General features: G+C 61.5%; 53 protein-coding genes and 4 tRNA genes (2 of these 57 running past the window's edge). 31 read left to right on the top strand and 26 right to left on the bottom strand.

What is annotated here, in order from left to right; translation table 11 throughout:
• The 3 genes from ACYAR8_RS03585 to ACYAR8_RS03595 form a co-directional block, all read right to left on the bottom strand.
• On the bottom strand, nt 1-95 hold the 5' portion of the coding sequence (locus tag ACYAR8_RS03585; RefSeq protein WP_463579096.1) for an acetyl-CoA carboxylase biotin carboxylase subunit. 1,279 nt of this gene lie to the left of the window's left edge; 95 of the gene's 1,374 nt are visible here — the first part of the coding sequence; it begins with the start codon at nt 93-95; its stop codon lies off the left edge, out of view.
• A 9-nt stretch (nt 96-104) separates the two neighbouring features.
• Nucleotides 105-350: an acetyl-CoA carboxylase gene (locus ACYAR8_RS03590; protein WP_074888199.1), complete on the bottom strand. Its 246-nt coding sequence runs from the start codon at nt 348-350 to the stop codon at nt 105-107.
• A 94-nt stretch (nt 351-444) separates the two neighbouring features.
• Nucleotides 445-1,203, bottom strand: a complete 759-nt coding sequence (locus tag ACYAR8_RS03595; protein ID WP_463579097.1) for a 5-oxoprolinase subunit PxpA — start codon at nt 1,201-1,203, stop codon at nt 445-447.
• Nucleotides 1,204-1,327: 124 nt separating this feature from the next.
• Here ACYAR8_RS03595 and ACYAR8_RS03600 point away from each other — a divergent pair, with 124 nt between their 5' ends.
• Entirely contained in the window at nt 1,328-2,245 is a 918-nt protein-coding gene (locus ACYAR8_RS03600) for a LysR family transcriptional regulator (RefSeq protein ID WP_108120352.1), read from the top strand.
• Nucleotides 2,246-2,349: 104 nt separating this feature from the next.
• Here the strand turns inward: ACYAR8_RS03600 and ACYAR8_RS03605 are convergent, their stop codons facing one another.
• On the bottom strand, nt 2,350-3,255 hold the full coding sequence (locus tag ACYAR8_RS03605; protein ID WP_463579098.1) for a LysR family transcriptional regulator: 906 nt from the start codon (nt 3,253-3,255) through the stop codon (nt 2,350-2,352).
• Between the two features lie 211 nt (nt 3,256-3,466).
• On the opposite strand from ACYAR8_RS03605, the gene ACYAR8_RS03610 reads away from it, so the two are divergent.
• From ACYAR8_RS03610 to ACYAR8_RS03620, 3 genes are all read left to right on the top strand, one after another.
• The gene (locus ACYAR8_RS03610) at nt 3,467-4,075 is read left to right on the top strand and encodes a cysteine dioxygenase family protein (protein ID WP_463579099.1); all 609 of its coding nucleotides are present in this window, start codon (nt 3,467-3,469) and stop codon (nt 4,073-4,075) included.
• The gene (locus ACYAR8_RS03615) at nt 4,072-5,655 is read left to right on the top strand and encodes a rhodanese homology domain-containing protein (RefSeq protein ID WP_463579100.1); all 1,584 of its coding nucleotides are present in this window, start codon (nt 4,072-4,074) and stop codon (nt 5,653-5,655) included. Before ACYAR8_RS03610 ends, ACYAR8_RS03615 begins: the two co-directional genes overlap by 4 nt.
• 295 nt (nt 5,656-5,950) lie before the next feature.
• A complete protein-coding gene (locus ACYAR8_RS03620) occupies nt 5,951-6,961 on the top strand; it encodes an ABC transporter substrate-binding protein (RefSeq protein WP_463579101.1) in 1,011 nt (336 codons plus the stop codon).
• Nucleotides 6,962-7,082: 121 nt separating this feature from the next.
• Here ACYAR8_RS03620 and ACYAR8_RS03625 read toward each other — a convergent pair.
• From ACYAR8_RS03625 to ACYAR8_RS03640, 4 genes are all read right to left on the bottom strand, one after another.
• Nucleotides 7,083-7,158 (bottom strand) — tRNA-Gly (locus tag ACYAR8_RS03625).
• A 3-nt stretch (nt 7,159-7,161) separates the two neighbouring features.
• A tRNA-Glu gene (locus ACYAR8_RS03630) sits at nt 7,162-7,237 on the bottom strand.
• 103 nt (nt 7,238-7,340) lie between these two features.
• Nucleotides 7,341-7,416, bottom strand: a tRNA-Gly gene (locus ACYAR8_RS03635).
• Between the two features lie 2 nt (nt 7,417-7,418).
• Nucleotides 7,419-7,494: transfer RNA gene (locus ACYAR8_RS03640), tRNA-Glu, on the bottom strand.
• A 264-nt stretch (nt 7,495-7,758) separates the two neighbouring features.
• Between ACYAR8_RS03640 and ACYAR8_RS03645 the strand changes: the two genes are divergently transcribed.
• Nucleotides 7,759-8,532 (top strand): hypothetical protein, encoded by a 774-nt coding sequence (locus ACYAR8_RS03645; RefSeq protein ID WP_463579102.1) that lies wholly within the window; start codon nt 7,759-7,761, stop codon nt 8,530-8,532.
• 48 nt (nt 8,533-8,580) lie between these two features.
• On the opposite strand, the gene ACYAR8_RS03650 is transcribed toward ACYAR8_RS03645, so the two are convergent.
• Both ACYAR8_RS03650 and ACYAR8_RS03655 read right to left on the bottom strand, forming a co-directional pair.
• A complete protein-coding gene (locus ACYAR8_RS03650; protein WP_463579103.1) occupies nt 8,581-9,063 on the bottom strand; it encodes a GAF domain-containing protein in 483 nt (160 codons plus the stop codon).
• The gene (locus ACYAR8_RS03655) at nt 9,060-9,953 is read right to left on the bottom strand and encodes an ATP-binding protein (protein ID WP_463579104.1); all 894 of its coding nucleotides are present in this window, start codon (nt 9,951-9,953) and stop codon (nt 9,060-9,062) included. Before ACYAR8_RS03655 ends, ACYAR8_RS03650 begins: the two co-directional genes overlap by 4 nt.
• 86 nt (nt 9,954-10,039) lie before the next feature.
• Here ACYAR8_RS03655 and ACYAR8_RS03660 point away from each other — a divergent pair, with 86 nt between their 5' ends.
• On the top strand, nt 10,040-12,358 hold the full coding sequence (locus ACYAR8_RS03660; RefSeq protein ID WP_463579105.1) for a hybrid sensor histidine kinase/response regulator: 2,319 nt from the start codon (nt 10,040-10,042) through the stop codon (nt 12,356-12,358).
• A gap of 24 nt (nt 12,359-12,382) precedes the next feature.
• On the opposite strand, the gene ACYAR8_RS03665 is transcribed toward ACYAR8_RS03660, so the two are convergent.
• Together ACYAR8_RS03665 and msrB are read right to left on the bottom strand one after the other, a co-directional pair.
• Complete coding sequence (locus ACYAR8_RS03665) at nt 12,383-12,883, bottom strand: glutathione peroxidase (protein ID WP_074888229.1); 501 nt, start codon at nt 12,881-12,883, stop codon at nt 12,383-12,385.
• Nucleotides 12,884-12,967: 84 nt separating this feature from the next.
• Nucleotides 12,968-13,366 carry a peptide-methionine (R)-S-oxide reductase MsrB gene (gene msrB, locus ACYAR8_RS03670; protein WP_074888232.1) on the bottom strand — a complete coding sequence of 133 codons (399 nt, stop codon included), beginning with the start codon at nt 13,364-13,366 and terminating at the stop codon, nt 12,968-12,970.
• Between the two features lie 192 nt (nt 13,367-13,558).
• On the opposite strand from msrB, the gene ACYAR8_RS03675 reads away from it, so the two are divergent.
• Both ACYAR8_RS03675 and htpX read left to right on the top strand, forming a co-directional pair.
• On the top strand, nt 13,559-14,770 hold the full coding sequence (locus ACYAR8_RS03675) for a pyridoxal phosphate-dependent aminotransferase (protein WP_074888235.1): 1,212 nt from the start codon (nt 13,559-13,561) through the stop codon (nt 14,768-14,770).
• A 285-nt stretch (nt 14,771-15,055) separates the two neighbouring features.
• Nucleotides 15,056-15,943, top strand: a complete 888-nt coding sequence (gene htpX / locus ACYAR8_RS03680) for a protease HtpX (RefSeq protein ID WP_037011815.1) — start codon at nt 15,056-15,058, stop codon at nt 15,941-15,943.
• A 74-nt stretch (nt 15,944-16,017) separates the two neighbouring features.
• Here the strand turns inward: htpX and ACYAR8_RS03685 are convergent, their stop codons facing one another.
• A complete protein-coding gene (locus ACYAR8_RS03685) occupies nt 16,018-16,674 on the bottom strand; it encodes a thiopurine S-methyltransferase (protein ID WP_463579106.1) in 657 nt (218 codons plus the stop codon).
• A 105-nt stretch (nt 16,675-16,779) separates the two neighbouring features.
• Here ACYAR8_RS03685 and ACYAR8_RS03690 point away from each other — a divergent pair, with 105 nt between their 5' ends.
• The gene (locus ACYAR8_RS03690; RefSeq protein WP_463579107.1) at nt 16,780-17,547 is read left to right on the top strand and encodes a DODA-type extradiol aromatic ring-opening family dioxygenase; all 768 of its coding nucleotides are present in this window, start codon (nt 16,780-16,782) and stop codon (nt 17,545-17,547) included.
• 952 nt (nt 17,548-18,499) lie between these two features.
• Here the strand turns inward: ACYAR8_RS03690 and ACYAR8_RS03695 are convergent.
• On the bottom strand, nt 18,500-20,176 hold the full coding sequence (locus tag ACYAR8_RS03695; protein WP_074888246.1) for a DEAD/DEAH box helicase: 1,677 nt from the start codon (nt 20,174-20,176) through the stop codon (nt 18,500-18,502).
• 415 nt (nt 20,177-20,591) lie between these two features.
• Between ACYAR8_RS03695 and ACYAR8_RS03700 the strand changes: the two genes are divergently transcribed.
• Nucleotides 20,592-21,383: a crotonase/enoyl-CoA hydratase family protein gene (locus ACYAR8_RS03700; RefSeq protein ID WP_074888250.1), complete on the top strand. Its 792-nt coding sequence runs from the start codon at nt 20,592-20,594 to the stop codon at nt 21,381-21,383.
• Here ACYAR8_RS03700 and ACYAR8_RS03705 read toward each other — a convergent pair whose 3' ends face one another.
• A complete protein-coding gene (locus ACYAR8_RS03705; protein WP_074888253.1) occupies nt 21,384-22,139 on the bottom strand; it encodes a spermidine synthase in 756 nt (251 codons plus the stop codon).
• A gap of 249 nt (nt 22,140-22,388) precedes the next feature.
• Between ACYAR8_RS03705 and ACYAR8_RS03710 the strand changes: the two genes are divergently transcribed.
• The gene (locus ACYAR8_RS03710) at nt 22,389-23,735 is read left to right on the top strand and encodes a class II 3-deoxy-7-phosphoheptulonate synthase (RefSeq protein WP_463579108.1); all 1,347 of its coding nucleotides are present in this window, start codon (nt 22,389-22,391) and stop codon (nt 23,733-23,735) included.
• 190 nt (nt 23,736-23,925) lie between these two features.
• Here ACYAR8_RS03710 and ACYAR8_RS03715 read toward each other — a convergent pair whose 3' ends face one another.
• Both ACYAR8_RS03715 and ACYAR8_RS03720 read right to left on the bottom strand, forming a co-directional pair.
• On the bottom strand, nt 23,926-25,173 hold the full coding sequence (locus ACYAR8_RS03715) for a winged helix-turn-helix domain-containing protein (RefSeq protein ID WP_463579109.1): 1,248 nt from the start codon (nt 25,171-25,173) through the stop codon (nt 23,926-23,928).
• A gap of 49 nt (nt 25,174-25,222) precedes the next feature.
• Complete coding sequence (locus ACYAR8_RS03720) at nt 25,223-25,456, bottom strand: DUF1127 domain-containing protein (protein WP_463579110.1); 234 nt, start codon at nt 25,454-25,456, stop codon at nt 25,223-25,225.
• A 96-nt stretch (nt 25,457-25,552) separates the two neighbouring features.
• On the opposite strand from ACYAR8_RS03720, the gene ACYAR8_RS03725 reads away from it, so the two are divergent.
• Complete coding sequence (locus tag ACYAR8_RS03725; protein WP_074888265.1) at nt 25,553-26,407, top strand: LysR substrate-binding domain-containing protein; 855 nt, start codon at nt 25,553-25,555, stop codon at nt 26,405-26,407.
• Between the two features lie 17 nt (nt 26,408-26,424).
• Here the strand turns inward: ACYAR8_RS03725 and ACYAR8_RS03730 are convergent, their stop codons facing one another.
• Nucleotides 26,425-27,171, bottom strand: a complete 747-nt coding sequence (locus ACYAR8_RS03730) for a sulfite exporter TauE/SafE family protein (RefSeq protein WP_463579161.1) — start codon at nt 27,169-27,171, stop codon at nt 26,425-26,427.
• A gap of 212 nt (nt 27,172-27,383) precedes the next feature.
• Here ACYAR8_RS03730 and ACYAR8_RS03735 point away from each other — a divergent pair, with 212 nt between their 5' ends.
• The 3 genes from ACYAR8_RS03735 (at nt 27,384) to ACYAR8_RS03745 (ending at nt 29,514) form a co-directional block, all read left to right on the top strand.
• Nucleotides 27,384-27,857, top strand: a complete 474-nt coding sequence (locus ACYAR8_RS03735) for a MarR family winged helix-turn-helix transcriptional regulator (protein ID WP_463579111.1) — start codon at nt 27,384-27,386, stop codon at nt 27,855-27,857.
• 166 nt (nt 27,858-28,023) lie between these two features.
• Complete coding sequence (locus tag ACYAR8_RS03740) at nt 28,024-28,443, top strand: organic hydroperoxide resistance protein (protein WP_065993050.1); 420 nt, start codon at nt 28,024-28,026, stop codon at nt 28,441-28,443.
• A gap of 51 nt (nt 28,444-28,494) precedes the next feature.
• On the top strand, nt 28,495-29,514 hold the full coding sequence (locus tag ACYAR8_RS03745) for an alpha/beta hydrolase (RefSeq protein WP_463579112.1): 1,020 nt from the start codon (nt 28,495-28,497) through the stop codon (nt 29,512-29,514).
• Between the two features lie 291 nt (nt 29,515-29,805).
• On the opposite strand, the gene ACYAR8_RS03750 is transcribed toward ACYAR8_RS03745, so the two are convergent.
• Together ACYAR8_RS03750 and earP are read right to left on the bottom strand one after the other, a co-directional pair.
• The gene (locus ACYAR8_RS03750; RefSeq protein WP_065993048.1) at nt 29,806-30,375 is read right to left on the bottom strand and encodes an elongation factor P; all 570 of its coding nucleotides are present in this window, start codon (nt 30,373-30,375) and stop codon (nt 29,806-29,808) included.
• 87 nt (nt 30,376-30,462) lie between these two features.
• Nucleotides 30,463-31,608, bottom strand: a complete 1,146-nt coding sequence (earP, locus tag ACYAR8_RS03755) for an elongation factor P maturation arginine rhamnosyltransferase EarP (protein WP_463579113.1) — start codon at nt 31,606-31,608, stop codon at nt 30,463-30,465.
• Between the two features lie 123 nt (nt 31,609-31,731).
• Here earP and ACYAR8_RS03760 point away from each other — a divergent pair, with 123 nt between their 5' ends.
• The 12 genes from ACYAR8_RS03760 to ACYAR8_RS03815 all read left to right on the top strand — a co-directional run bounded on the left by ACYAR8_RS03760 (nt 31,732) and on the right by ACYAR8_RS03815 (nt 43,085).
• Nucleotides 31,732-32,127: a hypothetical protein gene (locus tag ACYAR8_RS03760; protein ID WP_463579114.1), complete on the top strand. Its 396-nt coding sequence runs from the start codon at nt 31,732-31,734 to the stop codon at nt 32,125-32,127.
• 28 nt (nt 32,128-32,155) lie between these two features.
• On the top strand, nt 32,156-32,638 hold the full coding sequence (locus ACYAR8_RS03765; protein ID WP_074888331.1) for a GreA/GreB family elongation factor: 483 nt from the start codon (nt 32,156-32,158) through the stop codon (nt 32,636-32,638).
• A 123-nt stretch (nt 32,639-32,761) separates the two neighbouring features.
• The gene (locus ACYAR8_RS03770; RefSeq protein ID WP_463579115.1) at nt 32,762-32,968 is read left to right on the top strand and encodes a hypothetical protein; all 207 of its coding nucleotides are present in this window, start codon (nt 32,762-32,764) and stop codon (nt 32,966-32,968) included.
• Between the two features lie 102 nt (nt 32,969-33,070).
• A complete protein-coding gene (locus ACYAR8_RS03775; protein ID WP_463579116.1) occupies nt 33,071-33,631 on the top strand; it encodes a DUF1003 domain-containing protein in 561 nt (186 codons plus the stop codon).
• Between the two features lie 394 nt (nt 33,632-34,025).
• Entirely contained in the window at nt 34,026-34,829 is an 804-nt protein-coding gene (dkgB, locus tag ACYAR8_RS03780) for a 2,5-didehydrogluconate reductase DkgB (RefSeq protein WP_463579117.1), read from the top strand.
• 330 nt (nt 34,830-35,159) lie between these two features.
• Nucleotides 35,160-35,897: a FadR/GntR family transcriptional regulator gene (locus ACYAR8_RS03785; RefSeq protein WP_463579118.1), complete on the top strand. Its 738-nt coding sequence runs from the start codon at nt 35,160-35,162 to the stop codon at nt 35,895-35,897.
• On the top strand, nt 35,894-36,898 hold the full coding sequence (locus ACYAR8_RS03790; RefSeq protein ID WP_463579119.1) for an ABC transporter ATP-binding protein: 1,005 nt from the start codon (nt 35,894-35,896) through the stop codon (nt 36,896-36,898). Before ACYAR8_RS03785 ends, ACYAR8_RS03790 begins: the two co-directional genes overlap by 4 nt.
• Nucleotides 36,895-38,028: an ABC transporter ATP-binding protein gene (locus tag ACYAR8_RS03795; RefSeq protein WP_463579120.1), complete on the top strand. Its 1,134-nt coding sequence runs from the start codon at nt 36,895-36,897 to the stop codon at nt 38,026-38,028. The genes ACYAR8_RS03790 and ACYAR8_RS03795 overlap by 4 nt, the downstream gene beginning before the upstream one ends.
• Nucleotides 38,025-39,524, top strand: coding sequence for an ABC transporter substrate-binding protein (locus ACYAR8_RS03800; protein WP_463579121.1), 1,500 nt, complete (start codon nt 38,025-38,027; stop codon nt 39,522-39,524). Before ACYAR8_RS03795 ends, ACYAR8_RS03800 begins: the two co-directional genes overlap by 4 nt.
• A 43-nt stretch (nt 39,525-39,567) precedes the next feature.
• A complete protein-coding gene (locus tag ACYAR8_RS03805) occupies nt 39,568-40,512 on the top strand; it encodes an ABC transporter permease (protein WP_463579122.1) in 945 nt (314 codons plus the stop codon).
• Nucleotides 40,512-41,420: an ABC transporter permease gene (locus tag ACYAR8_RS03810; protein WP_463579123.1), complete on the top strand. Its 909-nt coding sequence runs from the start codon at nt 40,512-40,514 to the stop codon at nt 41,418-41,420. The genes ACYAR8_RS03805 and ACYAR8_RS03810 overlap by 1 nt, the downstream gene beginning before the upstream one ends.
• Before the next feature lie 69 nt (nt 41,421-41,489).
• Nucleotides 41,490-43,085 (top strand): gamma-glutamyltransferase family protein, encoded by a 1,596-nt coding sequence (locus tag ACYAR8_RS03815; protein ID WP_463579124.1) that lies wholly within the window; start codon nt 41,490-41,492, stop codon nt 43,083-43,085.
• 1,461 nt (nt 43,086-44,546) lie between these two features.
• Here ACYAR8_RS03815 and ACYAR8_RS03820 read toward each other — a convergent pair.
• The 3 genes from ACYAR8_RS03820 to ACYAR8_RS03830 all read right to left on the bottom strand — a co-directional run bounded on the left by ACYAR8_RS03820 (nt 44,547) and on the right by ACYAR8_RS03830 (nt 46,890).
• The gene (locus tag ACYAR8_RS03820) at nt 44,547-44,897 is read right to left on the bottom strand and encodes a DUF202 domain-containing protein (RefSeq protein WP_108120397.1); all 351 of its coding nucleotides are present in this window, start codon (nt 44,895-44,897) and stop codon (nt 44,547-44,549) included.
• Nucleotides 44,894-45,334: a YidH family protein gene (locus ACYAR8_RS03825; RefSeq protein WP_463579125.1), complete on the bottom strand. Its 441-nt coding sequence runs from the start codon at nt 45,332-45,334 to the stop codon at nt 44,894-44,896. The genes ACYAR8_RS03820 and ACYAR8_RS03825 overlap by 4 nt, the downstream gene beginning before the upstream one ends.
• A gap of 245 nt (nt 45,335-45,579) precedes the next feature.
• A complete protein-coding gene (locus ACYAR8_RS03830) occupies nt 45,580-46,890 on the bottom strand; it encodes an L-fuconate dehydratase (RefSeq protein ID WP_463579126.1) in 1,311 nt (436 codons plus the stop codon).
• 237 nt (nt 46,891-47,127) lie between these two features.
• Between ACYAR8_RS03830 and ACYAR8_RS03835 the strand changes: the two genes are divergently transcribed.
• The 4 genes from ACYAR8_RS03835 (at nt 47,128) to ACYAR8_RS03850 (ending at nt 53,528) form a co-directional block, all read left to right on the top strand.
• Nucleotides 47,128-48,084 (top strand): LysR family transcriptional regulator, encoded by a 957-nt coding sequence (locus ACYAR8_RS03835; protein WP_074890852.1) that lies wholly within the window; start codon nt 47,128-47,130, stop codon nt 48,082-48,084.
• A 279-nt stretch (nt 48,085-48,363) separates the two neighbouring features.
• Nucleotides 48,364-49,917 (top strand): altronate dehydratase family protein, encoded by a 1,554-nt coding sequence (locus ACYAR8_RS03840; RefSeq protein WP_108120401.1) that lies wholly within the window; start codon nt 48,364-48,366, stop codon nt 49,915-49,917.
• Nucleotides 49,918-50,266: 349 nt separating this feature from the next.
• Entirely contained in the window at nt 50,267-51,592 is a 1,326-nt protein-coding gene (locus tag ACYAR8_RS03845; RefSeq protein WP_463579127.1) for an MFS transporter, read from the top strand.
• Between the two features lie 424 nt (nt 51,593-52,016).
• Entirely contained in the window at nt 52,017-53,528 is a 1,512-nt protein-coding gene (locus ACYAR8_RS03850) for a sensor domain-containing diguanylate cyclase (RefSeq protein ID WP_463579128.1), read from the top strand.
• On the opposite strand, the gene ACYAR8_RS03855 is transcribed toward ACYAR8_RS03850, so the two are convergent.
• From ACYAR8_RS03855 to ACYAR8_RS03865, 3 genes are all read right to left on the bottom strand, one after another.
• Nucleotides 53,506-54,288, bottom strand: coding sequence for a DeoR/GlpR family DNA-binding transcription regulator (locus ACYAR8_RS03855; RefSeq protein ID WP_463579129.1), 783 nt, complete (start codon nt 54,286-54,288; stop codon nt 53,506-53,508). The genes ACYAR8_RS03850 and ACYAR8_RS03855 overlap by 23 nt on opposite strands.
• Before the next feature lie 67 nt (nt 54,289-54,355).
• Complete coding sequence (locus ACYAR8_RS03860) at nt 54,356-54,919, bottom strand: GNAT family N-acetyltransferase (RefSeq protein WP_463579130.1); 564 nt, start codon at nt 54,917-54,919, stop codon at nt 54,356-54,358.
• Nucleotides 54,920-55,245: 326 nt separating this feature from the next.
• Nucleotides 55,246-55,917 carry the 3' portion of a serine/threonine transporter gene (locus ACYAR8_RS03865; protein ID WP_074890861.1) on the bottom strand. The gene runs 606 nt beyond the window's last position, so only the last 672 of its 1,278 coding nucleotides appear in the window; its start codon lies off the right edge, out of view — the gene reads right to left on this strand; its stop codon occupies nt 55,246-55,248.

Genomic DNA, 55,917 nt, shown 5'->3' on the forward strand with positions numbered 1-55,917 from the left:
ACGGTGGGAATGCCCAATTCTTTGGCGGCGCGGATGATGCGCACGGCGATTTCGCCGCGGTTGGCGACCAGCAGTTTATGAATGGCTTGGGTCATGATCGTCCCTCACGCGTCGTCGAGGGTTGCGACGACTTGACCCGGTTCCACAGGATCACCGTCTTCCACCAAAAAGGCACTGAGGCGACCGGCCGTCCCGGCGGTCAATTCGGAGAACTGCTTCATGACCTCGATCAGGCCGATTACCGTGTTGGCGCTGACTTGCGCGCCGACCTCCACGAAGTTTGCCGATTCCGGCGTTGCTTTGCGGTAGAAGGTCCCCGGCAACGGGGTGATTACAGTGTATTCAGCCATGTCTGTTCCTCTTGGAATAGTTGTAGAAAGGCAGGCGTAAAGTGAATCGGAGGGCCAACCCTGGCGTCTGTGTGCCAGGTGTTTTCGTTTGGTCTCAGCGCGGTGCCCGAACCTCTATGCGCGCGCGATCAAGTGCATGACGCGTGGCCTCGACCAACGCCAGGGCTCCCGGCGTGTCGCTGTGCAAACAGATGGAATCGAATTCAATCGCCAGGTCTCCGCCCTCGACCGTGCGCACCACCCCTTCCTGGCAGGCACGCAGCACACGGGCGGCGACCTGTGCCGGGTCGTAAGCCCGCACGTTGCGGGTGAAGACGATCGAGCCGCTAAGGTCGTATTCGCGGTCGGCATAGAACTCGCGGATAACCGGTTGGCCGAGTTCCGTGGCAACCCGGCAGATCACCGAATCGGGCATGCAATACAAGAGCAACTCCGGCTCCAGGCGCTGGAGGTTTTCCACCAGCAAACGGGCGGCCTCTTCGTCTCGGGCCAGGTGCATGTAGAGCGCGCCGTGGGGTTTGATGTGTTGCAGGGCAACGCCCTGCACCCGGGCGAGTTCCCGCAGGGCGCCCAACTGATAGAGCATGTCGTCGACCAGTTCCTGGGCAGGCGCATTGATGTGCCGACGGCCGAAACCAACCAGGTCGCGAAACCCCGGGTGCGCGCCGATGGCCACGCCCCGGCCCTTGGCTTGCTCGACGGTGCGGCGCATGGTGCCCGGGTCACCCGCATGAAACCCGGTGGCGATGTTGGCCGAGCTGATAAAGCCCATCAACTCATTGTCGACGCCATCGCCGATGGTCCAGGGGCCAAAGCCTTCGCCCATGTCCGAATTGAAATCTACTGCCTGCATGACGCTTGCTCCCGACCTTGTGACTTCATGCAGGCCACGTTAGATTTCCCCCAACCCCTTGGGAAGATCTATTATCAGATAGGCTATCTTCCGAAAAACAGATACCTCCCCGCCCGGAGTGCTCATGTCCCTGACCCTGCGCCAAGTCCGCTATTTCGTCGCTACCGCCGAAATCGGGCAAATCTCTCAGGCCGCGATTCATCTGAATATTTCCCAGTCGGCGGTGACCACGGCGATCAAGGAACTGGAAGGCATTCTCGGCACGCTGTTGTTCCAGCGCTCGGCGCAGGGCATGAGTCTGACCGACGCGGGGCGGCACTTTTTAAATCGGGCCTACGTGATTTTGCGCAGCGTCGATGACGCATTGAACAGCCCATTGCCGAATATCCGCGCCAGTGGCGTGTTGCGCCTGGGGGCGAGCTACACGGTGATCGGTTATTTCCTGCCGCACCATTTGCAGCGCCTGGAACACTGGCATCCGGACGTGGCCATTGAAGTCCATGAACAAGAACGGCAGGCGATTGAACAAGGCTTGTTGGAAGGTCGTTTTGATATGGCCGTGGTGCTCACCGCCAACCTCACTCACCCGGACATCGTTTCAGAGACCCTCTTCAACTCCGAGCGGCGGTTATGGCTACCCAGCCACCATCCGTTGTGCGAGCGCTCGGCGGTCAGCCTCGCCGACGTCGCAAAAGAACCCTACATTCTGCTGACCGTCGACGAAGCCGAACAAAGCGCCATGCGTTACTGGGAACATGCGCATCAGCAGCCAAATGTGCGGGTGCGTACCAGTTCAGTCGAAGCGGTGCGCAGCATGGTCGCCAATGGCAGCGGCGTGGCAATCCTCTCGGATCTGGTGCACCGCCCCTGGTCACTGGAAGGAAAACGCATCGAAACACTGACAGTCACCGACAAGGTGACGCCGATGAGTGTGGGACTGGCATGGCACCGGGAGCGCAAATTCAGCCCGGCGATGCAGGCGTTTCGTAACTATTTCCACGATGCATTTCTGGCGCCGCAACAGCTGTCCGCGCGGCGCTGAATCCGGCCGTGGGCGGATAACCCTTGGCTATGGCGTGAACTTCCCCTGGCTCTGAGACGGCGTATCGGCCAGCCCGTTGACCGCCACGTGACAGCCCTCAAGCCTCAAGCCGCATCCCGATCCTGCTTCAGCGATTCCGCCACCAGGCTGCCGAAGGACGCCACCGGCGCCTGCAAATTGCCGAGGAAGCGCGGGTAGATCAGCCACAGGTCCATCACCGGTTTGAAATCCTTGATGGGCATAGCCTCCAGTGAGTCGCGGTGGACGCTGCGCTCCAGCAGCGGACGCGGCACCAGACCCAGGCCCAAGCCATCGGCAACCAGCCCCAGTTGCAGTTCAGTGCCGAAGGTTTCCAGATTGACCTTCAGGCTCAGCCCCTGATCAGCGAAGGTGCGTTGCAGCCCGGCGCGGAAACCGCAGCCGTCGGGGTTGAGCACCCAACCCAGCCCGTAGCAGTCCGCCAGTTTCACCGGCTTTTTCGGCAGCGCGCTCTTGGCGCACACCACCACCAACTCCATTTTGCCGATGGACTCACCGACGATGCCTTCAGGGAAGATCTTGCCCGCCGGGAACAGCGCCGCAGCCGCGTCCAGTTCGCCGTTCTCGATTTTGCCGATCAGCTGGCTGCCCCAGCCGGTGATCACTTGCGCGCGCAGGCCGGGAAATTGCCCGCGCAGGTGTTTCAGCGCATCCAGCAACACGACATCACCGATAGTTTGCGGCACGCCCAGCCTGAGCAATCCGGCAGGCGGCGTGTCGCTGGCGACGAGTTCGCGCAGTGAGTCCATTTCCCGCAGGATCGCCAGACACTTCTGATAGACCTGCGTGCCCATGGGGGTCGGCTTGAGCGGCTTGGTATTACGGTCGAACAATTCAACGCCCAGCGCCTGCTCGAAATTCTGAACCCGCCGCGTGATGGCCGGCTGTGTCAGGTCAAGGGACTCAGCGGCATGGCTGATCGACTGGCAGCGAATGACTGCTACGAACGCATCGATGTCATCAATTTTCATTCGGATCGCACATGGAATAAGGGAAACAAGATAGGCAAAAATCATAATGGCTATCGAAAGCTCTGGATAGCCTCTGGTTAGCCTCACAACGGCCAGCTACCTGTGAATCGGTTATCAGCTACGTTTTGGTTATAACCTAATCATCAATAAATAGCATATTAGGATGCGGCATTATGCTTATATTGGGCATCCTTCTGTGCCCGGAGCCAACATGACCCACATCCGTCACCCTGAACGCTTCAGGGCCTTTATCGGCGCGCTGGCCGAGCTGATCGACAGCAACCCGGCGGAAGGGGACCTGCTTTCCCGGGGTGGGAAGCTACTGGGGCAACTGGTCAGTGATGACGACTGGCTGCCGGATGAGTTCGCCGTTCCCGATCCGACGCGCTATCAACAGTTTCTGTTGCACGCCGACTCACGGCAGCGGTTTTCGGTCGTCAGCTTTGTGTGGGGGCCTGGCCAGAGCACGCCGATTCATGACCACCGCGTCTGGGGCTTGATCGGCATGCTGCGCGGGGCGGAGTATTCGCAGGGGTTCGCCCGCAGCGCCGACGGCCGACTGGAGCAGGAAGGCCCGGCGATCCGCCTGGAGCCCGGTCATGTCGAGGCCTTGTCGCCGCGCAGCAACGACATTCATCAGGTCAGCAATGCGTTCGACGACCAGGTGTCGATCAGTATTCACGTCTACGGCGCCAACATCGGCGCCGTGAAGCGCGCCGTTTATCAGCCTGATGGCAGTGAAAAGCTGTTCGTCTCCGGCTATTCCAACGCCTATCTCCCGAACATCTGGGATCTGTCCAAAGAGAACCAAGCCCAATGAGCAATCCCACCCGTTCCTACGCCGACATCCGCCGCGCCCTGCTCGCCCATGAAGAAGTCGCGTTGGTCGATGTCCGCGAAGAAGCCCCGTTCGCCGAAGCTCATCCACTGTTCGCCGCCAACATTCCGTTGTCGAAGCTGGAGCTGGAAGTGCTCGCGCGCATCCCCCGTCGCGACACCGCCGTGACGGTTTATGACAACGGCGAGGGCTTGGCCGAACGCGCTTTGGAGCGTTTTCAGGACCTGGGTTACAGCGACGTCAAACTGCTTGGAGGCGGATTGCAGGGCTGGCGCAATGCCGGCGGCGAGCTGTTCATCGACGTCAATGTGCCGAGCAAGGCGTTCGGCGAACTGGTGGAGCACCATCGCCACACGCCGTCGTTGGCCGCCGAAGAGGTCAAGCAGTTGCTCGACACCAAGGCTGACGTGGTGGTGCTGGATGCGCGGCGGTTCGATGAATACCAGACCATGAGCATTCCCAACGGGGTCAGCGTGCCCGGGGCCGAACTGGTGCTGCGGGCGCGGGAGTTGGCGCCCGATCCCGACACCCGGATCATCGTCAACTGCGCCGGCCGTACCCGCAGCATCATTGGCACTCAGTCGCTGGTGAATGCCGGCCTGCCCAACGCGATTTCCGCCCTGCGCAATGGCACGATCGGCTGGCTGTTGGCCGGGCAGACGCTGGATCATGGGCAATCCAGGCGCTTCCCGCAGGTCAGTGAAGCGACCCGGGAAGTCGCTCGGGCGGATGCTCGCAACGTGGCGGACAAAGCACGAGTAAAACGCGGCCGCCGTGCGGACTTGACGGTCTGGCAGGCCGAGACCACTCGCACGACCTACCTGTTCGATGTGCGCACGCCGGAGGAATTCGAAGCCGGCCATATGCCGGGTGCCCGTTCGACGCCGGGCGGCCAGCTGGTCCAGGAGACTGATCATTACGCCAGCGTGCGCGGCGCACGAATCGTTTTGCTCGACGACGATGGCGTGCGCGCCAACATGTCTGCTTCGTGGCTGGCGCAGCTAGGCTGGGAGGTGTTTGTGGTGGACGACTTGCGTCCGGAGGATTTCAGCGAAAAGGGTGGCTGGAACGCGCCCATTCCACCCGCGCCGAAGGTCGAAGAGATCAGCGCCGAAACGCTGCGCGAGTGGCGCCAGCAGGGCGGCGTGGCGGTGCTGGATTTCACTGCCAGCGCCCACTACGTCAAGCAGCATATTCCGGGCGCGTGGTGGACACTGCGTGCCGACCTTGCCAACGCACTGCAGAACAACATCCCGGTTGCCGAGCGTTACGTGCTGACCTGCGGCAGCAGCAAACTCGCGCGCCTTGCCGTGTCGGAGGTCGAAGCCCTGACCTGCAAGCCGGTGTTTGTGCTGAAGGACGGCACAGCCAGCTGGGTGGCGGCGGGGTTCGAGCTTGAGCACGGCGAAAGCCATCTGGGCTCGCCGCGCATTGACCGCTATCGCCGGCCCTATGAAGGCACCGATGCGCCGCGCGAGGCGATGCAGGCGTATCTGGATTGGGAGTATGGGTTGGTCGAGCAACTCGGCCGCGACGGGACCCATGGTTTTTATGTGATTTAAACCGCGCCCATTCGTGTAGGAGCGCGCTTGCCCGCGATGGCGGTGTGTCAGCTGCCAGATATGACACAGACAGGTCGCAGTTCGCGGGCAAGCGCGCTCCTACAAAATGCATCGTGGCGGAAATATGTATGCATTAATTTAATATCTTAACGCGACATAATCACACAAATACATAATCTGCTTATAACAAAAGATACTTCTATTCCGTTTCTTATAGGAATAAGGTCAATCCCCTTGCCGACCCCTTCTCCAGGCGGAGGCCGAGAATCCATTTTCAAGCCTGGAGATACGCACTATGTTCATGCCCTTCACTCCCCTGCTCCGTGCCCGTCACGTGATACTCACCGCACTCCTCGCGCTGTCATTCAGCCAAGCCACACAGGCTGCCGAGCCGCTTCAGCCACTCCTCGTTGCCAATCAGAAGTCCGCGCTGAAGGTGCTGCTGGAGGTGTCCGGCGAGCTAAAGGACGTGCCCTACGAGATCAGGTTTTCCGAATTCCCCTCGGCGTCGCCATTAGGCGAAGCTCTGAACGCAGGGGCCGTGGACGTCGGCGCATTGGGCGACGCGCCTTATGTATTTGCGCTTGGCGCTGGTGCGACGCTGAAAGTCATCAGCATTACTCACGTCAGTGGCCGCTACACGACTGCGCTGATTGTGCGCAACGACTCGTCGATCAAGTCGGTTGCCGACCTCAAAGGCAAGCGCATCGTCACCGGGCGCGGCTCCATCGGCCATTACCTGGCAATACGTGCGTTGAGCGAAGCGGGCCTGAAGACCAGCGACGTGAATTTCGTTTACCTCTTACCCAGCGAGTCGCGGCTGATCCTCGACAACGGCGACGCCGATGCCTGGGCCACCTGGGCGCCCTATACCACCGTCGCCACCCAGAACGGCGCGCGCATTCTGCCCAGTGGGCCGGACCTGTTGACCAATCATTCCTACCTCGCCGCCACCAGCAAGGCCATCGCCGACAAGCGCGTGCAACTGGATGACTTCGTGGTGCGCCTCGACCGCGCCTACCGCTGGGCCAACGCCCATCCTGCCGAATACGCCGCTGCCCAGACCAAGGTCACCGGTCTGCCATTGACCGTGCACCTGGCGGTCAATAAGGACACGACAATGGAACGCGTGAGTATTGATGACGGCGTTATCAAGGGCCTGCAAAACACGGCGGACATCTATCAGCGCGAAGGCATCCTCAACAAACACGTCGACGTGTCCCACGGTTTCGACCCGGATTTCAATGCCATACGCCTCGCTGCCGAGCAAGCCGCCAGCCAGAACGATCCCCAAGCTGCGCGCTGAAGGAGCGAATTAATCTGGAAATTTGCGGAATGCGCAGGAGAAGATCGATTTGAGGCGGGCATGTGCGTTAAATGCCGCACACACAAAAACGCCGCTCTGTTGAGCGGCGTTTTTGAGAATTTGGAGCGGGAAACGAGACTCGAACTCGCGACCCCGACCTTGGCAAGGTCGTGCTCTACCAACTGAGCTATTCCCGCAAATGGCGTCCCCTAGGGGACTCGAACCCCTGTTACCGCCGTGAAAGGGCGGTGTCCTAGGCCACTAGACGAAGGGGACACAGCCTGGAAACACCATGGTGTTGTGTTCCAGTTCCAGAAACACATCCGAAGACGCTTTCTGGTTTCACTCAACTTCGCCCGAAAGCAAAGCTGCTTAAAAATGGAGCGGGAAACGAGACTCGAACTCGCGACCCCGACCTTGGCAAGGTCGTGCTCTACCAACTGAGCTATTCCCGCAATGGCGTCCCCTAGGGGACTCGAACCCCTGTTACCGCCGTGAAAGGGCGGTGTCCTAGGCCACTAGACGAAGGGGACACGCTACAACATTCACTCCCTGCTACGCTCTGCTGTGTGCTTTACGCTGCAAGTGGCGCGCATTCTATGGATGGATATAAGGGTCGTCAACCCCTCAGTGAAAATATATTCAAATCAATGACTTCCCCCTCTATTTAGGCAACGGACGGCCGATACACACATGTCAGCCGCCATAGGGAATATCAGGCGGAGCGACAGGACCACCTTCCCGCGATAGTGGATAGCCACTACACTCGCGCAAATTACTTGATTGAGGCTAGTGCGGTGACACCATTCATTATCACCCTGTTCGTCATAGCGGGCATCGTGCTCCTCATAGCCTTCGGCTACCTGAACCATGTGGCAGAAGGCAAAAAGGTCGAGCGGGCGCGAAGCCTGGTCGAGCTTAAAGACCGTCTGCGTCGCTGCGCCGAGCTGTCGGAAACCTTTCCTGGTCAGCTGATGACGCCTGCCCTCAAGCTGCTGCTGGTCCGCCTGGAGCTGAACGTTGTGAAGCGCCTGATGGCGCTCGAAAAATCCAACAACGCCAACCTTCAGGAACGCCAGACCGAACTCGAAGCACTGGTGGCTCAGGGTGATGCGATCACGATCAGCAACCCGGCCAGCCCGATCCAGACCGAAGCCAAGGCCAAGGACGTACGCTTTCTATTGGAAGCCATGCACGGCCAGGTGACACGAGCGGCCCACGACGGTTTCCTGCAAACGGCTGAAGCCAAGCACTGGATTCGCGAGATCCGCAACTTGCTGGTGCTGCTGCACATCGAGTTCTTCAACAACCTGGGCCAGCACGCCATGAGTCAGGAACAGCCTGGCCAGGCCCGTCTGGCCTTCGAGCGTGGCGTCCAATACCTGAAGAACCAACCTGAGCCTGCGCCGTGGAAAGGCCACCTGCAGGCCATGGAACGGCAACTGGCCAAGGCCAACTCCATGGTACTGGACACCATCGCACCAACCGAAGACGACAACAACGAGCTGACCGAAGGTTTGAGAGTCGTGGACGCCGAGGCCGAGTGGAAAAAGAAAGCCATCTACGACTGATGGCTCACACCTGACGCACTGCACTGCACGGTGCGTCAGGGCTTTACTTCAGCAATCGGTTGATTTCAAGAAGATCGCCGCCAGCCGCTCAATCCCTTCCTGATCCTCCTCGCTAAAGCGCCCGACACTAGGGCTGTCCAGGTCCAGAACGCCAATCAGCTTTCCGTCCTTTATCAGGGGCACCACTACCTCGCTGTTGGAGGCACTGTCGCATGCGATGTGTCCGGGGAACTCATGGACATCGACCACACGCTGGGTTTCGCGGCTCTGTGCCGCCGTGCCGCACACGCCCTTGCCGAACGGAATGCGCACGCAGGCGATCTGGCCCTGGAACGGACCCAGCACCAGCTCTTCATCGCGATTGAGGTAGAAGCCTGCCCAGTTCAGGTCGTCGAGCTGCGTATAAAGGAAGGCCGAGAACTGCGCAGCGTTGGCGATGAAGTCGCGCTCATCCGCCAGCAGGGATTCCAGTTGTGCAGCGAGCAGGCGGTAGCCATCAAGGCCCTCCCCTGCGGAATTCAAATCGATCATGCGTCTTGCTCCAGCATTTTCAAACCAACCCAGTAACGGGCGAACTGATACGCGCAACGGCCGTTGCGGTTGCCGCGGCCGGTCGCCCAGCGCACGGCGTGAATTTCAAGCGCTTCATCGCGCTGCCATTGCAGGCCGGCACTGGTCGCCAGCTCGCCGATCCAGTGCTCGACCACATCCAGAAAATGCTCCTGGGTGAAGGGATAGAACGACAGCCAGAGGCCGAAGCGATCCGACAACGCGATCTTGTCCTCGACGGCTTCGCTCGGGTGGATCTCGCCGTCGTCACCGCGCTGCCAGTGAGCGTTGTCGCTCTCCTTCTCGGGCACCAGATGACGGCGATTGGACGTGGCGTACAGCAGAACGTTGTCCGGCGCCTGTTCCAGCGAGCCGTCGAGCACGCTCTTTAGCACGCGGTAGTCCCCTTCGCCGGATTCGAACGACAGGTCATCGCAGAACAACACAAAGCGCTGGGGCAACTTCTGCAGTTGCTCGACCACCCGCGGCAGATCGCCCAGGTGATCGCGTTCGATCTCGATCAGGCGCAGGCCGGCTTTGGCGTGCTCGGCCAGCAATGCGCGGACCAGCGACGACTTGCCCGTGCCACGGGAACCCCAGAGCAGCGCATGGTTGGCCGGCAGGCCGTCGATGAACTGCCGGGTATTGCGGCCCAGTTGCTCACGCTGGCGGTCGACACCTATGAGGTCCGACAGGCGCATGTCCAGGGTGACCTCCAGCGGCATCAAGTAACCGCCGCGGCCTTCGTGCACCCAACGCGCGGCCAGCGTCGTTTCCCAGTCCACGGGCTGCCGAACGGCTGGCAGCAGAGGTTCGAGACGCGCCAGTACCGACTCGGCGCGCTCCAGAAATGCGTTCAATCGAGAATCCACGGTTTCTCCTTGATTTAACGGGTTAACGCCCGGCCGCGATCAGCTATGCTTGCCATGCGACGGACACAAGAAGTGACAGTGCCACTATGGATATAGCGATCACCCACCGGCTGTCATTCAAACAGGCCCGTTTGACTGTGCTGATCGGCTTTGTATTGGGCACGCTGCTCAGTTTTTTTCAAATTGCGCTCGATTATGCCAGCGAAGACGCATCCATCGATCGTGAAATTCGCTCCTTGCTGCAAATCAGTCACAACCCCGCTTCGCGCATTGCCTACAACCTGGACGCAGAACTCGCGCAAGAACTGACCCTCGGCCTGCTGCACTCCCCCGCCGTGGTCGGCGCGCGGCTGACCGATAACAACCACGTCCAGCTCGCGGCCGTATCACGCCCGTTGACGAAGAGCACCTACCGAATGGTCAGTGATTTTCTGTTCGGCGGAAGTCGGCAGTTCGAAGACGTGCTGCACCTGGACCACATCCCTGACGAGTCCATTGGCACCTTGCAGCTGGATGTCGATACATTTGCCTTCGGCAACCATTTTCTGCAGCGCGCCGGGATCACCCTCGTCAACGGCTTCGTGCGCAGCCTGGTGCTGGCCGGTCTGCTGCTGGCGCTGTTCTACTTCACGCTCACCAAACCCCTGACAGGCATGATCCGTGCGCTGTCGGAACGTGATCCGCGCAGCCCCGTTCAACCCCCGGTGCCCTGCCCGCCCGGTCACGAAGATGACGAAATCGGCGTGTTGGTGGCGGTCACCAATCGGCAGTTCAAGAGCGTTGCCAGTGAGTTTGCACGACGCCGGGAGGCGGAAAACCGGCTCACCGACCACCTCAACGAGCTGGAAGACATCGTTTCCGCACGCACCAATCAGCTTGAGACCAGCAACGCCCGGCTCAGCCAGTCCAACGAAGAACTGCAGGTCGCGCGCAGCACGGCGCTGGACATGGCCCATGCGCGCTCGGCGTTTCTGGCCCACATGAGCCATGAAATCCGGACACCGCTCAACGGCTTGCTGGGCATGCTCGCGTTGTCCCTCGATGGCCCGCTCAGTGCAGAACAGCGCCAGCAGCTGTCCATCGCCCACGACTCGGGCAAGGTGCTGGTGGAACTGCTGAATGACATTCTCGACCTGTCGAAATTCGACGCCGGCCAAGTGGAGCTTGAGCGCATCCCGTTCGATCTGGCGGCCTTGATCGAAGACACCGCCAGCCTGCTGTCGCAAAACGCGGCGCCGAATGTCGAGCTGACCTGCCTGATCGATCCGTGCTTTCCGGCGTCCGTGCTGGGTGACCCGACGCGGGTGCGGCAGATCGTCAGTAACCTGCTCTCGAACGCGCTCAAGTTCACCCGCGCCGGGCGCGTGGATGTGCGACTGGGTCAGCATGGCGACCACGTGCGCATCGAAGTGTGCGACACCGGCATCGGCATCGCGCAGGACGCCCAGGCCAAGATCTTTCAGCCGTTCACCCAGGCCGAAGCCGCGATCACCCGGCAGTACGGAGGGACCGGTCTGGGCCTGACCCTGACCCATAACCTGACCGATGCCATGAACGGACAGTTGAGTATCGAGTCCGCCTTAGGGGTCGGCAGCCGCTTCCGCGTGGACCTGCCGCTGCCAGCCCACACGCCAGCGCTGAAATGGCCGCTGCTCAAAGGCAAAGTGCTGGTGGGCAGCGACGAGAACAGCGGGTTGCTGGAAATGCTCAATCGACTGCTGCCGGAATGGGGCGTTACCTGTCAGCTGCTGGCAGAAGGTGCGCCGCCCGATGCCGACGCGGACCTTTTGATCACCGATTGCCCGCAGTGCCTGGTGGCCATCCGCGAGGCGTGCACGGTGCCCGTGTTACTGGTGACGGCGTACGGGAACTTCATGCCCGGCGAGCAGGTTGCGGCCCTGGCGTCGCTGCAGCAACAGGCGCGGCCACTCCCGCGCAATGTGTTGTATCAGAGCCTGGCGCGCATTCTGGACGCCGACGGTCAGGCAGGTGTCAGCCAGGAACAGGGCGGCCTTTCACCCACCCATCGGGCGCGTATTCTGCTCGTGGAAGACAACCCGGTTAATCAACTGGTGGCGAAAGGCATGCTCAGCAAGCTCGGTTGCGATGTGGTCGTCAGCAGCAATGGCGCCGAGGCGCTGCAGCAGCTAGAGCAGGATCAATTCGATCTGGTGCTGATGGACTGCAACATGCCGGTGATGAACGGCTATGACGCTACCCGGCGAATCCGCGAGAACGCTCGCTGGTCGGATCTGCCGATCATCGCGCTCACGGCCAACGCGATGCCGGAAGAGCGTGAACACTGCAGGGCTGCGGGCATGAGCGACTACCTGGCCAAGCCGTTTCGGCGCGAGGAGTTGATGGCGTTGCTGGATCAGTGGATCCCCGTAGGGCAGCCGCATTAAAGGCCGCTTCAAGGGATGCTTCGATCAACCGGCCGCTTGTTCTTTCAACAACGCTTCGATGTCGGCCTTGATGTCTTCCGGCTTGGTCAATGGCGCATAACGCTTGACCAGCTTGCCGTCGCGGCCCACCAGGAACTTGGTGAAATTCCACTTGATGCCTTCGGAACCGAGCAACCCCGGTGCGCGCTTCTTGAGCTGCACGAACAGCGGATGAGCCTGGCTGCCGTTGACGTCGATCTTCTTAAACAGCGGAAAGCTCACCCCATAGTTCAGCTCGCAAAAATCGGAAATCGCGCCTTCGTTGCCGGGCTCCTGCTTGCCGAACTGGTTGCACGGAAAGCCCAGCACCACCAGCCCGCGATCCTTGTAGCCCTGCCACAATTCCTCAAGGCCCTTGTATTGCGGCGTGAAACCGCACTTGCTGGCGGTGTTCACCACCAGTACCGCCTTGCCGCCGAAATCAGCCAGGGTCTTTTGCTCGCCCTTGATCGTTTGCACCGGAATGTTCAGCAGTTCGTCGCTCATGGCGATGCCTCGATTTAGTAAACCGCAACGCTAGCGCGCCAATGTCTGGCGCGCTATTCCATTGTTACCGGTGATAGGCCTGCATCAGGCGTTGCGTGGCACCAGATCCAGGCACACCGAGTTGATGCAGTAGCGCAGGCCGGTGGGCGGCGGGCCGTCCGGGAACACGTGACCAAGGTGAGCATCGCATTGGCTGCAGACCACTTCGGTGCGGATCATGCCGTGACTGACGTCGCGCACTTCGACCACTGCGCTGCCTTCCAGCGGCGCGTAGAAGCTCGGCCAACCGCAACCCGAATCGAACTTGGTGGTCGAATCGAACAAGGGCTCGTTGCAGCAGATGCAGTGGTAAACGCCGTCGGTCTTGGTTTCGTTGTATTTGCCGCTGAAGGGACGCTCCGTGCCCTTCAGCCGGCAGACGTTGTACTGCTCTGGATCGAGCATCGCTTTCCATTCTTCAAGGGTTTTATCCAGCTTAGCCACGGGTAGACCTCCGTAAATGAAAAAGCCCGATCTGTGTCTTTTCCACGGATCGGGTGGCACGTATGATTGCGCCTTCGTTGGACGCCAGTCTGTCACCCGCGTTTCTCGCGTACAAACCCATTTTGATGGCGTCATGCTCAGCGGTCTGCGCTTCTTCTTACAGCGGGCCGTCTCTTTTCGGGACCAATCACCATGCAGTTCAGCAAATCGAACAAGCTCGCCAACGTCTGCTACGACATTCGCGGGCCGGTGCTCAAGCACGCCAAACGCCTGGAAGAGGAAGGCCACCGCATCCTCAAGCTGAACATCGGCAACCCGGCGCCGTTTGGTTTCGAAGCGCCTGACGAAATCCTGCAGGACGTCATCCGCAACCTGCCGATGGCCCAGGGCTACAGCGATTCGAAAGGCCTGTTCAGCGCGCGCAAGGCGGTGATGCAGTACTACCAGCAGAAGCAGGTCGAAGGCGTCGGCATCGAAGACATCTATCTGGGCAATGGCGTCTCGGAACTGATCGTGATGTCGATGCAGGCCCTGCTCAACAACGGCGATGAAGTGCTGGTGCCGGCGCCGGACTACCCGTTGTGGACCGCCGCCGTTGCGTTGTCCGGCGGCAACCCGGTGCATTATCTTTGCGACGAGCAGGCCAACTGGTGGCCTGATCTTGAAGACATGAAGGCCAAGATCACGCCGAACACCAAGGCGATGGTGATCATCAACCCGAACAACCCGACCGGCGCCGTGTATTCCCGTGAAGTGTTGCTGGGGATGCTGGAGATTGCCCGTCAGCACAATCTCGTGGTGTTCTCCGACGAGATCTACGACAAGATTCTCTACGACGACGCCGTGCACATCTGCACCGCCTCGCTGGCACCGGACCTGCTGTGCCTGACCTTCAACGGGCTGTCGAAGTCTTACCGCGTGGCCGGTTTCCGTTCAGGCTGGATCGCGATTTCCGGGCCCAAGCACAACGCAGTCAGCTATATCGAAGGCATCGACATCCTGGCGAACATGCGCCTGTGTGCCAACGTGCCGAGCCAGCACGCGATCCAGACCGCGCTGGGCGGCTATCAGAGCATCAATGACCTGATCCTGCCGCCGGGCCGTCTGCTGGAGCAGCGCAACCGGACCTGGGAATTGCTCAACGATATTCCGGGCGTCAGCTGCGTGAAGCCGATGGGCGCGTTGTATGCCTTCCCGCGCATCGATCCGAAAGTCTGCCCCATCCACAACGACGAGAAGTTCGCGCTGGACCTGCTGCTGTCGGAAAAGCTGTTGATCGTTCAGGGCACCGCGTTCAACTGGCCGTGGCCGGACCACTTCCGCGTGGTGACGCTGCCGCGTGTGGATGATCTGGAACAAGCCATTGGCCGGATCGGCAATTTCCTGAAGACCTACCGCCAGTGACTACACCTTTGTAGGAGCGGGCTTGCCCGCGATGGCGGTGTATCAGTCAACGTACTCAGCGACTGACACGCCGCTTTCGCGGGCAAGCGCGCTCCTACAAATCGCCGTCTGCAATGATTATCCGGCTTGGCCGCCTTGTCGTGCGCCCTCGTGATTGCCACGTAAGTGCCGTGCCGGCGCCAGACGACACAGTTTGAAATGATCGCCCGGTTGAATACACCCCGACATCACCTTATATACCCCCGCAGTACGTTACATATTCTTCCCGAGGAGAAACTCTTAACCATGATGCGCATTTTGCTGTTTTTGGCCACTAACCTTGCGGTCGTGCTGATTGCCAGCATCACCCTGAGCCTTTTTGGCTTCAACGGGTTCATGGCGGCCAACGGGGTTGATCTGAACCTCAATCAGCTGCTGATCTTCTGCGCTGTGTTCGGTTTCGCCGGTTCGCTGTTCTCGCTGTTCATCTCCAAATGGATGGCGAAGATGAGCACGGGCACCGAGATCATTACCCAACCCCGCACCCGTCATGAACAATGGCTGCTGCAGACCGTAGAACAACTGTCCCGCGATGCGGGCATCAAGATGCCGGAAGTGGGTATTTTCCCTGCCTACGAGGCCAACGCCTTTGCCACCGGCTGGAACAAGAACGACGCGTTGGTCGCGGTCAGCCAGGGCCTGCTGGAGCGCTTTTCCCCCGATGAAGTGAAAGCAGTGCTGGCTCACGAGATCGGTCACGTTGCCAACGGCGACATGGTGACCCTGGCGCTGGTCCAGGGCGTGGTCAACACCTTCGTCATGTTCTTCGCGCGGATCATCGGCAACTTCGTCGACAAGGTGATCTTCAAGAACGAAGAAGGCCGTGGCATCGCGTTCTACATCGCGACCATCTTCGCCGAAATCGTGCTGGGCTTCCTCGCCAGCGCCATCGTCATGTGGTTCTCGCGCAAGCGTGAATACCGTGCCGACGACGCCGGTGCACGCCTGGCCGGCACCGGCGCGATGATCAGCGCGCTGCAGCGTCTGCGTTCGGAACAGGGCGTTCCGGTGCAGATGCCAGAGAGCATGACGGCATTCGGCATCAACGGTGGTTTGAAGCACGGCCTGGCCGGGCTGTTCATGAGCCACCCGCCGCTGGAAGAGCGCATCGAAGCGCTTCGTCGTCGCGGTTGATTGCGTAACGGCTGCAACAAGAAAGGGCGACGTGAAGTCGCCCTTTTCTTTTGTTCTCTTTCCTTCGCGCGGCCCTATCGCCGGTACATCCGGTAGGCATATTCCATCAGGGACGTCGCCCCCGCCTGCTTGAACTTCACGCCCTGCTCCAGCACGTCCAGATCCGCGACGCGCTTGACCCGCCAATCCGGCGACAGCAGCTGCAGCACCTCATCCTCATCCACCGAGAACGGCGGGCCGGCAATCAGTGACTGATCGTAATCCAGCGTCACCAGCAGGCCGCAGGCATCGTTGGACAGCAGATGATTGAGCTGTTTGACGTAACGCCAGCGCACGTCCGGTGGCAGCGCGATCAGAGCGGCACGGTCGTAAAAGGCGGTGCAGTCGCCCACGTCCTCGGGCCTGAGGGCAAAGAAGTCGCCGCACCAGATCTCGCAGCCCTCCGCACGGTAGACCTTGAGCGCGCCACGCTCCTCGATCGTGGCCTGCAAGCCGTTCTCGCTGAAGAATCCGGCCACCGCTATCTCAGATAATTCCGCGCCAACCACATGAAAACCCTGGTTGAGCAGCCAGATCATGTCGATGCTTTTGCCGCATAACGGCACCAGGACGCGCTCCCCTGGCATGGCAGTGAGCTCTGGCCACAGACGCAACAGATGCGAATTCACAGACGCCTGATTGAAACCGATCTGATTGATCGCCCAGCGCTCATGCCAAAACCGCGGCTCCATAGACACTCCTGATATCCCGATCAAAACGGACGAAAACTTATATTAGATTTAGATGGATGTACTGCTCGATCATGCCACTCACCTTATACGCTCAGGACACTGCAAATGCTGCCTAGCCTGTTCATTTCCCACGGCTCGCCCATGCTTGCGCTCCAACCGGGTGAGAGCGGGCCGGCGCTCACCCGTTTGGCCGCCACTCTGCCGCGCCCCAAGGCCATCGTGATTGTCTCGGCGCATTGGGAAAGCAACGAACTGCTGGTCAACGGTAATCCACGGCCGGAGACCTGGCATGACTTTGGCGGCTTCCCGCCCGAGCTTTTCGCCGTGCAATACCCGGCGCCCGGCATGCCGGAGCTGACGCACCGCGTGCTGGAGTTGCTGGCGGAGGCTGACCTGCCGGCGCGCATGACCACTCAACGGCCGTTCGACCATGGGGTCTGGGTGCCGTTGTCGTTGATGTACCCGCAGGCCGACATTCCCATCGTGCAGGTCTCGCTGCCTACGGTCATGGGCCCTGCCCTGCAGACGAAGGTCGGACAGGCGCTGAAGCAACTGCGTGAGGAAAGCGTTTTGCTGATCGGTTCCGGGAGCATCACCCATAACCTGCGGGAGCTGGACTGGCAGGCGGGACCTGAAAGCATCACCCCGTGGGCGCTGGCATTCCGCGACTGGATGGTGGAAAAGCTCGCGGCGGACGATCTGGAGGCGCTGCACGACTATCGAAACCAGGCCCCCCACGCCGCGCGCAACCACCCGACGGACGAACACCTGCTGCCACTGTATTTCGCGCGGGCGGCGGGCGGGGAGTTCAGCATCGAGCACCAGGGCTTCACCATGGGTGCGCTGGGGATGGACATCTATCGGTTTGGGTGAGGGGGTTCACACAGTCCGTAGGACCGGCTTTAGCCGGGAATAGGCCAGCTCAGTCGACATCAATCAGGTGGTGTGCCATCTGACGCCTTCCCGGCTAAAGCCGGTCCCACTGACATCAAAAGCCTGTCGGCGGCGTGCCAGATACGCCCCACAATTATAGGGGACTGATTTATTTACAGCGCTTCATCGTAAATTAATCTGTCCCCGCTCAGTTGTGTGGCACACCGACGCCTTCCCGGCTGAAGCCGGTCCTACCAAACCAAAACCCACTCGGCCTGGTGCCCCCCCTCCGTCTATGGGATCGGCGCCAGAGGACAAAACGGGGACAGATTAATTTACGGTGAAGCGTTGTAAATAAATCAGTCCCCTTCAAATAGGGGATGGACATCTATCGGTTTGGGTGAGGGGGTTCACACAATCCGTAGGACCGGCTTTAGCCGGGAATAGGCCAGCTCATTCGACATCAATTAGGTGGTGTGCCATCTGACGACTTCCCGGCTAAAGCCGGTCCCACTGACATCAAAAGCCTGTCGGCGGCGTGCCAGATACGCCCCAAACAATTATAGGGGACTGATTTATTTACAGCGCTTCATCGTAAATTAATCTGTCCCCGCTCAGTTGTGTGGCACACCGACGCCTTCCCGGCTGAAGCCGGTCCTACCAAATCAAAACCCACTCGGCCTGGTGCCCCCCCCTCCGTCTATGGGCTCGGCGCCAGAGGACAAAACGGGGACAGATTAATTTACGGTGAAGCGTTGTAAATAAATCAGTCCCCTTCAAATACGAGTCCCCTTCAAATACGGCTGAGGCCAGTCCTACAACATCAAAAGCCTGCAGGCTCGGTTACGCGCTCTCAGAAACGTTAAACACAAGAAATACCCAAATCCCACACAAAAAAAATCCCCGAACCAGCCGGGGATTTTTTTGTTCAGGCGATCAGCTCAGGAGCAGATCAGTCCTCGCGATAGCGACGCAGCTTCAGCTGCTTGCCGGCAACGCGGGTGTCTTTCAGCTTGGCCAGCAGACGCTCGAGGCCGTCTTCCGGCAGCTCGACGAGGCTGAAGCTGTCACGCACCTGGATGCGACCGATAGCTTCGCGCGCCAGACCGCCTTCGTTGAGGATGGCGCCCAGCAGGTTTTTCGCAGCGATGCCATCACGGGCACCCAGCGCGGTACGGCAACGAGCACGGCCTTCGGCCAACGGCACCGGGGCACGACGTTCGCGGTCGCCACGATCAGGACGGTCGCCTGCTGGACGCTCAGGACGATCACCACGTGGTGCGTTGTTCGGCACCAATGGACGTTCTTTCTCGATCGCGCCCAGGGTCAGGGCCTGACCGTTGGTAGCCTTGCGCAGCAGAGCAGCGGCCAGGGCACGCGGGGTGCAACCGATGTCAGCAGTCAGGCGGTCCAGCAATTCGCCATGGCTTGCTTCGGCATCAGCGACCAGCGGCGACAGGCTGTTGGTCAGTTTCTTGATGCGGGCATCGAGAACGGCCTGGGAGTCCGGCAGGCGGACTTCGGCGATTTTCTGACCGGTCATGCGCTCGATCACTTGCAGCATGCGACGCTCACGCGGCGTTACCAGCAGCAGGGCGCGACCTTCGCGACCGGCACGGCCAGTACGGCCGATACGGTGAACGTAGGCTTCCGGGTCGTACGGCATATCAACGTTGAACACGTGAGTGATACGCGGAACGTCGAGACCACGGGCAGCAACGTCAGTCGCAACAACGATGTCCAGACGACCATCCTTGAGGGAGTCGATGACGCGCTCACGCTGGTTCTGGGCGATGTCGCCGTTCAGCGCAGCAGCCTTGTAGCCTTTGGCTTCAAGAGCGCTGGCCAGATCCAGAGTAGCCTGCTTGGTACGTACGAACATGATCAGGGCGTCGAAATCTTCGACTTCCAGCAGGCTCAGAACGGCAGAGGTCTTCTGGTCAGCGTGAACCAGCAGGTGAGCCTGCTCGATCGCGGTAACGGTCTGGGTCTTGCTCTGGATCTTGACGTGTTTCGGGTCTTTCAGGTGACGCTCGGCAATCGCGCGGATCGACTGCGGCAGGGTCGCCGAGAACAGCACGGTCTGACGGGTTTCAGGCATGGCCTTGAAAATGACTTCGAGGTCATCCATGAAGCCCAGCTTGAGCATTTCGTCGGCTTCGTCGAGAACCAGGTGATTCACGGTCGCCAGGACTTTCTCGTCACGACGCAGGTGGTCGCACAGACGGCCCGGGGTAGCGACGACGATTTGAGCGCCGTTACGAATGGCTTTCAGCTGTGGGCCCATCGGCGCGCCGCCGTAGACAGCCACAACGGTCACGCCCGGCATTTGCTTGGCGTAGGTTTCGAACGCGGTGGCCACTTGCAGGGCCAGCTCACGAGTCGGCGCGAGGATCAGCGCTTGCGGCTCGCGTTTCGTCGGGTCGATGAGGCTCAGGATTGGCAGAGCGAAGGCGGCGGTTTTACCGGTACCTGTCTGCGCCTGACCGATCATGTCGTGACCAGCGAGAATAATTGGGATCGATTGCTGCTGGATGGCCGAAGGCTCTTCGTAGCCGGTAGCGATGACAGCTGCAAGAATGGTCGGGTGAAGGTTAAGAGCGGCGAAGCCGCCGGTTTCCTGGGTCATGGGTCTGCCTCTGAGTGCATCCGCAAAGACCCATGCTTCAAAGCTGCGCGTGCCGTGTAAGACCCTAGAGTCACCCTGGCTGCTTTGTCGGCGGGGATTTGCGAAAACGTATTGATGAATGGATCGTCATGGGTGGTTCGTGACCGAACCGGTTCGAGAAGATGGCTTCGCGAACCCATACCGTGACGAGGGCCCTATGAAAGGCCGGCGCGCACTATACCGGAAATGCTGAAATAAGTGAGGATTTTTTTCGCGAATCAGCCCCTTGCGGCCAACTGTCACAGGCTTTGCGCAAAGCTGCGTCAGTGTCTACTTTTCATGTGCCCGGTATCGGTAGCGGGCAGAGCTTAAACGATTCACCCATACAGTGCGACACCCTACCCTTCCTTTCTCCTCATCTGCAGGAAACAGCGACATGACCTCTTCGACCAAAGGCCACGTCAGCCGGGAACAGCGCGGCGCAATCATGCTCATCGGCCTGGACCGCGCTGCCAAACGCAACGCCTTCGACTTGAATATGCTCAACCAGCTGAGCCTGGCCTACGGGGAGTTCGAGCGTAACGACCAGGCGCGGGTCGCGGTGGTGTTTGCCCACGGCGACCATTTCACTGGAGGGCTCGATCTGGCCGAGGCCGGGCCGGCACTGAGGGAGGGATGGACCCTGCCAGCCGGCGGTTTCGATCCCTGGGGGCTGTCGATCGGGCCGAGGGTCAGCAAGCCGGTGATCGTCGCGGCCCAAGGCTGGTGCCTGACGCTGGGCATCGAGTTGATGCTCGCCTCTGACATCAACTTGTGCGCGAGTAATGCCCGCTTCGCCCATCTGGAAGTGCAGCGCGGCATTTTTGCGTTTGGCGGCGCCACCTTGCGGCTGCACCAGATCGCGGGCTGGGGTAATGCCATGCGCTGGCTGCTGACGGGCGATGAATTCGATGCTCACGAAGCGTGCCGCATGGGCCTGGTGCAGGAAGTGATGGCGCCGGAAGACCTGCTGCCCTCGGCGCTGCGCCTGGCTCGGCACATCGCCGACCGCGCGCCGCTGGGGATTCGCACCACCCTTGAATCCGCGCGTCAGGCGGTGCTTGAGGGTGAAAGCGTGGCGGCCAAGGCGTTGCCGGCGCTGGTCCGCCGAGTGCTCGACAGCGAGGACGCCAAGGAGGGCCTGCAGGCGTTGCTGGAAAAACGCCCGCCGCTGTTCAGGGGATGCTGATCACGTCGCAGGCCGCAGCGTCTTGATCAGCGGCAATAGCGAATAGCCCAGTTGCGGCGCAAGGCTTTCGGCGCGCTGGGTCAAAGCGTCAAGGTCCAGCGTCTGATCCAGGTCGGCGGGGACGATGAGGATGACATTGCCCTCCTTCACCGGCAGTTCCCAGTAATGGCGGTGATAAAGCCCGCGCAGCAGGGCCGCGCCCAAGGGTTTGCCATCGTCCGACGCCCACTGGTTGATGATCAGCCAGCCGCCGGGGTTGAGGCGCTGTTGGCATTTTTCGAGAAAGCCCCAGGCCAGATGGCCCACGGCAGGGCCGGTGTCGGTGTAGAGATCGACGAAAATCAGGTCGGCGTCTTCAGCGGTCGGCAGCAAGTCGAGGGCATCGCCGATGCGCACATACAGCCGTGGATCGTCCTGCAGGCCCATGTATTCCATGGCCAGACGCGGCACATCGGGGCGCAGTTCGATGGCTTCGACGTCGTCCAGAGGCAGAAACTTCAGACACGCCTGCGTCAGCGTGCCCGCACCCAGGCCCATGAACAGCGCGCTTTCCGGGGCCGGATGGCAGAGCGCTCCAATAAACATGGCGCGGGTGTAGTCGTATTCGAGCCAGGCCGGATCAGCCGTGAACGTGCAACTCTGTTCGATGGCGTCACCGAACTCCAGGAAGCGGTAATCGGCCACTTCAAGTACGCGGATCTTGCCGAATTCATCGTGAACTTCGGCCAACACGTGCTCTACGCGTTCCTCGGTCATTGCTGTTCTCGTGCCCATGGTCAGATTGATTCGGGGTAGCGCCCGCAGGGATTGGCATCGTCGCGCCTGGCGATTAGCGTTGCCGCACGTAGCGATTGGATAGCCGCGCGCCGGGCCTGGTGTGCAAAAAGACGCAGAATACGGCCCGCAAAGGCGCGGATTGTCGGCGAATCGTGCCCCGCAGGTCACGCAAATTCTCGGGGCGAGCTGCTAACATGCCTGTCCGATCGCACTGACTTCGAGTTCAACATGAGCCAACCCTGGAGCCCCGACAGCTGGCGGAACCTGCCTATCCAGCAGCAACCTCACTACCCCGACGCCGACCACGTTCGCCGTGTCGAGCAGACCCTCGCCAGCTATCCACCGCTGGTGTTTGCCGGGGAAGCACGCGAACTGCGCCGACAGTTTGCCGAGGTCACCGAGGGCCGGGCGTTCCTGCTGCAGGGTGGCGATTGCGCGGAGAGCTTCTTCGAATTCTCGGCGGCGAAAATCCGCGACACCTTTAAAGTGCTGCTGCAGATGGCAATCGTCATGACCTTTGCCGCCGGCTGCCCGGTGGTCAAGGTGGGGCGCATGGCGGGGCAATTCGCCAAACCGCGCTCTTCCAACGACGAGACCATAGACGGCGTGACCCTGCCGGCGTATCGCGGCGACATCGTCAACGGGATCGGCTTCGACGAGAAAAGCCGCGTGCCTGACCCGGATCGCTTGCTGCAGGCGTATCACCAGTCCACTGCGACCCTCAATCTGCTGCGTGCATTCGCCCAGGGCGGTTTCGCCGACCTGCATCAAGTACATAAGTGGAACCTGGATTTCATCGCCAACTCGGCGCTGTCGAACAAATACAGCCAGCTCGCCGATCGCATCGACGAGACCCTGGCGTTCATGCGCGCTTGCGGCATGGACACCTCGCCGCAGTTGCGCGAAACCAGTTTCTTCACCGCCCACGAAGCGTTGCTGCTGAATTTCGAGGAAGCCTTCGTTCGCCGCGACAGCCTGACCAATGATTTCTACGATTGCTCGGCGCACATGCTGTGGATCGGCGACCGCACGCGGCAGCTGGACGGCGCCCATGTGGAATTCCTGCGCGGTGTGAAGAACCCGATCGGCGTCAAAGTCGGCCCGAGCATGAACACCGACGACCTGATCCGCCTGATCGACATCCTCAACCCGGAAAACGATCCGGGACGCCTGAACCTGATTGCGCGCATGGGCGCCAACAAGGTCGGCGACCATTTGCCGGGGCTGATCCGTGCCGTGGAGCGCGAAGGCAAGAAGGTGCTGTGGAGTTCGGACCCGATGCATGGCAACACGATCAAGGCCAGCAGCGGTTACAAGACCCGCGACTTCGCCCAGATCCTGGCGGAAGTGAAGCAGTTCTTCCAGGTGCATCAGGCGGAAGGCACCTACGCCGGCGGCATCCACATCGAGATGACCGGGCAGAATGTCACCGAATGCATCGGCGGCGCGCGTCCGATCACCGAAGATGGCTTGTCGGACCGTTATCACACCCACTGTGATCCACGGATGAATGCCGATCAGTCCCTGGAGCTGGCGTTTTTGATTGCCGAGACATTGAAGCAGGTGCGTCGGTAGGTCGTGATGGAACTGACTGTAGGAGTGAGCTTGCTCGCGATGCGGCATTAACAGACACCCTTGCAGCGTCTGGATGACCGCATCGCGAGCAAGCTCACTCCTACAATGAACCGCGAATAATGGATGCAATGAACGGCGCCCGCGCATGAGCTCCCCGCCCGTTCCCGGCTAAAGCCGGTCCTACGTTCCGTTACAGGTGGTCAAGACCGTTAGCGGCGAACGCCTCCCGCAAGCGTGCCGCACTGGTGCGCTGGCAGTTGATCAGTACGTGCGGCAGTTCCAGCCAGTTCGCCAGTTGCCGAAGGTGCAACGCGAGGGCGTGCATGCATTCGTCATCCAGTCCGGGCTGCTCTTCGTGCACCCCATGAACCGCCAAACGCCCCGCCGCCCTTTCGGCACGCAGGTCGATGCGCGCGGCGATGCGTTCGTTGTGCAGAAACGGCAGCACGTAATAGCCGTAAACCCGCTTGTGCGCCGGGGTGTAGATCTCCAGCCGGTAGTGGAAATCGAACAGCCGTTCCGTCCGCACCCGCTCCCAGATCAGGGAATCGAAGGGTGACAGCAATGCGCTGGCCGAAACCTTGCGCGGTACCGTCAGCCCGGGAGGTGTGTACGCCGGCTGCTTCCAGCCCTGCACCTGCACGAGCTGAACCGCGCCCTCCTCCACCAGTTCCGCCAACCCGCGCTTCGCCGGTGCCGGGTCCTGTCGAAAATAATCGCGCACGTCCTTTTCGGTACCGACACCCAGCGCCTTTACGGCGTGCAGCAGCAAGCTGCGCTGAGCATCGGTTTCGCCGATCACGGGGTGATTGACGATCGCCGACGGCAGAACGCGCTCGGGCAGATCGTACAGCCGCTCGAAACCGCGACGGCCGGCGACCGTGACCTCACCCGCTGCAAACAACCATTCCAGCGCATGCTTTTCGGCGCTCCAGTCCCACCAGGGTCCGGCGCGATCCTGACGGGTGCTGATGCTGCCCGCGCCCAACGCACCCTGTTCGCGAACGGTGTGCAACACCCGGGCGATGGTGGCCTGCTGTTCGCGGCCGAACTTCGCCAGTTGCTGATAAATGCCCTTGCCCCGGGATGCGCGCTGCATCCGCCAGCGCATCAACGGGTACAGCTCAACCGGCAGTAACGACGCCTCGTGGCCCCAATACTCGAACAGCTTGCGTTGCCGACCCTGGCTCCACGCCGCCTGCTCCAGCAATGTGCGCGGGTAAGGGCCGAGCCTGGAAAAGAGCGGCAAGTAGTGCGATCGCACCAGCGCGTTGACCGAATCGATCTGCAGCACGCCGAGCCGTTCGATCAGTTGCGTGACGTGCCCCGCCTTGATCGTCGCAGGCGGCTGGCGGCTGTTGAAGCCTTGGGCGGCCAGCGCTAGCCGGCGCGCGTGCTTGAGGGACAGTGGCGGGTGGATCGGCGGTTCGGCGGGCATTGCGACCTCCATGGCGGTGCCCAACGCTAACCGATCACCCGCTGCCCTGTCAGCGCTTCATCGGGTCGTCCCAGAAAGGACGCTCTATTTCTTCGTAGACATCCGCCCGACTCAAGCCCAGATCCTTCAGCGCGTCATCGCTCAGCGTGGCCAGTTCGACACGCTGCTGATGCAGCGTGCGCCAGCGAGCGACCTGCGCCACAAATCCTTTCCACCAACGTTCCGGCGCGGATTGCCGCGACAGAGGTTTTGCGACCAGTACGTACCCTTTTTGACCTTTCATCTTCTTGCCCTCCAGTGGGGATGGGCAGATTCTCTCGCCACGCCTAAGATCAATCCAACGAATGTTTCTTATGCACTGCATCTGGGAGATTGATGCATGACCACCTACCCGAGTATCGACAGCGAGCTGCTGCGCACCTTTGTCGCGATCGCCGATGAAGGCGGTTACACCAAGGCCGGCGAGGTGGTGAACCGCACTCAGTCGGCCGTGAGCATGCAGATGAAACGGCTGGAGGAGGATGTGGTGCGGCGCCCGTTGTTTCTCAAAGACGGTCGCACCGTCCGCTTTACGGCGGAAGGTCAGGTGCTGCTGGGCTACGCCCGACGGATCCTGAAACTGCACAGCGAAGTGTTCAACACCCTGCGCGAGCCGCACATGGTCGGCACGGTGAAGATCGGTACCCCGGACGATTACGTGATGCGCTTTCTGCCAGGGATTTTGCAGCGCTTTGCCCAGGCCTATCCGCTGGTGCAGGTGGAAGTGCATTGCGAGTCTTCGTCGCAGTTGCTGCAACGCCAGGACCTTGATCTGAGTATTGTCACCCGTGAACCCGGTAAGGAAATCGGCCAGATCCTGCGCCAGGAGCGGTTTGTCTGGGCCGTCGGCGCAGGCTTTTCCCCACAAGAGCAAACGCCGATGCCGCTGGCGATGTTCAACACCGACTGCTTTTGCCGGCAGTGGGCAATCAACGCGCTGCAGGCGTCCGGCCGCGAGTTCCGGGTGGCCTACACCAGTGCGAGCCTGTCAGCGATCATGGCGGTGGTCAGCGCCGGGCTGGCGGTGACCGCGCAGCTGCAAAGCCTGATCACCTCGGACCTCGAAGTGCTGGGAGAACAGCACGGGCTGCCGCAATTGCCGTCGGCGAGCATCGTGCTGCTGCGCAACCCCAACAATCCGTCGCCGATCACCGAGTGCCTGGCCGATCACATTGCCGAAGGGTTCAGGCTGTAACCGGAGCTACAAGCAGCTCACAGCTTGAAGCACAGCATGATCGCGCAGATCACCAGAAAGCCGCAGAACAGCGAGCGCAACAGGCGCTCCGGCAAACTGTGCGCCAGGGCGACGCCCCAACTGATGCTGGCAAGCCCGCCAATCGCCAAGGGAATGCCCATCAGCCAGTCGACGTGGCCGTGCAGGGCATAAGTCGCCAGCGTGATCGTGGTGCTTGGTGCCGCCAGTGCCAGCGCCAGGCCTTGGGCCGCCACCTGGGTCGCGCCAAACAGGCCGGTCAGAATGGGCGTTGCGATCACCCCGCCGCCGACGCCGAAGAGCCCGGCGGTGACGCCAGAGCCCAGGCCCAGCAGCCACAACCATTGGGCGCGGCGCAGCTCGGCGCCTGCCGTGTCTTTGCGCCAGACCATCTGGATCAGGTTGAACAGCGTCAGCACAACGAGAAACCCGACAAAGCCCAGGCGCATGATTTGCGGATCGATGCGCACCGCCCACAGCGAGGTCAGCCAGGACATCGTGAAACTGGGCACGATGAGCATCAGCGCATGACTTACCGACACCCGATTGCGCTGGTTGTAACGCCACAGCGCCAGCAGCACATTGGGCAGCACCATCAACAACGCCGTGCCCTGGGCCAGTTGCTGATCGAGGCCGAACAACACGCCCAGCGCCGGAATGGCGACCAGCCCGCCGCCAATGCCGAACAGTCCACCCAGCGTGCCCATGGCGGCGCCCAGCAGCAGGTACATCAATACATCGACAATCACGAGCGTTCCTCTGATCCGATTTCAGCGCGCATGCTACGCAGTCAGTGCCGTCGAGGAAATCGGCTTTGACGACATCCGGGATGTTGAACCGATCCACTGATGACGCGGCCGATAGAAAACCCCATGTCCGGCGATTACCGAAATTATCTGGTGCATTAAACATCAGGGCACTAAATTACCGGGCATTACTGACTGAGCGAGGGACACCCATGAACGCCAACGAGCCCACCCACAAGGCTGGCGCGGGCAGCTGCGACGCGTTGCTGCTGGATAACCAGCTGTGTTTCGCCCTGTATTCGACGTCGCTGATGATGACCAAGGTGTACAAGCCCTTGCTTCAGGAACTGAATCTGACCTACCCGCAATACCTGGCGATGATGGTGCTGTGGGAACGCGACGGGCTCACCGTCGGGGAAGTCAGCACCCGCCTGCTGACCGATCCGGGCTCGCTGACACCACTGCTCAAACGGCTGGAAGTCGAAGGCCTGATCCGCCGCACCCGAAGCAAGGAAGATGAACGGGTCGTGCTGCTGACCCTGACCGAGCAAGGCAAGGCGCTGCACACCAAGGCCCAAAGCGTTCCGCAATGCATTCTGGCCGCCAGCGGCATCAATCTCGAGCAGCTCAAGGCCCTGCAGAAAGACCTGCTTGCCCTGCGCGGAAATCTGCACGAAAGCCTCTGATCAATCCCCGATGATCAACCTCCCAAAAAATCTCGAAAATTTATCTTGCGCGCTAAACATTAGCGCAGTACATTCCACCTCACTTGCTTGGCGCACAAGATTTTAGCGCCAAGCAGACCTTGATTCAGTCAGCACTATCCAACCCATCAGCACGTGAGGAATTACCATGCAAGCTCTCTACACTGCAGTCGCAACCGCAACCGGTGGCCGTGATGGCCGCGCTGTTTCCGACAACAAAATCCTCGACGTAAAACTGGCCACCCCGAAAGAACTGGGCGGCGCTGGCGGCGAAGCCACTAACCCTGAGCAACTGTTCGCTGCCGGCTACTCGGCCTGCTTCATCGGCGCACTGAAATTCGTCGCCGGCCAGAGCAAGAAAACCATCCCGGCTGATGCGTCGATCACGGCCCACGTCGGCATCGGCCAGATCCCTGGCGGTTTCGGTCTGGACATCGACCTGCACATCAGCCTGCCGGGTCTTGAACAAGCCGAAGCCCAGGCGCTGGTCGATGCAGCCCACCAGGTCTGCCCTTACTCCAACGCTACACGCGGTAACGTCGATGTCCGTCTGCATGTGACCGTATAAAAGCTCGTCACAAGGCCTCGTCCCCAACCCTCGTTTGAACGGGAGAAGAACATGAACACGTTTGGCAAGATTGTGGCTGGCTCGCTCCTCGCACTGTCGATCGGCAACGCTTACGCGGCGACCGACACGGGCGTCGAGCACAACACGCAGGCGTTTCTGGACGCGCTGAATTCGGGAAGCGGCAAGCCGATCGAACAGCTTTCGCCCAAAGATGCCCGCGCTGTACTGACCGGTGCCCAGGCCGGCGTCAAGCTGACTCTGCCCAAGGCCGATGTCAGCCAGAAGACCATCTCGGTGGACGGCCAGAACATCAGCCTGACGATCGTTCGTCCGGCGGGCGTCAAAGGCACCTTGCCCGTGTTCATGTACTTCCACGGCGGCGGCTGGGTGCTCGGTGATTACCCGACCCACGAACGTCTGGTGCGGGATCTGGTAGAAGGTTCGGGGGCCGTGGCGGTGTTCGTCAACTACACGCCTTCACCTGAAGCGCACTACCCGACGGCGATCAACCAGGCCTATGCGGCGACCAAGTGGGTCGCCGAGCATGGCAAGGAAATCAACGTAGACGGCAAACGTCTGGCGGTGGCGGGCAACAGCGTCGGCGGCAACATGGCGGCGGTCGTCAGCCTGATGGCCAAAGACAAAGGCACGCCGGCCATCCGTTACCAGGTGCTGTTGTGGCCGGTGACTGACGCCAACTTCGATACAGGTTCCTATGATCAGTTTGCCGAGGGTCACTTCCTCACCCGCAACATGATGAAGTGGTTCTGGGACAACTACACCACCGATCCGAAACAGCGCGCCGAGATCTATGCCTCACCGCTGCGGGCCACGACCGATCAGTTGAAAGGTCTGCCGCCTGCCCTGGTGCAAACAGCAGGGGCTGACGTGCTGCGCGACGAAGGTGAAGCCTACGCCCGCAAGCTGGACCAGGCCGGTGTGCCGGTCACGGCGGTTCGTTACAACGGCATGATTCACGATTACGGGCTGTTGAACGTGGTCAGCCAGGTACCGGAAGTGCGCTCGGCGCTGCTGCAGGCTTCGCAAGAGCTGAAGGTTCATTTGAAGTAAGGCGACACCAACTGTAGGCGCCGGCTTGCTGGCGAACGCGGTAGTCAGTCGCAACCGTATTGGCTCGTCTAACGCATTCGCCAGCAAGCCGGCTCCCACAAAATCGAGGCCTGTCAGTTTCTCATGCAGTGGCCGGGAGCCCCTTCGCGGGCAAGCGCGCTCCTACAGATAACCGCGTCGCGTCAGTACTGTCTGGAAACGCTGACGAGACAGCAGCCACAAAAAAGCCCGACTCAATGGTCGGGCTTTTTCGTGTCCGGCATTACATCACCGGCATTACAAGAGCAGTGCTTATTTGGCACGGCCTTTGTAGGAACCGCCTTCGCGGGTGTCGATTTCGATCTTGTCACCGATTTCGATGAAGTCAGCAACCTGCAGCTCGGTGCCGTTGGCCAGTTTGGCCGGCTTCATGACCTTGCCCGATGTGTCGCCACGAGCCGAACCTTCGGTGTAGTCGACGGTGCGCACGATGGTGGTCGGCAGCTCTACGGACACCAGGCGCTCTTCGAAGAAGATCGCTTCGCAGACGTCGGTCATGCCTTCTTCAACGAATGGCAGAACGGCTTCGATGTCTTCAGCGTTCAGCTCGTACATGGTGTAGTCAGTGGTGTCCATGAACGTGTAAGTGTCACCGCTGATGAAAGACAGCGTGGCTTCTTTGCGGTCCAGGATCACGTCGTCCAGCTTGTCGTCGGCGCTGTAGACGATTTCAGTCTTGTAGCCGGTCAACAGGTTCTTCAGCTTGGTCTTCATGATCGCGCTGTTACGGCCCGACTTGGTGAATTCAGCTTTCTGAACCAGCCAAGGATCGTTTTCCAGCTTGATCACGGTACCGGGTTTAAGCTCTTTACCAGTTTTCATTACGAGTATCCGAATTTGGATGAAAGTTCTTTCTAAGCCCTGTACGAAAAGCCACTTTTCGTACAGGGCTTAATACAAGGCCGCGTATCATATCCAACTTTGGTAAAAGCTTACCAGCGCAGTCGTCAGATCCTCCTGCAAGGCCTGTTCCAGACACCAGCGCTCGGCATGGGCGGCCAGTTCATCGGTGTGCTGCTCCAGCGCATTCCAGCCCTGGGTCATGTCTTTTCCGCCATTCCAACTGTGCCAGACCTCGGTCAGCGCCTGCTGCGCCGCCTCCGACAGCCCCACCCGGTACAACTCCAGAAACGCATCGAGCTTGGCCCAGTGGGCGTCGTCATCCTGCTCGTAGATGTGCCAGATGAGCGGCCGCCCCGCCCATTGCGCGCGGACGAATGAATCCTCCCCGCGCACGACGTTGAAATCACAGCACCACAACAACTGGTCGTAGTCTTCCTGACGCACGAACGGGAGCACCTGAATCGTCAGGGCATCGCAGGCACACACAGCGCCCGCTTTCAATTCATCCACGCCCAACCAACGCTGAACGTCACCCAGAATGCGGCCTTCCGGGACCAGCAAATGGGTCTGGCGATCAGCCTGGGCCAGGCAGTCCAGCCAGCTGCCGAGCCCGGCGTGTTCGTAGGCGAACAGCGACATCAGCCGCGCGTCGCCGTGGGGCACGATGTTCAGGCGCTGGAGGACGGATTGGCGTGCGGCAGGATTCGCCTGAAAGGCCTGACGCTTTTCGATCAGGCCCGCTTCACGCAACAACCCGCCGGTCTTTGCGGTGAATCCGGGGAAGAAGAAATACTTGCGCAGCCCCGTAGACTGGATCGACGGCAGGCCATGGCAACCCGACACCCAGTCCTCGGCGCTGAGGTATTCGAGGTTGAACCACAGCGGCCGCTTCTCCCGCCCGAGCATGGCCTCGATGTAGTCCGGCGGCAGGCGACAGGCGAAGGCTTCCACCACGACGTCCGGCAGCTCGGCCGGCTGCCACGTCTTGGGCCATTCCTTTGGCCAGCGACAGACGGTCACGCCATCGCGTATTTGCTCTTCCGCCAGCGGATCGGCACCCGGGCACAGTCGGGCGAAGGCGTTCAGGTCATCGATCCAGAGGCGAACCTGCAGATCGTGATCCGCGACCAGTTGTCGGGCCAGGCGAAAGGTCACGCCGACGTCGCCGAAATTATCGACAACGCTGCAGAAAATATCCCAAGAGGCTTTCATCCGGGCTCCCTGAGGATGTTCAAAAAAACCGATTGTCCTTCATTGCGGCGCAGAATCACCAGCCCCGGTCGTGCGACAATCGCCGCTACCGCTGGCCACATGCATACAAGTCTGGAGTCTGTCATGTACGTCAACCACCGCGAACTGTCCGTCACGCTGCGCCCGCTCAAGCTGATCCTGTCGATTGCCGTCGGTATCTGGCTGGGGTTTCTCGCTGTCCTGCTGAGCCTGTGGCTGATCTATAAACTGCTCCCCGCCGAGCAGACCCAGGCACTGAACAATGCGGCCGCGCAGATGACCGCCCCGCCTGCGGTCAAACCAAAGCCGGACAGTGATAACCCGATGTTCGATCAATACCGGCAGATCCTGCGCGACAGCGAAGTGCGGCAGACTCAGGAGGCCGAACAGGCGGAGCGGCAACGCAGCTTCAACGGGCCGAAATGTCAGTTCTGGATGCAGCAGAACCAGACCGCCCCCAGCGAGAAAAGCCGTGCGAGCGTGTATCAGTTCTGCGGTTGAATCCCCTTTATCGAGCCACTCCATGCCCGTGAACAAGCAAACCGTCCTGCAGTGCATCGTCGAGAAGCTGCAGGTCGATCTCGATGTGGCCGTGCGGGCCGCGCAAACGGCGTACGAAACCGCGACCCACGAAGAGAACATCGCCGAGAACAAGTACGACACCCTCGGGCTGGAGGCGTCCTATCTGGCGGCGGGTCAGGCGCGGCGCGTGGAAGAAATCCGCCAGTCGCTGAACCTCTGCCGCCACCTCGTGCTCAAGCCTTTCGATGAGCAGCGCGGCATCCAGACCGGCGATCTCATCGCCCTCCAGGCGGATAACGGTGCGCAACAGCGGTTGTTTCTCGGGCCTGACGCGGCGGGGCTGAAAATCACGGTCGACGAGCAGGTGATTACGGTGATCACCGCACGCTCGCCACTGGGTCAGAGTCTGCTTGGCAAGCTCGATGGCGATGAGGTCGAGGTGGTGGTGAACGGCAGCCGTCAATCGTTCGAGATCACGCAAATCCTGTGATCCACTGATCATTTGCAGGGTTGTAGCGTCCGACTTTTTGTGGGTAAGGTGCACAGTCGCACCACAAAGGGTGAACCCCGGAACATGGAGCCGGGGACACGGATTTAACCAAGGAGATATTTCATGACGAACGTCATCACTTTCCCTGACGCCCATGAACGTGATCGCCTCAAGTCCAGTGACCACCACGGGTTGAGATACCTGAACAAGAAAGAGCGACAACTGATCGACCGCCTGCGCATGACCAGTCACGCCGGCCGCCAATACGTTTACGACTACGCCAGCATCATGCAGCGTTCCAAGCCGCTGTACCCCGAACCGGTGGAGTGACGCAGCTCGTCCGGGACACGTGGCGGTTCAGCAGAGGTTCAGTACAACGCCAAGGGGCGTGGGCCTATAGTGGGCAGGTATTTCTGTCTTCAGGAAAGCCTCATGCCTACTGCCACGCCTGCCCCGTCGCCCGCCGAACCGGGCACCTCCGCTGCCGCTGCGCCGGCGGATCATCTGCGCTTCCACAAACGCCACGCGCACCTGGCGCCGACCTTTGGCAACGACGCTTTCGCCCTCAAGGCCGAGGCGTTTGCGCGATTCTTCGGCACGCCCACGTTTCTCGGCGCACAGACGTTGCTGGTCGTACTGTGGGTGAGCGCCAACGTGAGCGGGTTGGTGTCGTTCGATCTCTACCCGTTCATCCTGCTCAATCTGGCGTTCAGCCTGCAATCGGCGTATGCCGCGCCGCTGATTCTCCTAGCCCAGACGCGACAGGCTGCCCGCGACAAAGCCAGCGCCGATGCCGACGCAGAACACAGAGAGGCACTAGCGGCCGCCAACGAAGAGCGCATGGCCATAGCAGCGCGGTACACGGCGCAGATGCTGGAACTGCTGGAGCAAAATACTCGGCTGACCGAAATGACCAAAGTGCTGACCGAACGCGTCGAAGGGCTGACGGCGGACATGCACAAGCATTTCGTCAAGCGCGATGGGCATGTTTGAAGGTTTTCGGGATCTGCCCTGCACCCACAGCGGATCTGCGGCACGGGCAAAATCTTAGTCTGGCAAGGGACCTTGTAGGAGTGAGCTTGCTCGCGAAGAGGCCAGTGCATCCGCTAAATCTTCTTTGGCTGAAATACCGTTTTCGCGAGCAAGCTCACTCCTACAGTTCCTCCGTTTTCGGCATGACAATGCAGCGTGCTGGCTAAGGACAGCTTCTACGCAAATCACATCCCGTTGAACGATCACACTCACACGCTGCCCCAAACTCCATGGCATTCATGATCCCCCATCAAAAGTCCCGTGCCCGCGCTGTGGTTTTTCCCTGCCCGCCGGCGCGGGATACTGGGCATCTGTTTCGTCCATCTTGTTCCCCCTTGAACTCTGGAGTTTTCCCATGACTGTTCCCGCATTTGGCCTCGGCACCTTCCGCCTGAAAGATCAGGTCGTTATCGATTCGGTCAGCAATGGCCTGGAGCTGGGCTATCGCGTGATCGACACCGCGCAGATCTACGGCAATGAAGCCGAGGTCGGTCAGGCCATCGAACAGAGCGGCGTGCCCCGTGACGAGCTGTACATCACCACCAAGATCTGGACCGACAACTTCGCCGCCGACAAGCTGATCCCGAGCCTGAAGGAAAGCCTGGCCAAGCTGAAAACCGATCACGTCGACCTGACGCTGATCCACTGGCCATCGCCTAAAGGCCAGGTGCCTGTCGCCGAATTCATGGGCGCACTGCTGGAAGCCAAGCAGCAAGGCCTGACCCGCGAGATCGGCATTTCCAACTTCACCGTGGCGCTGATGGGTGAAGCCATCGCTGCGGTCGGTGCCGAGAACATCGCCACCAACCAGATCGAACTGCACCCCTACCTGCAAAACCGTACCGTGGCCGCTTTCGCTCAACAGCACGGGATCAAGATCACGTCCTACATGACCCTGGCCTACGGCGAAGTGCTGAAAGACCCGGTGATCGAACAGATCGCCCAGCGCCACAACGCAACCCCCGCCCAAGTGACCCTGGCGTGGGCCATGCAGTTGGGCTACGCGGTGATTCCTTCGTCGACCAAGCGCGCGAACCTGGAAAGCAACCTGAAAGCCGTTGACCTGAAGCTCAGCGAAGACGACATGGCGCAGATTGCCCAACTGGACCGCGGTCATCGCCTGACCAGCCCGGCCAGCCTTGCGCCTCAGTGGGATTGATGCAGCCCTGATTCTGGCTTCGGCCAGAATCACCCCAACCAGCGCCCTCTAATAACGCACCCGAACCATAAACAGGCGCCCTGCCTGACCCATTCCTGAAATTGGTTCGCTTCGCGCCTGAACCAATTCCGCCTCGCCTCGCGAACCAGACTTCCGAACCTTTGCCGATTGGCCCGAAGGCGCGGGATCACGCCTGCACGCCTGCCCGGTCATCGCCTCGCCCTGGCGGACCAATTTTCATTGGCATCGCTATTGCACTCCTCCTCTGCAGCCAAGCCCTGCTTCATGCAGCCCCTGGCCTCCGGTTCATCCCCGTGACGAGAGACGCATATGGACAGCATCGACACCGACGCAAACCACGACACTTCGTCGAAGATGGCCCTCGATGCGCTGCGCCAGATGGTCGCGCAGCAGGCGGCCTTCCCGCAGCGGCCGTTGCCGACCGAGCGCGACCTGGCGGTGGATTTCGGCGTCAGTCGCCGGGCCATTCGCCGCGCGCTGGCAGTGCTCGAAGCCGAGGGACACATCTGGCGCCGTCAGGGCAAAGGCACTTTCGTCGGCCCTACCCCGCCGAGCGCGGCCATGAGCTTTGCCAAGCTGTCGAGCCGGACCAATTTCAGCGAGGTCATGGAAGCGCGCATCTATCTGGAACCGGCACTCGCGTCACTGGCCGCCCTGCGCGCCAGCGGTGAACAAATGGCGATCCTGCGCCGGCTCGCTGAACGCACCACCCATCAGCAACACGCCAGCGAACCCGACGCCGAAGGCATCGAGCTGTGGGACAGCGCGCTGCACCGCGGCATCGCCGAAGCCGCCGGCAACCGACTGATGCTGGACATCTTCGAAATGCTCGACGCCATCCGTCTTGATCCGGCGTGGCGCGACCTGCGTCAACGCGCCCGCAACACCGACCGCCTGAGCACTTACAGCCACGATCACCACGACATCATCGGCGCCATCGAAAGCCGCGATCCGGCCAAGGCCGCCACCGCCATGCGCGGTCACCTGCGTGCGCTGCAACAGGCGCTCGATCACGTCATCCAGCAAGACCTCGAGGCCAGCGTATGAGTGCTTCACCCGCGAACACCCCATCGGTATTGAGCGTCAGCGACCTCACCGTGCGCTTCAAGGATGCCCCGGCAAATGTCGTCGACGGCGTGTCGTTCGCCATTCAGCCGGGCAAGACCCTGGCCATCGTCGGCGAGTCCGGCTGCGGCAAAAGCGTGACGTCCATGGCCTTGATGGGCCTGCTGCCCGACACCGCCACCGTCCAGGCCAGCGCCTCGAATCTGCTGGGCGAGCCGTTGTTGGGGATGTCCGACGAGCGACTGCTGGACGTACGCGGCAACCGCATGGCGATGATCTTTCAGGAGCCGATGACCTCGCTGAACCCGGTGTTCACCATTGGTGACCAGATCGCCGAAAGCGTGATTCGCCATCAGGGTCTGTCGGCCAGCGCCGCCCGCCAGCGTGCGCTGGAGATGCTGGAAAAGGTCCGCGTGCCCGATGCCCTTCAGCGCCTCGACGCTTACCCCCACGAGTTGTCCGGCGGCATGCGTCAGCGCGCGATGATCGCCATGGCGCTGGCCAACGACCCTGCGCTGATCATCGCCGACGAACCCACCACCGCCCTGGACGTGACCATTCAGGCGCAGATTCTTTCGCTGGTCGCCAGCCTCCAGGCCGAAACCGGCACGTCGATGATGCTCATCACCCACGACCTCGGCGTGGTCGCCGAAGTGGCCGACGAGGTCATCGTGATGTACGCCGGCCGCGTCGTCGAAAGCGGTTCGGTGAAGACATTGTTCGATGATCCGCAGCACCCTTACACCATCGGCCTGATGGGTTCGATGCCCTCGGTCGGCCCTCGCGAAGGGCGGTTGGCGACGATTAACGGACGCGTGCCGACCCCGGCTGAAATGCCCGGTGGCTGCCGCTTTGCCAGCCGCTGCCCGTTCGTCATCGCCGCGTGCCGGGAAGCCCGTCCGCCGCTACTGGAAGTCTCCGCCGGGCATTTCGCCGCCTGCATTCGCGTGCCACTTGAACAGCATCTGGGAGTCAGCGCATGAGCCTGTCAGGCCAACACATCGTGAATGCCGGGATGGCTGAATCGGCGCTGGAAAAGCCGATTCTGGAAAGCATTGCGGTGAGCAAACACTTCCACAGCGAAGCCGGATTGTTCCAGCGCAAGAAGCCGCCCGTGCAGGCGGTCAATGAGGTGTCCCTGGCCGTGCGCCGGGGCGAAACCCTGGCGCTGGTGGGTGAATCCGGCTCGGGGAAATCGACCCTGGGCCGGGTGCTGCTGAACCTGCTCAAGCCGACGGCGGGCGATGTCATTTATGAGGGCCGCAACCTGGGCAACCTGCCCGCCGACAAGCTGCGTCAGGTGCGCCGGGATCTGCAGATCATTTTCCAGGACCCGTTCGCCTCCCTGAACCCGCGCATGAGCGTGGAATCGATCATCGGCGAGCCGATCTGGCTGCACCGCGACGACAGCCGCAGCGCGCGTCAGGATAAAGTCGCTGAGCTGCTGCGCACGGTCGGTCTGGCGCCGGAGCACGGCAGCCGCTTTCCCCACGAATTTTCCGGCGGCCAGCGTCAGCGCATCGGTATCGCCCGGGCGCTGGCCTCGGAACCACGGCTGATCCTCGGCGACGAGCCGGTGTCGGCGCTGGATGTTTCAGTGCAGGCCCAAGTGGTCAATCTGCTGGAAGACCTCAAGCACCAGTTCGGCCTGACCCTGCTGATCGTTGCCCACGGCCTCGCGGTGATCCGCCACATGAGCGACCGCGTGGCGGTGATGTACCTCGGCGAGATCGTTGAACTGGCGCCGGTCAACGCGCTGTTCGAAACACCCTTTCATCCTTATACCCAAGCGCTGATGGCCGCCGTGCCGGTCAGCCACCCGGACCTACGCCGCCCGCGCCCGCTGCTCGGCGGTGACATGCCAAGCCCGAGCAAGCCGCCGTCCGGTTGCCGCTTTCACACCCGTTGCCCCCACGCCAAGGCGCTGTGCCGCGAGGTGAAGCCGCTCTTCGACACCGTCGAGCCGGGACGTCAGGTGGCCTGCCATTACTGGCGCGAAATCGCCAACGCCGGCGCCGGTTCGCTGATCGTGCCCACACCCAGCGCCGCCTACAGCCAGCGCCTGAACCTGTTCAAAAGCCATCAAGCCCTTTCTCTGGAGAGTCAGCCATGAAGTTCGCCCACCTGATGACAACCACGTTGTTGCTGCTCGCTGCGAATGCGGCTGTCGCCGAAACCACCCTGCGCATCGGCATTCAGGATGACCCTGACATGCTCGACCCGCACCGCTCGCGTACCTACTCGGGGCGCCTGGTCTACACCGCACTGTGCGACAAGCTGGTGGACGTCAACCCGGACCTGACCTACGTGCCGCAACTGGCCACCGCCTGGAACTGGAGCGAGGACGGCAAGACGCTGACCATGACCCTGCGCGACGGCGTGACCTTCCACGACGGCGAGGTGTTCGACGCCGCCGCCGTGAAGTTCAACCTCGACCGCGCCCGCACCCTGCCCGACTCCTTGCGCAAGAGCGAACTGGCGTCGGTGGAAAGCGTTGAGGTAATCGACGCGAAGACCGTGGCGATCAAGGTCAAGCAGCCCGACGCGACGCTGATCTCGCAACTGTCGGACCGCGCCGGGATGATGCTCGCGCCCAAGGCGTCGGCCACCGACGTGGCCTCCAAGCCGGTGTGCTCAGGGCCCTACAAATTCGTTCAGCGGGTGCAGCAGGACCGCATCGTGCTGGAGCGTTTCGACAACTACTGGAACAAGCAGGCGTATCACTTCGACAAGGTGATTTTCCTGCCGATTCCGGACACCTCGGTGCGCCTGGCCAACCTGCGCTCCGGCGACCTGGACATCATCGAACGCGTTGCGCCGACGGACGTGAAGACCGCCAAGGCCGACAGCCACATCCAAGTGTTCAGCACGCCGGGCCTGGGCTACATGCAGCTGATGTACAACACCAACAATGGCGACAAGGCCAACAACCCGATGGGCAAGGACAAGCGCGTGCGCAAGGCCTTCGAGCTGGCCATCGACCGTGACGCGATCAATCAGGTGGTATTCGAAGGCCTGTACGCACCGAGCGCCCAGCCGTTCCCGAAAAACAGTCCGTATTACGACAAGGACCTGCCGGTGCCAACCCGAGACGTCGAAGCCAGCAAAAAACTGCTCGCGGAAGCCGGGGTGAAGACGCCCCTCAGCGTCGAGCTGAAAGTCGCCAACAACCCCATCGCCCAGCAGGTCGGTCAGATCATTCAGGCCATGGCGGAAGAAGCCGGCTTCAAGGTCAATCTGATCGCCACCGAATACGCCACCCTGCTCAGCGAGCAACAGGCCGGCAACTTCCAGATCGGCATGAGCGCCTGGTCGGGCCGCCCTGATCCGGATGGCGACATCCACCAGTTCGTGACCTGCAAGGGTGGCCAGAACGACGGGCATTTCTGTGACCCGAAACTCGACGAACTGCTGAACAAGGCACGCACCGTGAACGATCAGGCCCAGCGTCAGGCCCTCTACTTCGAGGCCCTGCGCCTGCTCGCCGAAGACGTGCCGACCAGCTACCTGTATTTCGATCCGCGAATCATCGCCATGCGCAGCAACCTCACCGGTTTCGTGCCCAATCCCGATGGTTTGATTCGCCTGAACAACGTCGCTTTTAAATGACAGCGGCGCCCGTGGGCAACCGCTTCGGCCGCGAGGATTCGTCATGCTGACTTTCATCCTGCGACGCCTGCTCAGTGCCATTCCGACGCTGATCCTGGTTTCGCTGTTCGTCTTCACCCTGCAAAAGCTGCTGCCCGGTGATCCGGTCCAGGCCATGGCGGGTGAAGAGCGCGACCCGGCGGTAATGGAATACCTGCGGGAGAAATACCGCCTCAACGACCCGCTGCCGCTGCAATACGTGCACTGGGTCGGCAATGTCCTGCAGGGCGACTTCGGCACCTCGCTGCGCACCGAGCAACCGGTGGCCGTGCTGCTGGCGTCGAAGCTGCCGGTGACCATCGAGCTGGCGGTGCTGGCGCTGATCATCGCGCTGGTGATCGGCATTCCCACCGGCGTGATTTCGGCGGTGCGCAAGGGCACGTCGGTGGATTACGCGGCCAACGTGTTCGCCCTGTCGGGGATCTCGATTCCGCACTTCTGGCTGGGGATTCTGTTGATCATGATCTTCGCCGTGAAGCTGCAGTGGCTGCCGGCTTCGGGCTTCGTGCCGCTGGGTGAAGACGTCGGGCAGAACCTGAAAACCCTGATCCTGCCGGCCTTCGTGCTGGGCGCCGGGCTGTCGGGGGTGCTGATGCGTCACACCCGCAGCGCGATGCTCGAAGTGCTGCGCGCCGATTACGTGCGCACGGCACGGGCCAAGGGGCTGTTCCCGCGCACGGTGATCTTGAAGCACGCCCTGCGCAATGCGCTGATGCCCATCGTCACGCTGACCACGTTGCTGTTCGGCGAACTGCTCGGCGGTGCGGTGCTGACCGAGCAGGTTTTCAGCATTCCCGGCTTCGGCAAGATGATTGTCGATGCCGTGTTCAACCGCGATTACGCCGTGGTGCAGGGCGTGGTGCTGTGCGTCGCGATCGGCTTCCTGCTGCTGAATCTGCTGGCCGACGTGCTCTATCGCCTGATCAATCCGCGTCTGAGGACTGCCTGATGACTTCGATTGCGACCCATCCTTCAGCGCCGCTGAACGCGCCGTCCCAGGCGCCGTTGAGAGAACCCCTTCGGCCGCGCACCCGCTCGCCGTTCGTGAAGAAATTCCTCGCCAACAAGGGCGCGGTGGTCGGCGCGGTGGTGCTGATCATCTTCATTCTGGCCGCGCTGCTGGCGCCATGGATTGCGCCCCATGATCCGCTGAAAGCCAACTTCCTCGCCGTGCGCAAAGCGCCTTCGCTGATCTACTGGCTGGGCACCGACGAGCTGGGCCGCGATCTGTTTTCCCGCCTGCTCTGGGGCGCGCGCAGCTCGTTGCTGGCGGGCGGCGTTTCGGTGGCGATTGCCATGGTCATCGGCGTGCCGCTGGGCCTGCTAGCCGGTTACTTCGGCGGCAAGCTCGACACAGTGATTTCGCGCATCATGGAAGCGCTGCTGTCGTGTCCGTTTCTGGTGCTGGCCATTGCCTTGGGCGCGTTCCTCGGCCCGAGCCTGAGCAACGCGATGATTGCCATCGGGCTGTCGGCGATGCCGATTTTCTCGCGCCTGACCCGCGGTCAGGTACTGGCGATCCGTCACGAAGATTACCTGGAAGGCGCCCGCGCCATTGGCCTGCCGGACCGCTGGATCATCCTGCGCTACGTGCTGCCGAACGTGCTCTCGCCGCTGGTGGTGCAAGCGACGCTGACCATCGCTTCGGCGATTCTGGCGGAAGCGAGCCTGTCGTTCCTCGGCCTGGGCCAGCAACCGCCCTCGCCGTCCTGGGGCTCGATGCTCAACACCGCGAAGAACTTCATGGAACAGGCGCCGTGGATGTCCATCGCCCCGGGCGTGGCGATCTACATCACCGTGCTGTGTTTCAACCTGCTGGGCGACGGGCTGCGTGATGCCCTCGATCCGAAAAGCTGACGGCGCTCGCGCTTACACGCCGAGTCCCCGCGTCTACAACCGATCAACTGCCAAGAAGAGAACGACTGCATGTTCGATGATCTGGATTACAGCCAACCTTACCCGTCCGCCCGCTCGCCGGTGATGGGCAACAACATGGTCGCCTGCTCGCAACCGCTGGCCGCACAGGCCGGGCTGGACATGCTGCGTCAGGGCGGCAACGCCGTTGATGCCGCCATCGCCGCCGCCATGGTGCTGACCGTGGTCGAACCCACCGGTTGCGGCATTGGCAGCGACGCCTTTGCCATCGTCTGGGACGGCAAGACGCTGCAAGGCCTGAATGCCTCGGGCCGCTCGCCGAAAGCCTGGACGCCGGAGCACTTCGCCGGCCAGCAGGAAATGCCCCAGCGCGGCTGGGCATCGGTGACCGTGCCGGGCGCGGTATCGGCCTGGGTCGCGTTGTCCGAGCGCTACGGCAAGCTGCCCTTCGCCACCCTCGCCGCGCCCGCTATTGGCTACGCGCGGGACGGTTACCAGGTGACGCCGATCATTGCCGAACTGTGGCGGCGCGGCGCGGGGCTGTTGAAGGATCAGCCGGGGTTCGCCGAGTGCTTCCTGCAAGGCGGCAAAGCGCCGAAGGCCGGGGAGAAAGTTGTGCTGATGGATCACGCGACAACCCTAGAGCTGATTGCTGACACCAAGGGCGAGGCGTTTTATCGCGGCGAACTGGCCAAGGCAATGATCAGCCACGCCAACGCCAATGGCAGCGTCATGAGCCTTGAGGATCTGGCGAACCATCGGGTGGACTGGATCGACACCTTGTCGGTGCCGTACGCCGGCGCCGTGGTCCACGAGCTGCCGCCGAATGGTCAGGGCATCGCCACGCTGGCGGGCTTGGGCATCCTCGAAGCGCTGGGCGTGGGCAAGCAGCCGGTAGACAGCGTCGACACCGTGCACCCGGTGCTGGAAGCCATGAAGCTGGCGCTGGCCGACCTCAACCAGCACGTCACCGATAACGACCACATGCGCGTCGCCGCTGAACATATGCTCGACCCGGCGTACTTGCGCGACCGCGCGGCGCTGGTGGGCGAGCAGGCGCAAGACCCGCTGCACGGCGCGCCCAAGGCCGGCGGCACGGTGTACCTGTCGGCGGCGGACGAGAGCGGCATGATGGTCTCGTTCATTCAGTCGAACTACATGGGGTTTGGTTCCGGCGTGGTGGTGCCGGGCACGGGCATCAGCCTGCAAAATCGTGGCGCGGGCTTCACCCTGGACCCTGATCACGTCAACACCGTTGCGCCGGGCAAGCGGCCGTTTCACACCATCATTCCGGGCTTTGTGATGAACGCCGACGGCACGCCGTTGATGTCGTTCGGCCTGATGGGCGGGCCGATGCAGGCTCAGGGGCATTTGCAGATGATGCTGCGCATTCTGCGCTACAAGCAGAACCCCCAGGCCGCCGCCGACGCCCCGCGCTGGCGCATCGAGTCCGGGCTGAAGGTCGCGGTGGAGCGCTCGTTTGATCCGCAGGTGATCGAAGCGCTGCGCGCCAAAGGCCACGACGTGGAAGTTGAAGACCCCAGCGGCGTGTTTGCCTTCGGCGGCGCGCAGATCATCCAACGCACGGCACATGGCTATGTGGGCGGGACCGATCCGAGGAAAGACGGGTTAGTTGCAGCGTATTGAGTGAGCCGACACTTGAAACGGTAGGAGCAATCGAGGTGGCGCCCCACCTTGCCCGCGATCGCGGTGTGTCAGCCACGCATAGGTCGGCTGACACATCCGGTTCGCCAGCAAGCCGGCTCGTACGGAGCCGGTGTGCGCCTTGCCTGCCAGGTCAGAGGCAGGTCCTGCCGAGACCTTAGGGTGCTGGCGCTTACATTTGAGCCGGCTTGCTGGCGAACGCGCCCTGTCGGCTCACAGAAAAGTGCCTGAAACACCGCTTCGCGAGCAAGCTCACTCCTACAATTTTTGTACCCGCCTCCAGATCCGCGTTGAACGGTTTTAAGTACCCGGCTCCACATCCGCTTTGAACGGTTTCATGTACCCGCCTCCAAATCCGCGTCGAACGCAAGTCCCTTTGTAGGAGCAATCGGAGGTTACGACGGTCGCGAAAGCGGCGGTCTGTGACATCACTGTCGACTGACACACCGCCTTCGCGGGCAAGCGCGCTCCTACAGTTGATTTGCGCTGTCCACCAGTCTGCGATCCCTCAGGTAATCCGCGTTTGATGACCATCCCACAGGTCTAAAGTCCCGAGATGAAATGGCAGGATCACGGTCTGCCTCTGCCCGCAGGGCGTAGGAGCGCGCTTGCCCGCGAAGGCGTTTTCCGCGGCGCCGGCCTCCACGCCTGACACGACGCCTAATGATCAACCACGCAAATCGGTAGGAGCCGGCTTGCTGGCGAATGCGCCCTGTCAGTTGACAGAAAAGTGACTGAAACACCGAAATCGCGAGCAAGCTCACTCCTACAAGTTTTGTACCCGCCTCCGAATCCGCGGCGAACGGTTTTATGTACCCGCCTCCAAATCCGCGTTGAACGGTTTAAAGTACCCGTGTCCAAATCCGCGTTGAACGGTTTAAAGTACCCGTGTCCAAATCCGCGTCGAACGGTTTTGAGGACCCGGCTCCACATCCGCGGCGAACGGTTTTACGTACCCGCCTCCAAATCCGCGGCGAACGGTTTTATTTACCCGCACCCAAATCCGCGTCGAACGCAAGTCCCCCCTGTAGGAGCAATCGGAGGTTACGACGGTCGCGAAAGCGGCGGTCTGTGACATCACTGTCGCCTGACACACCGCCTTCGCGGGCAAGCGCGCTCCTACAATTGATTTGCGCCGTCCATCAATCTGCGTTCCCTCAGGTAATCCGCGTTTGATGACCGTCCCACAGGTCTAAAGTCCCGAGATGAAATGACAGGGATCACGGTCTGCTTCTGCCCGCAGGGCGTAGGAGCGCGCTTGCCCGCGAAGGCGTTTTCCGGCGCGACGGCCTCCACGCCTGACACGACACCTATTGATCAACCCACGCAAATCCGGAGCCGGCTTGCTGGCGAACGCGGTAGGCCAGTCACTGCAGATGTCGACTGACACAATCTGTTCGCCAGCAAGCCGGCTCGGAATCGGTGTGTGCCTTGCCTGCCAGGTTAGCCAGACACCACCGCAACAATTCCCACCACACTCAACACCATCACCGTGCAACCCAGCACCGCCACTTCACGCAACGGCGGCGGAATCCGCTCGTGGGTGATGCCCCGGGCGCTTTTGCGGTAGCGGGCGTTGAGGCCGATCTGGATCAGGAGGCCGGCCATCAACGAGAAAATGACCGGCAATAGGGCCACCCACCCAAACGGCGGAATCCAGCGTAAAAACAGAGTGCACACGCCGATCAACGTCAGCAGCGTCCGGCGCCAGGCCAGCAGGGTGCGTTCGGGTTGCAGACCGGGATCGTCGTGGCGCAATGGCGTCGACGGCACGGCATGACCGCGCCGGTTCACGACGCGCCGTAAATCAGAAAGACGATCAGCCCCGCCGCCACCAACGCGCCGCCCAACGACAGAATCGGCACCAGCACCGGCAACGGCAATGGCTTGCGCTGACGCATCGCCCGTTCGACTTTCAGCCAGCGCACGCAGGCACTGGCGCTCACCAACAAGGCCAGCACCAGCAACGACAAAGCCACGGCCCGACGCAGACCGGGGCTGAACACGTCGCTGGTGAAGGCTTCGACCGCGATGCCACCGGCCAGGAACGCCAATGCCGTGCGGATCCAGGCGAGAAATGTGCGTTCATTGGCGAGGGTGAAGCGCGGGTCAGGCTCGCAGCCGCCGCCGAGCAGCGAAGCCGACAGGCGATCACGCTCCGGCGGCGTGACGGGGTCGCTGGCGGCAGGGGTGCAGGGAGGAATGACGTTGCCGGGCTCGGGGGAATTCATGTCGCACCGTGGTCGGGTAGATGCGACGGATCATACCGGTCATGCCCGGGAAAGGCGCGTGTCCACAGCGACATGCGACTGTCTGATGGCGCAGCGCGCATAACCTGTAGGAGCGTGGCTTGTCCCGCGATCGGGGACGCAGTCCCCGTAAACCCTGACAACGCGCTGTGTCTGGAAAAACGCGTTCGCCAGGTGACGACGGGTTCCCCGCCGATCGCGGGACAAGCCACGCTCCTACCGTCAGATTATCGGTTCGCCAGTTCCACCCACACCGAGCCCTTGGGATATTGATAGCGCTCCAGCGTCTCGGCGTGCATTTCGATGCTGTACCCCGGCCGCTGCGGTGGCATGTAGCGGCCACGGCGGATGACCACCGGATCGAGGAAATGCTCGTGCAGGTGATCGACGTATTCCAGCACCCGCTTGTCCAGCGAGCCGGACACCGCGATGTAATCGAACATCGAGATGTTCTGCACGTATTCGCACAACCCGACGCCGCCACCGTGGGGGCACACCGGGATGTCGAACTTGGCCGCCATCAGCAGCACGATCAGCACCTCGTTCAGCCCGCCCAGCCGTGCCGCGTCGAGCTGGCAGAAATCCAGCGCGCCGGCCTGGAACATCTGCTTGAACATCACCCGATTGTGGCAATGCTCGCCGGTGGCCACACCAATCGGTGCGATGCGCTGACGAATCGTCGCGTGGCCGAGGATGTCATCGGGGTGGGTCGGCTCTTCGATCCACCAGGGCTCGAACGCCGCCAGCCGGCGCATGTTGCTGATCGATTGCTCGACGCTCCAGACCTGATTGGCGTCCATCATCAGCGTGCGTTCCCAGCCCAGTTCGTCGCGCAGGATCGCGGCACGGCGCATGTCTTCTTCGATGTCCGAGCCGATCTTCTGCTTGATGTGGGTCCAGCCTTCGGCCAGGGCTTCGCGGGCCAGTCGACGCATCTTCTCTTCCGAATAACCCAGCCAGCCCGGCGCGGTGGTGTAGCCCGGATAACCCTCCTCCAGCAGTTGCGCCTCACGCGTTGCTTTGCCCGGCACTTGCCGACGGAGCAAGGCGATGGCTTCTTCGGGCGTGATGGCGTCGGTGACGTAGCTGAAGTCCAGGCACTTCACCAACTGCTCGGGAGTCATGTCGGCCAGTAGTTTCCAGACCGGCTTGCCCTCCACCTTGGCCCACAGGTCCCAGACGGCATTGACCAGCGCGGCGGTGGCCAGATGGATCACGCCTTTTTCCGGCCCCAGCCAGCGCAACTGGCTGTCGCCTGCCGTGATGGTGTGCCAGAACGCGCCCATGTCCGCCGTGATCGATTCCAGGCTCAGCCCCACCACGCTCGGCGCCAGGGAGTGAATCGCGGCGGCGCAGATCTCGTTGCCGCGGCCGATGGTGAACGTCAGCCCGTGGCCTTCCAGCCCGTCCGGCGAATCGGTGTGCAGCACGACGTAGGCAGCGGAATAATCCGGGGCGCTGTTCATTGCATCGGAGCCGTCGAGGGACAGGGAGGTGGGGAAGCGGATGTCGCGAACGGATATGGACGTGATCTGCATGGTGGACTCTCTTATTCTTGGAGAAGCGTGGCGACGACGCTAACGGTGCAGGAGCGATCGGAGTGGCATTTCACCTTATCCACGAACGGGGCGGGTCAGCGAGGACATGGGTGCTGACCCGACGCCTTCGCGGGCAAGCGCGCTCCCACAGGATGTATGCCTTCTTACCCCCGACTGTAGGCCGAACTGCGATACAGGCATAATCGCCAAATCCTAATCATCGATACCCAATTCGATATGTCAGCAAAAAATCCTTACCTGCCTGGCACCTTCCCGTCGCTGAAAATCTCCAGCCGGCAGATCGCGTTGCTCAACGCGCTGGGCGAGCTGGGCAATCTGCGCAAGGCCGCCACCGCCATCCACACCACCCAGCCCGCCGCCAGTCTGTTGCTGCAACAGCTGGAAGCGCGGCTCGGCGTGCAACTGTTCGAGCGTTTGCCGCGCGGCATGCAGCCGACGCTGTTCGGCGAGGTGATGATTCGCTACGCCCAGGGCGCGCTGCATGAGTTCGAATACGCCGAAGCGCAGTTGGCCGAGCTGGCACGCGGGGCGACGGGGATGGTGCGCATCGGCACGGTCATGGGCCCGGTACCGACGCTGCTCACTCGCGGCGTGCTGGCGTTCAAGGCTGCTCACCCGAAAGTGCGCATCGCGCTGGAAGTCGGCACCAGTGATGAGCTGCTGCCGGCGCTGATTCGCGGCGATTTCGATGTGGTGCTGGGCCGGTTGCCCGATCAGCTCGACGGCCAGAGCCTCGACATTCAGCTGTTCGAGCAGGGCGAAAGTATGCGCATCATCGCCCGGCCGCAGCACCCGCTGGTGGATCGCGCTGGCCCCACCCAGACGAGCCTGACCCTGACGGAGCTGGCGCCGCTGACCTGGATCCTCCACCCCATCGGCAGCCCCATGCGGCGCCAGGTCGAGAACGCATTGCAGACGGCGCAATTGATTGAGCCGCTGGACATCATCGAAACCCGTTCGATTTTGGCGACCACTTCGATGCTCGAATCCTCGGACATGATTGCCGTGGTGCCCAATGACGTCGCCCAGCACTACGCGCGTTACGGCATGATCGCCATTCTGCCCGTCGAGTTGCCGTTGAGCATGGCCAATCTCGGGCTGATGACGTCGAAAGCCCGGCCGATGTCAGCGGCGGTGAAAGCGCTGCTTGCCAATCTAAGCGCCCGATTCTGAGTTTGTGTATGCGGGGTTTGCGGGTGCAGGCTCCTTTCCAAAGTTTCAGGCGGCACCGTGAGTCGATAACCCTGAGTTATCGCTCAATCGAAACCTTTCATTGGGAAATTATCAACTGGCTTCATAGAGTGGCTGAAAATCGGCCCACTACGCCGCGCTGATGGGGCGGCTGTTTGATGCGTCGTGAATAACAATAACCGGCCAGCCACGGTGCCGCTCCTTGATGGAAGCCGTCGTCCCGCACCGCTGACCCAGGCCGCAACCGTTTTGAGAGGCCGCATGGAACTCATCGCAAAAACCCCGGCGTTCGACAGCAGTGCGCTGTTCATCCGACTGAACCCCCTTGATAACGTGCTTATCGCTCGCCAGGCGCTGAGCGAAGGCACGTACCTGGACGAAGAAAACATCACGGTGTCTCAGCCCATTCCTTCCGGGCACAAGGTCGCCGCGGTGCGGGTAGAGCAGGGTCAGCCGCTGCGGCGTTACGGTCAGATCATCGGCTTCGCGTCACAGCCCATTGAGGCCGGGAAGCACGTGCATGTGCACAACGTCGAGATGGGCGACTTCTCCCGCGACTACGCCTTTGGCGTCGATGCCCACGAATCGCCGAAAACCGAGGCGTTCTTTCAGGGCATCGTGCGTGCCGACGGCCGCGTGGCGACGCGCAACTACATCGGCATTCTCACCTCGGTGAATTGTTCGGCCACCGTGGCACGGGCCATCGCCGACCGTTTCCGTCGCGATATTTTCCCGGAAGCCCTCGCGGACTACCCGAACATCGACGGCGTGGTCGCGCTGACCCACGGCTCGGGTTGCGCCATCGACTCCAAGGGCGAGGCCATCGACCTGCTGCGCCGCACCCTGGCGGGCTATGCCGTGCACCCGAACTTTGCGGCGGTGCTGGTGGTGGGTCTGGGCTGCGAGACCAACCAGATTCAGGACATGCTCGACAGCCAGGGCCTGAAAGCCAGTGACCAGTTGCGGGCCTTTACCATTCAAGGCACCGGTGGCACCTCGAAGACCATCGCCAGCGGCATCGCTCAAGTGCAATCGCTTCTGCCCCAGGCCAACAAGATCACCCGCGAAACCGTCAGCGCCCGGCACCTGATCGTCGGTCTGCAATGTGGCGGCTCCGACGGCTATTCCGGCATCACCGCCAACCCGGCGCTGGGCAATGCGGTGGACCGGCTGGTGGCGGCGGGCGGCACAGCGATTCTGTCGGAGACCCCGGAAATTTATGGCGCCGAGCATTTGCTGACGCGGCGGGCCGCCAGTCAGGCCATCGGCGAAAAGCTCATTCAGCGCATCCATTGGTGGGAAGACTATTGCCAGCGGATGAACGCCGAGCTGAACAACAACCCTTCCGCCGGCAACAAGGCGGGCGGGCTGACGACCATTCTTGAGAAATCCCTGGGGGCCGTGGCCAAGGCCGGCTCGACCAACCTGATGGGCGTTTATGAATACGCCGAAGCCGTCCGCGCCCAAGGCCTGGTGTTCATGGACACCCCCGGTTACGACCCGGTCTCCGCGACAGGGCAAGTGGCGGGCGGCGCCAATCTGATCGCATTCACGACCGGGCGAGGTTCTGCCTACGGCTGCGCGCCCACGCCGTCGATCAAGCTGGCGACCAACAACCGCGTGTTCGAATTTCAGCAGGAGGACATGGACGTCAATTGTGGCGGCATCGCCGATGGCACGACGACAATCGAAGAGCGCGGCGCGTATGTGTTCCAGATGATGCTCGACATCGCCTCCGGCGCCCGCAGCAAAAGCGAGCAGCACGGTTACGGGCAGAACGAATTTGTTCCATGGCACATCGGTGCAGTGACTTAAGGTTTTGCCGAGCGACGCATGCTTTTTGTAGGACCGCCTTCAGCCGGGAAGCTTTTCAAACGTCACACCGCAATATGGATGGTGCCCACACCGGCCCCTTCCCGGCTGAAGCCGGTCCCACAGGGGGAATGCGTCGTCTGCTGGAACGCGTTTTTCGGGTAGGACCGGATTTAGCCGGGAAGCTTTTCAAGCGTCACATCGCAATATGGATGGTGCCCAGACCGGCCTCTTCCCGGCTGAAGCCGGTCCCACAGGAGAAATGCGTCGTCCGCTGGAACGCGTTTTTCTGGTAGGACCGGCTTCAGCCGGGAAGCTTTTCAAGCCCTTACAACAATAAGAAAGGTGCGCAATGAAATCCCTCAAGACCTATCAGACGATCACCATCGTCTTTCTGATGCTGTTCGGCGTGGTCAATTATCTGGACCGCAGCGCGCTGTCCATCGCCAACACGACGATCCAGAAAGACATGCTCATCAGCCCTTCGGAGATGGGCATTCTGTTGTCGGCGTTCTCGCTGGCCTATGCCTTCGCGCAGTTGCCGATGGGCATGCTCATCGACAAGCTCGGCAGCAAGATCGCGCTGGGCGGCGCGCTGATGGTGTGGTCCATCGCGCAGACGGCGTCAGGCTTCGTCAACAGCTTCAGCGGCTTCTTTGCCCTGCGCGTGTTGTTGGGGATCGGCGAAGCACCGATGTTTCCGTCAGCCGCCAAAACCCTCAACGAATGGTTCGAAGAGCACGAGCGCGGCACGCCGACGGGCATCGTCTGGTCGGCGACCTGCATCGGGCCGTGCCTGGCGCCGCCGCTGCTGACACTGTTCATGGTCAACTTCAGCTGGCGTGGCATGTTCATCATCACCGGTGTGCTCGGCATCGTTCTGTCGCTGTGCTGGCTGGTGTTCTACAAAAGTCGCGCGCAGTACCTGAAGGAGCTGGCGGCTGAGGGTCGCGAACCCACCGTGAAGGTGATTCAGGCCGATGCTGCGCCGAAAGCTTCGTTCTTCGCCGGCTGGCTGGACCTGTTCAAGCACCGCAGCACCTGGGGCACGTTCCTCGGTTTCATGGGCGTGATCTACATGCTCTGGCTTCACCTGACCTGGCTGCCCGGCTACTTCCAGCGCGAACACGGCCTGGACCCCTATCAAACCGCCTGGGTGGTGTCGTTCGCCTATGTGTTTGGCGCGATTGGCACCATCGCCGCCGGGCGAATCTGCGATCGATTGGTCAAGCGCGGCGTCGGCGTGCTCAACAGCCGCAAATACACGGTGATTGGCGGGCTGGTGTTTGCCGCGGTGTTTACCCTGCCGTTGACCTTCGTCACCGGCCTGAGCGGTTGCGTCGCCCTGCTCTGCCTGGCGCTGTTCGGCATCAACCTGTCGAGCGCCACGGCGTGGATGGTGGTCAATACCGTGGTCGACAGCAAGCGCGTGGCGTCTCTGGGTTCGATCCAGAATTTCGGCGGCTACATCGCTGGCTCCATCGCGCCGATCGTCACCGGGTTCAGCGTGCAATATTCCGGCACCTTTGCGACGGCCTTTGCGGTCAGCGCCATCGTGGCATTGCTGTCGGCGGTCGCCTATTTCGTGCTGCTCAAGGCGCCGATCCCGGAACACAGCACCCGCGCACAGAAGGACTGGCAGGCGAATCTGGATGAGGTCCAAGGGCGTCGGGTTTGATCGGCAGAGCAACGCCTGATCGATCGATGCAATACCGCTGCAGAGGCTTTATTTGTGGGAGCGACCGGGGTGGCGCTCCACCTTGCTCGCGAAGACGGCATCTTAACCGCTGAAGATTTAGCGGATGTACCGGCCTCTTCGCGAGCAAGCTCACTCCTACAAAGGTTGTACCTGCTTGTAATAAGCTGCTGCCGGGACTGCGAGAATTCTCCCGCAGATGATTTATAAGCCTTAATTTTCCCTTCAAAATCCCGCACTTGTCCTACGCTGTGAGTCAGAGGGGTCGCTGTTGCGATGCTGCGTGTCCGAACGAATGGATTGTTCGTCACAGTGGCGGGTCCGAAATCGTGGCAGTCAGCGAGGGTGGGGTTTGAGACAGGTAGAAGGATCGGAGTTCGGCGTCAGAAACCGACGACTCAAACGCATGCCCGTGTTGTGGCTGGCGGGGCTGTTTACCTTGTTGGTGTGCATCTCCATCACGAGCATCAACGTCTGGCAATTGCGCCAGACGCGCATTCACGAGCTGGAAATCGCCAACACCAACGTCACCAACCTCTCGCGCTCAATGGCGCAGCACGCCGATGACGCCTTCGATCAGGCGCACATCGCCGTGTCGTCGGTGGTCGAGCGGCTCTCGTTCGACGGCTTCGGCGCCGCCAGTGGTTCGCGCATGCACGACTATCTGCGCGCCACTGCCGCCAGCGTCGAGCAGATCCAGGGCCTGTTCATCTACGACAAGGAAGGCAACTGGGCCGCCACGTCCCTCAACCACATGCCGGCCAACGCCAACAATGCGGACCGGGAATATTTCCGTTTTCATCAATCCATCGCCAGCAGCCTGCCCCACGTCGGCCCCGCCATACAGAGCCGTACCACCGGCGACTGGATCATCCCGGTGTCGCGACGGGTGGACGATGAAATGGGCAACTTCGCCGGTGTGGTGCTGGCCACCGTCGAACTGAACTACTTCGAACGGTTCTTCGAGCGCTTCGACATCGGCAAGCATGGCGTCATCACGCTGGCCATGGCCGACGGCACCGTGTTGGCGCGACGTCCGTTCATTGAAAACGTGCGCGGCACTTCCATCGGCGACGGCGAGTTATTTCGTCTTTACGTCAGGGAACACTACGAAGGCACGGCGAACGTCGTGTCGATGCTCGACCACGAACAGCGACTGTACGGCTACAAAAAACTGGACCGCTACCCCATGGTGGTGCTCGCCGGCCTGTCCCAGCGCGAAGTGCTCGACGAGTGGCGGCAGTACGCGTGGCGCTCGCTGGCGATCATCATCTGCGTGGTGGTTGCCAACCTGCTGTTTGGCGTCTTGCTCTTCCAGCAAATTCGCTTCGGCCTCAACGCCGAATCACAGCTGCGTATTGCCAGCCACTCGCTGGAAAAGCTCGCGCTGCAAGACAGTCTGACCGGGCTGGCCAATCGTCGGCATTTTCAAGAGATTCTCGGTCTGGAGTTTGGCAACGGGCAGCCGAACCTGCATCCGCTGAGCCTGATCATGATCGACATCGATTTATTCAAGAGCTACAACGACAACTACGGCCACGTCGCCGGCGACAAATGCATCATCGCCGTGGCCGAGTGCATTCGCAGCACCCTCAACCGCACCGGCGACCTTGCGGTGCGCTACGGCGGGGAAGAAATGGCCGTGTTCCTGCCCTACAGCGACAGGCACGGCGCGGTGAGTCTGGCGGAGAAGATCCGGTTGGCCGTGCTTACCCGTGCCCTTGAACACCATGGCAATCCGATCGGCATCGTCAGCATCAGCCTGGGGGTTTATGGCTGTAAAGCGCAGGAATGCCCGACCCTGGAGGACTTCGTCAAACGCGCAGATGCGGCGCTGTATGCCGCCAAGCATCAGGGCCGCAATCGCACCGTGGCCTGGCAGGAATCCACTGTGATCAGTGCGCTGCCCGCGCCATAACGATCTGCGCCACCTTGCCGCGAAACAGCTCCAGCCGGTCGGCAGGCGCGTCGTGCTCAACCACCAGCGCACCGACTTCCTCGCACTGCGCCACTTGGTAGTGCGCGATGCTGGAAAGCTTCTCGTTGATCACCGCCACCGCCACTTGGCCGCTGCGCGCCACCACGGCACGCTTGAACTCGGCGACATCCATGTCGAACGCAGTCACGCCTTTCAGTGCATCCAGTGCACAGGCGCCGAGAAAGCACAGATCGAAATTGAAGTGGGCGAGCTGTTGAATCGTGGTGAAGCCGTAAGTGCTACCTGCAACGGGACTCAGGCGCCCGCCGAGCAGAATCACCTCCACCGAAGGGAGCTTCATCAGCTCGACGGCGATCAGTGGCGCATTGGTGGTAACGGTCAACGGCATGTGCGGATCAAGGGCTTTGGCGATCGCCAGATTGGTCGAGCCGCCGTCGATAAACACGTGCTGCCCGGCGCTGATCAGACCCGCAGCCGCCACGCCTAACTGACGCTTGCGCCCGGGCTCATGCTCGACACGCACGGCCAGCGGCCCGTCCGACGCCAACGAAATCGCCCCGCCATATACGCGCTTGCAAAGACCGGCGCCCGCCAGAGCGCCCAGATCGCGGCGAATGGAATGCTCGGATACATTGAATTCGGCCGCCAGCTCCGCCGCAATCACCCGACCGTGCGCGGCAAGACGCTCGGTGATCAACCGCTGGCGCTCGCCGGGAAATGCTTCAGGATTGGCAGACATGAGGCCTCGGTAAAGGGCTGAATCGATCATAAACGAGCAGGATCATGCGGTGCACTCTGGCGCCCTGTCAAACCCGGGCAGTATCGAGTTCCATGGATTTGAGCGACTTGCAGAACAGAACGTTTTGATGGGTTTCAGCTTGCAGGCGATGCACCGGCGACCCGGCGTTTTCGTATCCCTGGCGAGGGTAGAAAAGCAAGGCACGGAGATTACCCACCCATACGGTCGCCCAGAGCTTCGAAGCGCCTCGGACCGATGCTTCAATTTCGGCGCGCTGCAGCAACTGCCAGCCCAGGCCGCGCCCGGTAAAACGCTCCTGTACGTAGAGGCGATTCAGCTCAGCGGCGTGCTGATCGCCGACCATGGCGTGATCGGCTTGCAGGCAGAGCTGAGCAAAACCGACCAGATGCTGATTGGCTTCCGCCAGCAGGAACAGGGTGTCCGGACGCTCGATAAACGCGGCAATGGTTTGGGGCGCAAACGATTCGAGGGCTTCACGAGCGATGGCGTCGCGAACGCCCTCGGTTGCATAGGTGTCCATGTACACCTGCATGCCCAACACCGCAATCGTCAGCACATCCGCTGGCGTGGCTGGACGCAGGGTGAATTGGAAGTTGTCGCTGTGGGCCATGTTCGCCGCTTCCTTGAGTGCGAGTGATGAATGTCTGGACTGCCTGGAAGTAAACGCGTCACTCATTCAAGCCAGGTAACCGGGTTGACCGCAATCAATGCAAATCTTCGGCCTGAATGCGATCAACTGTAGGGGCGCGCTTGCCCGCGAAAGCAGTGTGTCAGGCAATCGATTCGTTGCAGCCAGAATGCCTTCGCGGGCAAGCGCGCTCCTACACCGTCCGCGCCAGCCCGTATTTCTTCGGTGTTGCCCGCAACGCACGAGCGGAGGTCAGCCCCAGCGGCGCCAAATAGCGCTCACCGCGCTCACGTTCAGCGGCATCGACATCACTGCAACAACGAATACACCAGCGCCGAGATCGAGATCAGTCCGATCACCACGACAAACACGTTGGACAGTTTCCCCGCATAACGGCGCATGGCCGGTACTTTGCGCACGGCGTACATCGGCATGAGGAATAGCAGCGCGGCAATGACCGGGCCGCCGAGGGTTTCGATCATGCCCAGAATGCTTGGGTTGAGTGTCGCCACCAGCCAGCAGACCATCAGCATGAAGCCTGCGGTCAGGCGATCGAGCGCACGTGGCGAAGGGCGGCGGCCGGTCTTCATCACCAGACCTTTGAGGCCTTCACTGGCGCCGATGTAGTGGCCCAGAAACGACTTGGTGATCGCCACGAAAGCAATCAACGGCGCGGCAAACGCGATGGTCGGGTTGCTGAAATGGTTGGCCAGATAGGACAGGATCGACAGGTTCTGCGCCTTCGCTTCCGCCAGTTGCTCCGGCGCCAGGGTCAGCACGCAGCTGAAAACGAAGAACAGCACCATGACCACCATCAGCAGATGGGCGCGGGCCAGGATCTGCGCGCTGCGCGGTTCGGCCTGCTCGCCATATTGACGCTTCTGGTCGACGGCAAACGCTGAAATGATGGGCGAATGGTTGAACGAGAAGACCATCACCGGAATCGCCAGCCACAGCGTGTGCAGCAGCGCCGACGGTGC

The organism is Pseudomonas sp. HP_01 (genome assembly GCF_055284355.1).

Excerpts from the sequence above, each read along its gene's own strand:
- ACYAR8_RS03815 (WP_463579124.1), top strand. The coding sequence starts at position 41,490 with ATGTTCGATGATCTGGATTACAGCCAACCTTACCCGTCCGCCCGCTCG.
- dkgB (WP_463579117.1), top strand. The coding sequence starts at position 34,026 with ATGACTGTTCCCGCATTTGGCCTCGGCACCTTCCGCCTGAAAGATCAG.
- ACYAR8_RS03830 (WP_463579126.1), bottom strand. The coding sequence starts at position 46,890 with ATGCAGATCACGTCCATATCCGTTCGCGACATCCGCTTCCCCACCTCC.
- ACYAR8_RS03620 (WP_463579101.1), top strand. The coding sequence starts at position 5,951 with ATGTTCATGCCCTTCACTCCCCTGCTCCGTGCCCGTCACGTGATACTC.
- ACYAR8_RS03725 (WP_074888265.1), top strand. The coding sequence starts at position 25,553 with ATGACCACCTACCCGAGTATCGACAGCGAGCTGCTGCGCACCTTTGTC.
- ACYAR8_RS03685 (WP_463579106.1), bottom strand. The coding sequence starts at position 16,674 with ATGGAGCCGCGGTTTTGGCATGAGCGCTGGGCGATCAATCAGATCGGT.
- ACYAR8_RS03770 (WP_463579115.1), top strand. The coding sequence starts at position 32,762 with ATGACGAACGTCATCACTTTCCCTGACGCCCATGAACGTGATCGCCTC.
- ACYAR8_RS03740 (WP_065993050.1), top strand. The coding sequence starts at position 28,024 with ATGCAAGCTCTCTACACTGCAGTCGCAACCGCAACCGGTGGCCGTGAT.
- ACYAR8_RS03785 (WP_463579118.1), top strand. The coding sequence starts at position 35,160 with ATGGACAGCATCGACACCGACGCAAACCACGACACTTCGTCGAAGATG.
- ACYAR8_RS03700 (WP_074888250.1), top strand. The coding sequence starts at position 20,592 with ATGACCTCTTCGACCAAAGGCCACGTCAGCCGGGAACAGCGCGGCGCA.
- ACYAR8_RS03760 (WP_463579114.1), top strand. The coding sequence starts at position 31,732 with ATGTACGTCAACCACCGCGAACTGTCCGTCACGCTGCGCCCGCTCAAG.
- ACYAR8_RS03775 (WP_463579116.1), top strand. The coding sequence starts at position 33,071 with ATGCCTACTGCCACGCCTGCCCCGTCGCCCGCCGAACCGGGCACCTCC.
- htpX (WP_037011815.1), top strand. The coding sequence starts at position 15,056 with ATGATGCGCATTTTGCTGTTTTTGGCCACTAACCTTGCGGTCGTGCTG.
- ACYAR8_RS03735 (WP_463579111.1), top strand. The coding sequence starts at position 27,384 with ATGAACGCCAACGAGCCCACCCACAAGGCTGGCGCGGGCAGCTGCGAC.
- ACYAR8_RS03795 (WP_463579120.1), top strand. The coding sequence starts at position 36,895 with ATGAGCCTGTCAGGCCAACACATCGTGAATGCCGGGATGGCTGAATCG.
- ACYAR8_RS03805 (WP_463579122.1), top strand. The coding sequence starts at position 39,568 with ATGCTGACTTTCATCCTGCGACGCCTGCTCAGTGCCATTCCGACGCTG.
- ACYAR8_RS03675 (WP_074888235.1), top strand. The coding sequence starts at position 13,559 with ATGCAGTTCAGCAAATCGAACAAGCTCGCCAACGTCTGCTACGACATT.
- ACYAR8_RS03690 (WP_463579107.1), top strand. The coding sequence starts at position 16,780 with ATGCTGCCTAGCCTGTTCATTTCCCACGGCTCGCCCATGCTTGCGCTC.
- ACYAR8_RS03705 (WP_074888253.1), bottom strand. The coding sequence starts at position 22,139 with ATGACCGAGGAACGCGTAGAGCACGTGTTGGCCGAAGTTCACGATGAA.
- ACYAR8_RS03595 (WP_463579097.1), bottom strand. The coding sequence starts at position 1,203 with ATGCAGGCAGTAGATTTCAATTCGGACATGGGCGAAGGCTTTGGCCCC.
- ACYAR8_RS03800 (WP_463579121.1), top strand. The coding sequence starts at position 38,025 with ATGAAGTTCGCCCACCTGATGACAACCACGTTGTTGCTGCTCGCTGCG.
- ACYAR8_RS03790 (WP_463579119.1), top strand. The coding sequence starts at position 35,894 with ATGAGTGCTTCACCCGCGAACACCCCATCGGTATTGAGCGTCAGCGAC.
- ACYAR8_RS03825 (WP_463579125.1), bottom strand. The coding sequence starts at position 45,334 with ATGAATTCCCCCGAGCCCGGCAACGTCATTCCTCCCTGCACCCCTGCC.
- ACYAR8_RS03835 (WP_074890852.1), top strand. The coding sequence starts at position 47,128 with ATGTCAGCAAAAAATCCTTACCTGCCTGGCACCTTCCCGTCGCTGAAA.
- ACYAR8_RS03600 (WP_108120352.1), top strand. The coding sequence starts at position 1,328 with ATGTCCCTGACCCTGCGCCAAGTCCGCTATTTCGTCGCTACCGCCGAA.
- earP (WP_463579113.1), bottom strand. The coding sequence starts at position 31,608 with ATGAAAGCCTCTTGGGATATTTTCTGCAGCGTTGTCGATAATTTCGGC.
- ACYAR8_RS03695 (WP_074888246.1), bottom strand. The coding sequence starts at position 20,176 with ATGACCCAGGAAACCGGCGGCTTCGCCGCTCTTAACCTTCACCCGACC.
- ACYAR8_RS03610 (WP_463579099.1), top strand. The coding sequence starts at position 3,467 with ATGACCCACATCCGTCACCCTGAACGCTTCAGGGCCTTTATCGGCGCG.
- ACYAR8_RS03720 (WP_463579110.1), bottom strand. The coding sequence starts at position 25,456 with ATGAAAGGTCAAAAAGGGTACGTACTGGTCGCAAAACCTCTGTCGCGG.
- ACYAR8_RS03605 (WP_463579098.1), bottom strand. The coding sequence starts at position 3,255 with ATGAAAATTGATGACATCGATGCGTTCGTAGCAGTCATTCGCTGCCAG.
- ACYAR8_RS03650 (WP_463579103.1), bottom strand. The coding sequence starts at position 9,063 with ATGATCGATTTGAATTCCGCAGGGGAGGGCCTTGATGGCTACCGCCTG.
- ACYAR8_RS03840 (WP_108120401.1), top strand. The coding sequence starts at position 48,364 with ATGGAACTCATCGCAAAAACCCCGGCGTTCGACAGCAGTGCGCTGTTC.
- ACYAR8_RS03710 (WP_463579108.1), top strand. The coding sequence starts at position 22,389 with ATGAGCCAACCCTGGAGCCCCGACAGCTGGCGGAACCTGCCTATCCAG.
- ACYAR8_RS03660 (WP_463579105.1), top strand. The coding sequence starts at position 10,040 with ATGGATATAGCGATCACCCACCGGCTGTCATTCAAACAGGCCCGTTTG.
- ACYAR8_RS03745 (WP_463579112.1), top strand. The coding sequence starts at position 28,495 with ATGAACACGTTTGGCAAGATTGTGGCTGGCTCGCTCCTCGCACTGTCG.
- ACYAR8_RS03855 (WP_463579129.1), bottom strand. The coding sequence starts at position 54,288 with ATGTCTGCCAATCCTGAAGCATTTCCCGGCGAGCGCCAGCGGTTGATC.
- ACYAR8_RS03810 (WP_463579123.1), top strand. The coding sequence starts at position 40,512 with ATGACTTCGATTGCGACCCATCCTTCAGCGCCGCTGAACGCGCCGTCC.
- ACYAR8_RS03845 (WP_463579127.1), top strand. The coding sequence starts at position 50,267 with ATGAAATCCCTCAAGACCTATCAGACGATCACCATCGTCTTTCTGATG.
- ACYAR8_RS03615 (WP_463579100.1), top strand. The coding sequence starts at position 4,072 with ATGAGCAATCCCACCCGTTCCTACGCCGACATCCGCCGCGCCCTGCTC.
- ACYAR8_RS03850 (WP_463579128.1), top strand. The coding sequence starts at position 52,017 with ATGCCCGTGTTGTGGCTGGCGGGGCTGTTTACCTTGTTGGTGTGCATC.
- ACYAR8_RS03750 (WP_065993048.1), bottom strand. The coding sequence starts at position 30,375 with ATGAAAACTGGTAAAGAGCTTAAACCCGGTACCGTGATCAAGCTGGAA.
- ACYAR8_RS03590 (WP_074888199.1), bottom strand. The coding sequence starts at position 350 with ATGGCTGAATACACTGTAATCACCCCGTTGCCGGGGACCTTCTACCGC.
- ACYAR8_RS03665 (WP_074888229.1), bottom strand. The coding sequence starts at position 12,883 with ATGAGCGACGAACTGCTGAACATTCCGGTGCAAACGATCAAGGGCGAG.
- ACYAR8_RS03715 (WP_463579109.1), bottom strand. The coding sequence starts at position 25,173 with ATGCCCGCCGAACCGCCGATCCACCCGCCACTGTCCCTCAAGCACGCG.
- ACYAR8_RS03860 (WP_463579130.1), bottom strand. The coding sequence starts at position 54,919 with ATGGCCCACAGCGACAACTTCCAATTCACCCTGCGTCCAGCCACGCCA.